This window comes from Brevibacterium sp. H602, from assembly GCF_051172395.1.
Taxonomy (GTDB): Bacteria; Actinomycetota; Actinomycetes; order Actinomycetales; family Brevibacteriaceae; genus Brevibacterium.
In genome coordinates this window covers 1-57,671 of sequence record NZ_JBPIZD010000006.1, presented here as the reverse complement: position 1 = coordinate 57,671, position 57,671 = coordinate 1, and the positions used below count along the sequence as shown (strand labels likewise).

Here is a 57,671-nt window from a genome sequence, read left to right as displayed (position 1 = left end):
GGTCAGAACCACCTCGGCGGGGGTCCTAGCGTGGATGTAGCAGCAGTCGTATGAAAGGTTTTTCGGTTCACATGTTCAGGCAGTCGTCGAAGTTGGCCAATGTCCTCTATGACATTCGAGGACCCGTCCTCGAAGAGGCCCAGGCGATGGAAGCCGCCGGGCACACGATCCTCAAGCTCAACATCGGCAACCCTGCCCCCTTCGGATTCGAAGCCCCCGAGGCGATCGTCCAGGACATCGCCGCGAACCTGCCCGTGACGCAGGGCTACTCCGACTCGCGGGGAATCCTGTCGGCCCGCCGTGCCGTCGTCCAGTACTACGAGACCCGCGGCATCCACAATCTCGGCACCGACGAAGTCTTCCTCGGCAACGGAGTCAGCGAGCTCATCACGCTCAGTCTGCAGGCGCTGTGCAACCCCGGCGACGAGATCCTCGTGCCCGGACCCGACTACCCTCTGTGGACCGCCTCGGTGGCGCTGTCCGGCGGCACCCCCGTCCACTACCGCTGTGCGGAAGAGGACGCCTGGCAGCCGGACCTGGACGACCTCGAGTCCCGGATCACCGAACGCACCCGCGGAATCGTCGTCATCAACCCGAACAACCCGACCGGGGCGGTGTACTCGAAGGAGACGCTGCAGAAGATCGCGGACATCGCCCGCCGCCACGGACTCATCGTCTTCTCCGACGAGATCTACGAGAAGATCACCTACAACGGCGTCGAGCTGGTCAACATGGCCACCCTCACCGGCGACGACGTTCTGTGCCTGACCTTCTCCGGACTGTCGAAGGCCTACCGGGTCGCCGGCTACCGTTCCGGCTGGCTGGCGATCACCGGACCGCTGGACGAAGCGCACAGCTACCTCGAGGGCATCAAGCTGCTCGCGAATATGCGCATGTGCTCGAACGTTCCGGCCCAGCACGCGATCCAAGCGGCCCTCGGCGGGAAGCAGTCGATCGACGACCTCGTTCTGCCGACCGGCCGCCTCGGCGCGCAGATGCAGGTCGCCTACGAGGGGCTCAATTCGATCGACGGCGTCTCGGCCCACCGAGCCGACGGTGCGCTGTACATGTTCGCGAAGCTCGATGTCGAGAAGTTCGGCATCACCGATGACGAGCAGTTCGCCCTCGACCTGCTGCGCGAACAGAAGATCCTCGTCTCCCACGGCACAGCCTTCAACTGGCCCAAGCCCGACCACTTCCGACTCGTCACCCTGCCCTCCGTCGAGGTGCTCACCGAGGCGGTCGAACGCCTCGACACGTTCCTCTCCGGCTACCGGCAGGTCGCTCCGACGACGTGCGAGCTGCCCGTGGTGCGCGAAACCGAGCATGCGGGAGCACCTGCGGCCGGCTGACGAGCTGAACCGACGAGGCGCCGGCGAGCGCCTCATCGAGAATCACGAGGTGCCGGGCGGACGTCGATCCGCCCGGCACCGAATCTCAGGTGGGTATCCTGACTCAGTAGCAATCACCATCGAGCCGAAGGCGGGTAAGGATGCCGCACCTGATCGAAGTGTGGAATGACACCGTCGACTCCCGACACCTCACCGGCGGCATCGCCATCTCCGTCGGCATCGCGGTCACCGCCTATCTCGTCGCCGATCATCTCTTCGCCGCGGCCGGTCAAACGGAGCTCGGCCACTCCTATGCTCTGCTCATCGGCATTCTCGGGTGCATCCTCGGTGCCGTGATCACCGGTCTCCTGTTCAAACCCAAACGCGTGATCACGAGCCCGACGACCGACACGCGCAGTCGGCAGGAGATCATCGACGAGATCGTCGAGGAGTACGGCGACCTCGGCGATCCGCGTGAACTCCCCGAGGCGGTGCAGGCCGAGGTGCGGGCGCTCGGTCTCTTCGATGCCCTCCTCGAGAACCATCGGAGCCACGTTGCCGATGACGGCAGCGGCGCACGGAAGACGGACGAACAACAGTGAGCGCGGACCTTCTCGAACCGATCCTCTGGGCGATCGGCATGGCGGTGCTCGCCGCTGTTCTTTTCACCGGCATCGGACTCATCTCCGGAACGGATGAGACGGCGACCGTCGCTCCCATCGCTCTGCTTGTCATCCTCCTTGGTGTTCCGCCTGCCGGTGTCATCGCCTTCTTCCTCGCCGCGGTCATCGCCAAGCACATCTCTCATGCGGTGCCGACGACGCTGTTGGGCATACCCGGTGACACCACCGCGGTGCCGATGCTGCGCGAAGCCCAACTTCTGCGCGCCCTGGGCGTGCCGCACCTGGCCCTGCAGAAGGCGATCTCCGGCGGCGTCATCGCCGTGATCATCGCGATTCCGCTGTCCATCCTCTTCGCTCTCGTCCTCACTCCCTTCGCCGAGGGCATCGAGTCCGTGGCTCCGTGGATCTTCGTGGCTGCGGCCGTCCTCGTCGCGTACACCTTGAAGGGAAAGCTCGCCGCCGTCGTCGCGCTCATTCCCTTCGTCCTGCTCATCAGCGGCCTGCAGGCGTTCATCATGGAGCAGAAGGACGCGACGTTCACGACCTCCTTCTTCCTCGGCATTGCCACCGGCCCGCTCATCTTCGACCTCTTCGCCACACTGTCCCCCGCCGGCAGGAAGGCGATGCGACAGGAGGGCAAACGCGAATTCGCCCTTGCCCCCGACGTTCCGCGCTCCGGCGGGCGGGTCCCGAATCCGCTGAGAACCCTCGATCGCACACAGCTGACGTATACGACCGGGTCCGCGGCGGTCACCTCGGCGACCTTCGTCTTCTCACCCGTCGCCATGGCCGTGCTCATGGGCGAGATCGTCGGCAGCCGGATTAAGAACGGCTACCACCGGCTGACGACGGTGGCCACGGTGCGCAACGCGACCACCGAGTCGACCTATATCGCCGAGACTCTCATTCCGCTCATCGCCATCGGCCTGCCGCTCTCACCCGTGGCCGCCGGACCCGCGGCGCCCCTGTTCAACGCTCCGCCGGTCTACACCCTCGATGCCGAGGCGGGGACGACGAACAACCTCCACAACCTGCTCACGACCGGACAGTTTGCGCTCTTCTCCGTGATCGCGGCCGTGATCGCGATCGTCATCGCCTACCCTTTCGTCATGACGAACGCCCACCGGGCGGCGACCTGGGTGATGCGATCGGTCTCCCACGAGGCGATCATCGCCGGGTTCGCGGCACTCATCTGCGTCATCTGCCTCTACGAAGGCGGTCTGCTGGCGCTCGGCGTGACGATCACCGTCGGCCTCGTCGGCGGGCTCTTCAACCGGATGATCGGCATGCATGCCGGAGTCCAGTTCATGGGGTACTACGTCGCCGTGCTCACCGTGCCCGCGATCCTCGCACTCTGAGACGCATCCTGACCGCCACTTTGAAACCGCAGCGTCACCGCCACTGCCGCGTGACGGTACGGACGTCGGCGACCACCTCGGCGATGGCGGAATTGTGCGCATCGACGATCGGATCGTGACGCACGCGCCCCTGTGGTCGCGAGGACCGGGAGACGAGCAGGACGTCACGGCGGCAGTCGCTGAGCGGCATCGGGATGACGGTGATGTCCGGGTCGGTCGACAGAGATGACTCAGGGATCATCGCCACCGCCAGACCGGCCGAGATCATCCGGTTAATGGCCGCATAGTCATCCATCCTCATCCCCACGCGGGGTTCGAACCCGGCGCTCAGACAGAAGGAGCGAACCACCTCGTCGATGGCATCACCGGGGTCGATGCTGAATGCCCAGGTCTGGGAGACAAGCGCCGTGAGGTCCGGACGGCCGTGGTCGTCGACGCCGATCGGTCCGATGGTCTTCGGCACGCACAGAAACAGCCGCTCCGAATACAGGTGGGCGGCGGTCAGCGTCGCCGGGATCCACGTCCGGTCGAGATCGGTCGACACGAGCAGGGCGAGGTCGAGGTCCCCGGATTCGAGCCGGGAGACGAGCTTCGCGTGTTCATCCATCGTCACGTCCAGGGCCGCGGTGAGCACGTCGGTCCGGTCGCCGGCGACCGCCTCGTCGCGGGTCTGCCACCTCGGGCGGGCCTGCAGCTGATCGTGGAGGCGCGGGATGACTCGAGCACCGACGGTGGGCACGGCCCCGATGCGCACCGGCACGGCCTGAGATTCCCGCCAGAGGGCCACCTCGGCGCCGAGGCGCTGGCACAGTCCGAGGATCTCCACGGCTCGGGTCACCACGAGGCTGCCCACGGTCGTCGGCTGTGATCCGCGCGGTGTGCGATCGAGCAGAGTCGCGCCGAGGGCCCGCTCGAGATTGCGCAGATGATGGTTGACCGTCGGCTGGCTCCACTGCAGCGCGGCGGCGGCCGCGGCGACGGATCCGGTCTCGGCGACGGCACGCAGAGCGGTGAGGCCGCGGGTGTCCAGAGGTTCCATTGATCTCCCCCTTTGAGTTCTATACTCACTATAGAGCAGGAGAGGAAAGTTGCTATTCTCCCGTACCTGCTCGCCTCTTTAATCTGGACGCATGACCGTGCACCAGGACTCCCCCATGCCCCCGGCCCCGCACTCCTCCTCGGGGTCGCCGATGCATCCTGCCCTCACGCAGTCACGCGCGCCCTATGCCGAAGCACTGGCGCACGCGGCCGACCGCAACTCGCTGTTCCTGTCCACCCCCGGACATGGAGGCACGACCGAGGGTATCTCCGCAGGTCAAGCCGAATTCTTCGGCGAGCACACCCTATCCCTGGACATCCCCCCGCTCTTCGACGGAATCGACCTCGGCGTCGACACCCCGAAGGACGAAGCCCTGCAGCTGGCCGCCGAAGCCTGGGGCGCCCGCCGCACCTGGTTCCTCACCAACGGCTCCTCGCAGGGCAACCGCATGGCCGCCCTGGCCATCGGCACCCTCGGGTCCGGTGTCGTCGCCCAGCGCAGCGCGCATTCGAGCTTCATCGACGGCATCGTGCTGGCAGGCCTCAACCCCGGCTTCGTCTACCCCAACGTCGACGAGGTCAACGGCATCGCCCACGGCGTCACCCCCGACGCCCTGCGCCACGCCATCCGCAATCACCCCGAGCCCGTGACCGCCGTCTACCTCGTGACCCCGAGCTACTTCGGCGCCGTGGCCGACGTCGAAGCCCTCGCCGAGGCGGCGCACGAAGCAGGTGCGGCACTGATCATCGACGCCGCCTGGGGTGCCCACTTCGGCTTCCACCCTGACCTGCCGGCCTCCCCCGTCACCCAGGGCGCCGACATCGTCATCATGAGCACGCACAAGCTCGCGGGCTCGCTCACCCAGTCCGCACTGCTCCACCTCGGCGACACCGAATTCGCCGATCGCCTCGAACCGGCACTGGCCCGGGCATTCATGATGACCGCTTCGACGAGCGAGAACGCCCACCTCATGGCCTCGATCGACCTCGCCCGCCGCGCACTCATGACCTCGACCGAGGCGATCACGAACTCGCTGGAGAACATCCGCCACATCCGCGCGCAGATCGAGGCCACCGACCGCTACCACCTGCTGTCCGGCGAGTTCCTCGGCCATGCCGACGTCGTCGACATCGACCCGTTCCGCCTGCCCATCGACATCACCGCCACCGGACTCGACGGCCACACGGTGCGCAAACGCCTGGCCGAGGAGTTCGACATCTTCCCCGAGATGTCGACAGCGACCACCCTCGTCGCCCTCATCGGCATCGGAAAGTCCCCGGACATCGGCCGCCTCATCGACGCACTGGAGTCCCTGCGCCTCGAGACCGCGGACTCCGCCACGGCGACGAGCCCGGCAGCCGCCCTCCCGCCGCTGCCCACGGCCGGCCGGTTGGCGATGACCCCGCGTGAGGCGTATTTCGCCGATTCCGAACTCGTCACCGCCGCCGAGGCGGTCGGACGAGTGAGCGTGAGCTCGCTGGCCGCGTACCCGCCCGGGATCCCCAATGTCCTGCCCGGCGAGGAGATCACGGCCGACACCGTCGACTTCCTCCAGGCCGTGGCGGCGAGTCCGTCCGGCCACGTCCGCGGCGCCGTCGATCCCGGCCTCGAGACCTATCGCGTCGTCAGGAACTGATCTCCGCGCAATCACGGGCCGCACCGTGTCCGCCGGTCGCTGCCGACAACGCCACTGGACAAGTGCCACTGCGAATTAGACAGCATCCTTCTTGCGTATTTTCTGGACCACTGGACGAATTTCAACGAAGCTATCTGCCATCCGGCGCATTCATCGTGAACTGTGTCACAATTTTTGTTGACACTCCCTGAGTACCAAGCAAGGATGTTCTGCATTGTCGAAATCCGACAGCAACTGCCGCGCAGAGTTCGCACCATTCCGGCGACTCGGCCCTGCAACTTGCCTAGCAGCAGCTGAAACGAGGAACCACTGATGTCAGAAGGCCACGACAGACCCGCGCAGAAAGACAAGAAGCCGACCCGCAAGGAACGGCGTGCAATAAAGAAACAGAAGCGGTTCGAGGCCGATGACTGCATCGTCGTCGAAACCAAATCGATCCGCACCGCCATCGGTGGCACCACAGTCGGCAACTTCATGGAATGGTTCGACTTCGGCGTCTACGGCTACCTGGCCGTGACGATGACCTCCGTCTTCACCGAAGGCATGGACCGACAGATGGGTCTGCTCGTGACCCTCCTCGGCTTCGCCGTGTCCTTCCTCGTCCGCCCGCTCGGCGGCATGGTGCTCGGACCGCTGGGTGACAAGATCGGCCGCCAGAAGGTCCTGTTCTTCACGATGGCCACGATGGCCACCGCCACCGCCCTCATCGGCGTCCTGCCCACCGCGGCCCAGGTCGGCCTGTGGGTGATCGTCCCCCTCTACCTGCTCAAGATGATCCAGGGCTTCTCCACCGGCGGCGAGTACGCCGGTGCCACCACCTATGTCTCGGAGTTCGCTCCGGACAAGTCCCGCGGCTACTGGGCCTCGTGGCTCGATGTCGGCTCTTACCTGGGCTTCGCCGCCGGCGCCGGAACCGTGGCCCTCACGACCGTGATCACCACGTCCATCAACGGCGAGAACGCCATGCTCGACGGCGGCTGGAGGATCCCGTTCCTCATCGCCATCCCGCTCGGCGCCGTCGCCATCTGGTTCCGTCTGAAGATCCCGGAGACCCCGAGCTTCGAATCGAGCGAGGAAGCCGGCCGCGACGTCAAGGTCAAGGACGACAAGTACGCCCGCCACGGCCTCATCGGCGTCATCCGTCACTTCTGGAAAGAGATCCTCATCGGCATCGCCGTCGTCGCAGGCTCCCAGACGGTCGGATACGCGCTGACGAGCTTCATGCCCACCTACCTGGAGGAGACCGTCAAGGTCTCGAATGTCCAGGCGGCCGTGGCCACGATCCCGGTTCTCGTCATCATGTCGCTGTGCCTGCCGCTCATCGGCAAGCTCTCCGACAAGATGGGCCGCAAGTTCGTCTTCCTGGCAGCAGCCATCATGACGATCGTCCTCATCGTTCCCGCGTTCGCTGTCATGCAGATCGGTGAGATGTGGGCAGTGATGGTGGCTCTGTTCATGGTCGCCCTGCCAGCCGGCTTCTACATCGCCTGCCTGGCCTCGACGCTGCCGGCGCTGTTCCCGACCGCGTCGCGCTACGGTGCGATGGGTCTGACGTTCAACCTCGGCGTCTCTCTGTTCGGCGGCACCACGCCGCTGTTCGCCCAGGCGCTCATCGATGTCACCGGCAACTCGTACATGCCCGCGTTCTACATCATGTTCTTCTCGGTCGTCGCACTCGTCGCCGTGCTGCTCATGAAGGAATCGGCGCACCGACCGCTGCCGGGCTCGTTCCCGACGGTGAACACCCACGAGGAGGCCGAGGAGCTGGCTCGCACCCAGGCCGACAACCCGGATATGGACATCGAGTCCATGCCGATCGTCGACATCGACCCGGACAAGGCACCCGCCTGAACGAGGTGAGAACCTGATCGGCTGCGATGCCTGATCGAGTGCAACGACGCTGGGCCATCCCGTTTCGGGGCGGCCCAGCGTCGTTTCGTCGTTTCTCGGTGCGGTTCGCGGGCGTGGACAGGCAGTCAAGGGTCTTTTGGCACTGTCTTCTCTGAACTGCTCACGTTCCTCCGTGTGCAGTTGAGAAAAAGGTGTACCGATTCGCCGCAGCGCGTCTCAGCCTTCGCCGTCGGCGTCAGCCGGGACGCGTTTGAAAAAGTAGAGGTTCGACGTGACGAGGTCGGCCGCCTCGGCGGCGTTCCCGGACTCGATGAGGTCGACGATCCTCGGCAGCTCGCGAGCGGAATCGACCGCGATGGCCCCGATCTGATCCTGGCGTCGGTAGAGGCGCGACTGATCGCGCAGGCGCAGGCTGATCGCGGCGGCACGCCCGCCGAGGCCGTGCTCGAGCAGAGCCTCATGGAACCTGCGGTCCTGCGTATAGAACTCGGCGGATTCGCCGGCCTCGGCCGCGTCCACGGTCGCCTCGGCGAGTTCGCGCAGTCGGACGATCGCCTCGGATTTGGTCGCTGCCCCGCCGGTCTCGGTCACCGACCCGTCCGTCACCGCCTGCACGCCGTCAGCTTTTAGGCCGCGACCGACGATGTCATCGCTGCCGGCCTCGGCCAGGCTGCGGGCGGCGGGGACCGCGAGGAGAACGCGGATGGCGATGATCTCCTCGAGGTCCGCCTCGGTGATGGTGACCAGACGGAAGCCGCGATTGGGCACGGCCTCGACGGTCCCCTCGGTGACGAGCGCCATCATCGCCTCGCGCACCGGACTGAGTGAGATGCCGAGCTGCTTGGCCAGGCCCGCTGCCGAATAGATGCGATCCTCGGCGAGCTCACCGGAGGTGATGGCATCGCGGATGATGCCCAGTGCCTGCTCGCGCAGAGATTCGGCCTGCGGTCTCACTCGCTCCATCGCACACTCCTCATCGAATCGCGGTTGCCATGACTTCACAGTCGCGATCGGCTCGCCGACTATTGACAGCATAACCGCGAGATCGCACCATTGAACTAAGTAGTCGGTAATCGATTACCCACCCGGACTCCGCCACGGAGCCACACTCACAGTGACGTTCCTGCAATGAAGGAGGAACCCATGACCGCCGACCCCGCAACCGGCACACCCGCACCGACCACGGCTGCGACCGACGCGTCCGCCGATCCGCTGCTCCAGCCCTTCGAGCTCGGCAGACTCATGCTGCGCAACCGCATCGTCTCGACCTCGCACGAGCCCGCGTACACCGAGCTCGGCATGCCGAAGGACCGCTACCGCCTCTATCACCGGGAGAAGGCCCGCGGTGGTGTCGGGCTGACGATGATCGGCGGTTCGGCCATCGTGTCGAAGGACTCGCCGGCCGCGTTCGGCAATATCGACCTGTCCACCGACGAGGTGGTTCCGTGGCTGTCCGCGATCGCTGGAGACTGTCACGACGAGGGCGCGGCGATCATGATCCAGGCGACCCATTTGGGCCACCGTTCCTCGAACTTCGCCGGCGACTGGCTGCCGCTGGTCTCGGCCTCTCGGACTCGGGAAGCCGCGCACCGGTCATTCACGAAGGCGCTCGAGGACTTCGATATGGATCGCATCGTCGCGGACTTCGCATCCGCCGCCGAACGCGTGGCCGCCGCCGGATTCGACGGACTCGAGGTCATGCACGCCGGTCACCTGCTCGATTCCTTCCTCGCCCCGTGGCTCAACGACCGCGACGACGAATTCTCCGGCGAACTGGAGAATCTCATCAAGTTCCCGATGCGCATCATCGACGCCGTGCGCGCCGCTGTACCGGATGATTTCGTCCTCGGCATCCGCATGGCCGTCGACGAGCGTCGCAAAGACGGCATGGACGAGGCGAGGGCCACCGAGATCCTGCGAACCTACACCGATCACGGCATCGATTTCCTCAACCTCAACGTCGGAATGATCAACTCGGACCGTCAGCTCGCCGAGGCGATCCCCGGCATGGGCACCCCCTCGGCACCCTGGCTCGAAACGTGCCGCCGCATCCGCGAGGCCATCGACATCCCCGTCCTCCACGCCGCGCGCATCTCCGATGCCGCGACCGCCCGGTTCGCGATCGCCGATGGCTGCCTCGACCTCGTCGGGATGACCCGGGCGCAGCTGGCCGACCCGTACCTGGCGCGCAAGGTGGCCGAAGGTCGTGAGGACGATATCCGTCCCTGCGTCGGCGCGAACATGTGCCTCGACTCGATCTACACCTCCGGTTCGGCCACCTGCATCCACAATCCCGCCACCGGCAGGGAGGCCGATCTGCCGCAGGAGGTTCCTCACGACGTCACGACCGGACCCAAGCATGTCGTCATCATCGGCGCCGGACCGGCCGGGCTCGAAGCCGCCCGTGTCGCGGCCGTGCGCGGTCACCGGGTGACCCTGCTCGAGGCGGAGGACGCCCCCGGCGGGCAGGTCCGCATCGCCGCCCGCTCGCAGCGCCGCCGCGACCTCATCGGCATCATCGACTGGCGTGTCCAGCAGTGTAAGAAGCACGGCGTCGACCTGCGACTGAACACCTTCGCCGAGGCGGCCGACATCCTCGGCCTCGACCCCGACGTCGTCATCGTCGCCACCGGAGGGGTTCCCGATGCCGGATATCCCTTCCGTGAGCTGGGCCCGAGCTTCGACGTCTGGGACGTCATGGACGACCGGCTCAAGTCGAAGCAGCGGGTGCTCGTCTTCGACGATCACGGGTTCTACCCGGCGCTCGACGCCGTCGAACGCCTGGCTCGGGCCGGTCAACAGGTCACCTATGTCAGTCCCGAACGCACGATCGGCATCGACGTCGGGTCGATGAACTCCCCCGCCTATCTTCAGGTGTTCTCCGAATTCGGAGTCGAGGTCCGCCTCGGCGAGCGTTTGGCGAAGAAGCCGCGGATCGAGGGGAAGGAGATCGTGGCGATGCTGCGCAACGACTATTCGGATCGGGAGGCGGAGGTCGTCACCGATGCGGTGGTCGTCGATTTCGGGACGACGCCCAACGATGAGGTCTATTTCGAGCTCAAGTCGCGGTCGGCGAACCATGGGGCGACGGACCTCGGGGCGTGGGTTCACGGACAACCGCAGCCGGATTCCGGTTCGGATCCCACCACCGACTCCGAGGCGGGGCACCCGTTCGCGCTGTACCGGATCGGTGATGCCGTCGCCTCCCGCAATGTGCATGCGGCGGTACTGGAAGGACTGAGAGTGGGAATGGGGCTGTGACGGAGACTGTGACGACGATCTGTACGAGTGTCGACTTCCATACTGCCGGCGAACCGTTCCGGATCGTCGCCGAACCCCCGGTCGAGATCCCCGGTCGCAGTGTGGCCCAACGGCGGGAACTGGCCGTGCCAGGTTCGGCGGCCGATGATCTGCGCAGGCTGCTGTGCTTCGAGCCGCGCGGTCATGCGGACATGTACGGCGGTTTCATCACTGAACCCGATGACGATGGGGCCGATTTCGGGGTGCTGTTCTGGCACAAGGACGGCTTCTCCACCGCCTGCGGTCACGGGACGATGGCGCTCGGCGCATGGGCGGTGTCAGCCGGGATCGTCGCCGTCGATCCGTCCGGGACCACGGAGGTCACGATCGACGTGCCCTCGGGTCGAGTGCGCGCGCAGGTGCACACGGACGCCGAAGGGCGGGCCACCTCGGTGGACTTCGTCAACGTGCCCAGCCGCCTCGTCGCCTCGGGGCTCACGGTGGATACGAGCCTGGGCCCGGTGACGGTCGACCTCGCGTGGGGCGGGGCGATCTACGCGCTCGTCGACGTCGCTCAGTTGGGTGCCGCTGCCGGTTCCTCTCAGGCCGCCGAGGTGGGCCGCCTCGGTGAGGTGAGCTGCGAAGTCGTGCCTGAGAATCTCACCGCGCTCATCGCCTTGGGCCGCGAGGCCAAGGCGGGTCTCGCCGATCATCCGGACACCGTCCACCCCGAGGATGACCGGCTCTCCGGGGTGTACGGCACGATCTTCGTCGACCGGTTCGGCACGCTGCCCAGCGGCGAACTGCATCAGCGCAATGTCACGGTCTTCGCCGACGGTCAGGTCGACCGCTCACCGTGCGGATCGGGAACGGCTGCTCGAGTCGCCGCTCTCCATGCCGCGGGTGAGCTCAGCGCTGGACAGACGCTCGTCCATGAGTCGATCGTCGGCACGACATTCCGAGCGAAGGTCCACGAGGAGACCGCCGACGGCGTCATTCCGGTCGTCACCGGCGGCGCCCACCGGGTGGCCACCTCGACGTTCGAGGTCGACCCGCTCGATGATCTCGTGCCCGGGTTCGTGCTGCGGTGAGTCTCCGTTCCTCGTCGATCAGTGCTCGAGGATGATCTTTCCGGTCGTCGCCCGGGACTCGAGCGCTGTGAAGGCGGCGGCCACCTCGGTGATGGGGAACCGGTCGCCGATATCGATCTTGAGGTCTCCGCTGCGGATCCAGCCGAAGATCTCGTCCGTGTGAGTGCGGAGCTCTTCCGGGGTCCGGACATGGTCGGCGACGGTGGGGCGGGTGAGGAAGAGCGAGCCCGAGGTGTTGAGGGTATTGACGTCGACCGGATCGACCGGTCCGCTGGCGTTGCCGACGACGATGGTGCCGCGGGTGGCAACGGCTTCGAGGCCGCCGTCGAAGGTGGTCTTGCCGACCCCGTCGTAGACGACCGAGGCGCCCCGGCCGTCGGTGACCGCGCGGGTCCTCTCGGCGAAGTCCTCGTAGCCGAAGATGTGGGCGGTGCCGTTCTTCCGGGCGATTTCCGCTTTGGCCTCGGAGGAGGTCGTGCCGATCACTGTGGCTCCCTTGAGCACCGCAATCTGGGTGAGCAGCTGACCGAGTCCACCGGCGGCCGCGTTCGTCGCCGCCTACCTCAACCACATCGCGCGCAATCTCGACCTCGTGCTCCTCACCGAAAGCAGCTCCCCGAAAGGACGCTTCGACCGAGAGACCTACCCCTTCTGGCGGCGCCACGTGGAGATCCTCATCACCGACACCTGGACGACCGGGGCCCCCGAGTCGTCGGACGCGAACGCACCCGAGCCCGATCTGATCCGAACCCGTGCCGAGGCGGTCATGGCAGTTCTATCGCCGCACAGATCGACCAGTGGCTGCACAGACAGGAGCGCGCACTCGACGAGCTGACCCCTCAGATTCAGACGATCGTCACCGCGATCGCCTCACAGTAGGGACCGACACGCCGCATCCCGGATCGCAGAGGCAAGGCGTGGTGCGAATAGACTGACAGGTGTAATCCAGGTCACACTTGGGAGTCGCAGGAGGCCAGCCGTGGGCAAGTACATCCTCCGGCGTGTGCTGCTGATGATCCCGATCGTCCTCGGTGTCGCCACGCTGTCCTTCATCCTCATGAAGCTTGCCCCCGGGGACCCCGCCGCCGCCTATCTCGGCGACAAAGCCACTCCGGAGAACGTCGCTCAGCTTCGTCGGGCCTGGGGTCTCGACGAACCGATGATCATCCAGTATCTCCAGTTCCTCGCGGGCCTCCTCGTCGGTGACTTCGGACAGTCATTCATCTTCCAGACCTCCGTCCTCGAGCTGCTGAAGCTGCGGATGCCGGCCACCCTGCTGCTCATGCTCGTGTCTCTGGTGTTCGCTGTCGTCATCTCCGTCCCGCTGTCACTGTGGGTGGCGGCGAAACGATCTGCCGCCTCGGCGATCGTGTCCAGGGTCTTCGCCGCCACCGTCCAGGGCATGCCGGCTTTCTTCGTCGGCACCCTGCTCATCCTCGTCCTCGGGGTGAACCTGGGCATCTTCCCGGTCGGCGGCTACGGCAGCAATTTCGGTGAGCACCTCTACTCCCTCGTCCTGCCCGGTCTCGCTGTCGCACTGACGATCTGCCCCGTGCTCATCCGCAGCCTCACGGCCGCACTGAACGATTCGATGTCGGCCGAGTACACGAACTTCGCCCTGTCGAAGGGACTGAGCAGGAAGCGGACGGTGATCGACTATGCCTTCCGCAACGCCGGAATCACAGGTGTTTCGATCCTCGGCATCCAGGTCGGCCACCTCGTCGGCGGTGCCCTCGTCGTCGAGAACGTCTTCGCGATCCCCGGTGTCGGCTCACTCCTGATGGAAGCCGTCCTCGCTCGCGACTACGACGTCGTGCAGGCGCTGACTGTGATCTTCGGTGTCCTCGTCGTCCTCGTCTACCTGCTCACCGATGTCGTCTACAGCATCGTCGATCCACGTGTGCGGCTGGGGGCATGATGAGCGAACCGATGACCTCCCCCACGGCGACCGGTGCCGGTGGCCCCAATGGGAAACCGCCGCGGACTCGCGGCGGCACTGCGTCCCGAGCGACGCCGACCGCGCGGTTCACGCTTCCCCTGCCGGCATTCCTGCGACGGCACAATCTGCAGCTGTGGATCGGTGCGGTCATTCTCGGTGCGATGGTGCTGCTGCTCGCCGTCGGACCGCTCTTCGTCACCGACGACCCCAATCGGCAGGACCTGCTCAACACCTTCGCCCCGTCTTCGGTCGCGCACCCACTGGGCACCGATCAGCTCGGACGAGACGTCCTCTCCCGCTTCCTTCACGGCGGTCGCGTCGACCTCATCGTCGCTGTCGTCGCCGTCATCGTGCCCTTCATCCTCGGCACGGTCCTCGGTTCGCTGGCCGGGTACTTCGGTCGCTGGGTCGACATCGTCATCATGCGCCTGGCCGATATCGTCTCGGCCTTCCCGTTCTACGTCCTGGTCATCGTGCTCGTCTTCGTCATGGGCAACGGAATGGGCAGCATCTTCGTCGCCATCAGCGCCGTTTCCTGGGTGGCCTACGCTCGCATCGTCCGCGGCGAGGTGCTCGTCCTCAGAGAGCAGGAGTTCATCTCCGCCTGCCGCGCCTCGGGGCTGAGCACTCCCCGGATCCTCACCCGCCACATCATTCCGAACACCGTCAGCCAGGGCGTCATCTACGCGATGAGTGACATCGTGCTCAACATCGGCGTCGTCGTCACCCTCAGCTACTTCGGCATGGGCATCGTCCCGCCGACCGCCGACTGGGGTCAGATGATGAATGACGGTCAGCAGTACATGGGCACCGGCAACTACGGCCTCATCCTGTGGCCGGGGTTCGCCGTCGTCATCGTGTCCTTCGCGCTGGCGCTCATCGGCGACGGACTGACGAACACGCTGAAGCCGAAGAGGTGACCATGCCCATCCTCGAAGTGGACTCCCTCACCGTCGACATCGACGGAGAGGCCGGACGGCGTCGGATCCTCGACGACGTGTCGATCAGCCTCGAGGCCGGTGAGCCGATGGGTCTCGTCGGCGAATCGGGATCGGGCAAGTCGATGACGCTGCGCAGCATTCTCGGAATGCTCCCGCCCGGCGCGTCCGTCGTCGACGGAGAGATCCGGTTCGACGGTCGCAATATCCTCAGCTCCGGGCCTGGCGGACGATTCGATCAGCGCATCCGCGGCACCGGCATCTCGATGGTGTTCCAGGAACCGGCCATCGCGCTCAACCCGGTGATGAAGGTCGGCCGCCAGATCACCGATGCCATCGCCGAGCGCAGAGGACTGTCGAAGAAGCAGGCCCACGACCTCGCCGTTGAGCTCATGGACCGTGTCGGCATCACCGACCCCGACCACAGAGCCGGACACTACCCGTTCCAACTCTCGGGTGGAATGCGTCAGCGCGTGATGATCGCAGCGGCGTTGGCGCAGGAGCCGCAGGTCCTGCTCTGTGACGAACCGACGACGGCGCTCGACGTGACGATCCAGGCACAGGTGCTCGATCTCTTCCGCACCATGCAGCAGGACGAGGGTCTCGGGCTGCTCTATGTCACCCATGACCTCGCGGTCGTCGCTCAGCTGTGCTCGTCGATCAGTGTGATGAAGGACGGGCAGATCGTCGAACACGGTGTGCTGCAGGAGGTCTTCGACGATCCCCAGAAGGAGTACACGCGTCGACTGCTGACAGCGACTCCGCGCATCGATGAGGACGTTGACGATGCGGGCCTTGCCGAGGAGACACGATGACCGAGACTCAGCCTTCGTCGGCGCCGGTGCGCGGTCTGCGCGCCGAGAACGTCACCGTCACCTTCGGACGTGGTGACCGCGCCTTCACCGCGGTCGATTCCGCCGACCTGCAGGTCCTCCCGGGCGAGATCGTCGGACTCGTCGGCGAATCGGGTTCGGGAAAATCGACCCTGTCCCGAGTCATCTGCGGACTCCAGCGCGACTACGACGGCACGGTGAGCGTCGACGGTCGGGAGTTCGCACAGAAGCGCACGAGCGCACAGTGGCGGATCGTGCAGATGGTCTTCCAGGACCCCTTCGCCTCCCTCGACCCCCGTTATACGGTGCGGGCGACCCTCGCCGAGGTGATCCGCCATCATCGTCTCGCCTCCGGTGCCGCTCTGCGGGCCAGGTGTGCGGAGCTCATGGAGATGGTGCGGCTTCCCGAGGAGTTCCTCGACCGCACCCCGACCGCTATGTCGGGAGGGCAGAGGCAGAGGGTGGCGATCGCCCGAGCGCTTGCCGTCGAGCCCAGCATCATCGTCGCCGATGAGGCCGTCTCCGCCCTCGACGTCAGTGTTCAAGCTGAGATCGTCGCACTCTTCGCCCGACTGCGCGAGGAACTCGACCTGTCAATCCTCTTCATCTCCCATGACCTGGCGGTCGTCAAGAAGCTGTGCGAGCGGATCTACGTCATCCACAACGGACGTCTCGTCGAAGAGAACACCACCGAGGAGATCTTCAGTTCCCCGCGCGACGACTACACGAAGACACTGCTGAAGGCGATACCCACCTTCGACAGCGCTTACCTCGATCGGATCCGAAGAGGGGAAGGGTGATGGCCAAGAGATTCGCAGCGGTGACTGCCGCGCTCTGTGCCTGCCTCCTGGTCCTCGCAGGGTGCAGTTCATCAGGAGAGAAGACTGCCCGGCCCGGAGGCGACCTCGTCTTCGCTCGCGCCGCCGATGCCACAACTCTGCTGCCACCCACGACGACCCAGAATGAAGACATCTGGACGCTCCAGCAGGTCTACGAGACTCTCACGCTCAACAAACCCGACGGATCCGGGGTCGAACCGGGGCTGGCAACCGATTGGGAAGAATCGAAGGACAAGATGTCCTGGACCTTCCACCTGCGCGAGGGAGTGAAATTCCACAGCGGCAAGACCCTCGACGCCGACGATGTCGTCTTCTCCCTCAACTATGCGCGGGATCAGGAGGATGAGAACAATCTCTGGGCAGCCGAATTCGACCCGATCAAAGACGTGAAGAAAGTCGATGACCACACGGTGCGCATTGACCTGAAGCAGCCGTGGGGTCCCCTGCCCAGCTATATGGCTCTGTTCGCCGCATCGATCTACCCCGATGACTTCGGCGGACACGACGCCGAGTACATGGCAGCGCACGCAGACGGCACCGGGCCGTTCGAGGTCGGCAGTTGGAAAAAGGGACAGAGCCTCGAGCTGGTGAAGAATCCGGACTACTGGGAGGACAACGTCCCCTCTCTGGATTCCGTGACCTTCAACGTCGTCGCCGATGACAACACTCGTCGCCTGCAGCTGCAGGGCGGCCAGGCCGATATCAATCAGGAGCCTGCTCCATTGAGCATGAGTCAGCTTTCGCGCTCTCAGGACATCAATGCCCAGGCCTTCACCTCGACGAAGATCCTCTATTTCAACATCAACAACAAGGAGAAGGGACTCGACGATCCCAAGCTGCGCCGTGCTATGTCGTATGCGGTCGACCGCAAGTCCATCGTCGAGGTGGTCTACGCCGGCTATGCCGAACCCGCGACCTCGTTCATCTCCCCCGGCCTCGCGGGTCATTCGGACGAGGTCGACAGCAGCCAGTTCGACATGGAGAAGGCCGAACAGCTGGTCAAGGAGTCTGATCATCCAAACGGAATCGACATCACTATTCAGATTCCCTCGGGTGTCGCCGATCGTGAGCTGCTGGCGCAGATCGCCCAGCAGGCGTGGCAGGACATCGGCCTGACCGTTCACGTCCAAAAGCTCGACGATGCGACTCTGACGACGAACCGCACGAACGGCGACTTCCAAGTTCAGGTCAGCTATGCGACGTCCGATGTCTCCGACACTTCGCAGATGATCAACTTCCTCGCCGTCACCGACGACTCCGGGGTTCGTTCGGGCTATGCCAACCCCGACGTGGAGAAATGGGCCAAGCAGGCCGTGGCCGAAGAGGACCCGAAGAAACAGAACGAGCTCTACGCCCAGATCCAGCAGCAGGTCGCCGACGAGGCCCCGATCGTACCGATCGCCTACCAGCGGGCACTGTACGGAATGAGCCGGGATGTCGTCGGCTTCGAACCCTACGTCCTCGGCACCTATGGGCTGAAGGAGACGAAGCTCAAGCACTGAGCAGGCAGCTCACCTCTCGATGACGAGGTCGGTCAGCGGGGTCGAGCAGCAGGGCAGGAACTTGCCCGCAGCGATCTCCTTCGGCCGGATTCCGCCTGCATGCTTCATCTCGACTTCGCCGCTGACGAGCACGGACTTGCAGGTTCCGCACGCGCCTTCCGAGCAGGATGAGGGCACCGACAGTCCGGCGTCCAGAGCAGAGTCGAGGACTGTCGTGGACTCATCACAGTCGACCACGCGCCCGGAAACCGCGAACTCGACGACGTGGCTCACTCCAGTGCCGCCGACGACGCCGGCTCCGGCGGCTTTGGCTCTCGCACCTGCCTTGGCCAAACGGTCGGCAGGTGACGTGGCGAAGACGAACGATTCCTCATGCATTCGCGCCGATGCCACCCCCGCCTCGGCGAGCAGGGGTCGTACCGCTTCCATATACGGACCCGGCCCGCACACGAAGGTTTCGCGGTCGGCCGCGTCGGGGACCACCTCGGCGAGGGTGGACGCATCGATCCGACCCCGCCGACCGGTCCAGGTCTCGGCCTCGGAATCCCGGGAGCACAGGATGGTGACGCTGACTCCGGCGACTTCAGCGAGCTGTTCGAGCTCGGCGCGGAAGATGATGTCCAGCGGCGTCGAGGCGCTGTGGACGAAGACGATGTCGGTGCCCAGCCCTCCCTGTCTGGCCAGCAGGCTGCGCACCATCGACATGATCGGGGTGATTCCGGAGCCGGCGGAGAGGAAGAGGTGACGTTCGGCCTGGTGAAAGCTCGTGCTGAACAGCCCGTACGGCCCGTCCACGTGCAGCTGATCGCCGACCCGCACGTTCTCGTGCAGATGAGTCGACACCGCTCCCCCTGCCACGCGCTTGACCGTGACGGTGAAGATGTTCGTGCCGAAGGGCGCCGAGGAGATCGAATAGCAGCGCTCAAGGCCGAGCTCGGGGATGCGCATCGTCACATACTGACCCGGCGCGAAGTCAACGGCGGTCATCCATCCCGCCCGCAGCTCGAAGGTCTTCACGTCGTGGGTCACCTGGGTGATTCCGGTGACCTCGACGGGGCCGGTGAGCAGTTCCGGGTCGAGTTGCAGTTCGGCGAGCATCGGGCCATCCGATGCAGCGGGCACCCGGTCGACCGGCGCGGCGAGCGCGGTCTCGACTGCCGTATCGAAGGCCGGCGGGGCGGCCGTATCGAAGGCCGACTCTAAGGCGGCCGCGAGTGCGGGTCGCCTGCCCCGAGTGGGCACTCGGAACGTCGCCTTGCCCACGGGCGCGGATGCAGCCTGGGCGAATGTCGAATGGCGGTACCTCATCGTCGCTCAGCTCCTTCCAACCGCACGGTTCGCTGTTCTCGATGGGCCTTGAGCCGTTCGATGTACCAGGTGACGAAGTCATCGACTTGCGATTCGGTGGGGGCATAGGGTCCCGGCACGTACGCCGGCGACGAGATGCCCAGGTGCCCGCGTTCACAGAAGGTCGCATCCTGTTCGTTCGTCTTGAGCCACACCGTCGTGAGGTTGTCGAGGTCGTAGTCGGCGCCTTCTTCCGCATCGGCGTGGACGAGCCAGGTCGTGCGCACCAGCGTTTTATCCTCGGCCAACGGCAGCAAGCTGAACGTCACCACGTGGTCACCCATCGCGTGGAACCACATGTTCGGCTGCACGTGCAGCGAGGCCCGGCCCAGAACGAAAGTGTCGAGGTTGCCCAATAATTTCGCCGAGGCGGCCGATCCGTCCATCGTGTACGACTCGCCCTTCCCGTCGAGAGCTGCCCGTTCGATCCGGAATCCGGTGGGCCGTCCGCTCAGCTCCTCGACGAGGGCATAGGGCAGGCCGTTGCGGTCGCAGTCGGCATGCAGCTGGTCCTCGGCGTCGAGGTACCGCTGGTACGCCGGCTGCAATCGCTTGGGAATCTCGTCTGGTTCGTAGCCGTAGGTGGGGAAGAACGTGCACGTCAGCTCCGGGTGGCCGGCTTCGCAGTGGTAGCACTCGCGGTTGTTCTCCATGACGAGCTTCCAGTTCGAGTCCTCGATGAGGTCACTCTGCGCAGCCACCTTCGTCCCGGCGATGTCATGCCCGGTCAGATAGGGCTCGATGACCTCGGCCACCTCGTCGATGTCGTCCGGTGGGGTGGGGCTGAGGCAGATGAAGATCAGCCCGCCGATGACGCGGAGGTTCACCGAGCGCAGCGAGAAGCAGGACCGATCAAAACCGGGAGCTTGGACACCGGCGGAGATGAGTTCGCCCGACGGCGTGTACGTCCACTGGTGGTAGCCGCAGACGATGTTGCCCACGGAACCGGACAGATCATTGAGCAGCCGCGTGCCCCGGTGGCGGCAGACATTGTGGTGTGCCCGGATCTCACCGTCGTCATCGCGGATGACGATGACCGAATAGGCACCGATGTCGATCGTGAGGTAGTCGCCGGGCTCTGGTACTTCGGCGCTTGATGCAACGAAGATCCACGTCGAGGCGAAGATCGCCTCGATATCGCGCGCGAAGAATTCCGGACTGATGTAGAACGGCGCCGCCAGCGAATAGCCGGGCACACGTTCGTCGATGAGCCGGTCGATATCGGTCCTGCCGTGCCCGCCCGATCCGGCGGCCGCACCCGACCCGGCGGGTCCGCTCGTGCTGGAATCGGTCCGCTTCTGCTCTGGTGCCAGAGTCAATTCGTCCACCACCTCGTTGTGATCGCGTCGGCCGCTTCTCCTGCCGGCTCCTTCGCCGACCGCGACCGCGGAGTTCGTGCTCCTGCCCCCAGTGTCCGCCAGAGGTTTGCTGAAGAAAAGCGAATCTTCTTCATCCGAAACGTGCAATACTATTGCATGATCGATCCGCGTCTCCACGTCCTTCGGGTCCTTGCCGAAGTCGGCACCCTCACCGAGGCGGCTCACCGCCTCGGATACACCCCTTCAGCCGTATCGCACCAGCTCAGAGGCCTGTCGAAAGATCTCGGCGTGCGCGTCGTCGAACCGCGCGGTCGCGGACTCGTCCTCACTCGCGCCGGTCAGCTCCTCCTCGAACGCTCGCAGGAGCTCTTCACCAGGTGGGAGGAGATCCGAGGTGAGCTCGACGGCCTCGGCACCGGCCTGGACACGCGCACCAGACGGCTGCGCCTGTGCGGCTTCTCCACTGCCGCGGCCGCGCTGCTTCCACCGACAGCCCTGACGGTGATGGAGCGATTCCCGGGCGCCGAGGTCACGATCATCGAAGCCGACCCCGAGGAGTGCTTCGACCTTCTCATCTCCGACCATGCCGACGTCGCCGTGGTCGTGGCCACCGACCCGCTGCCGCCGCGCAGCGATCCCCGTTTCGAGCAGTCGGCGCTGTTCAGCGATCGCCTCGATCTGCTGGTTCCCGTCGGACATCGCCTGGCAGAGAAGTCGACGGTGGCGTTGAGCGAGGCCGCCGAGGAGTCCTGGATCCTCGACCGGTCGGGTTCGCCGTATCACCGTCTGGTGCGCACCGCGTGTGCGGCTGCCGGCTTCCAACCGGAACAGGCCCATCAGTCACGGGAGTGGGAGACGGGGGCGTCGTTGGTCTCGGCAGGACTCGGTGTCGCGCTCATTCCTCGCCTGGCACGTCTGCCGGACGGCTTCGATGTGGTGCGTGTGCCGCTGCGCGGTGATCCGGTGCCGTCGCGGAAGATCCTCTCGGGCATCCGCCGCGGTTCGGGCGCTCAGCCGATCATCGCCTCGGCGTTGGAGGTCCTCCGGGAGTCTGCGGAAACTGCGGCCCGCCAGGGGGCATGACCCTCCAGATCTGCGGTCGCATTCGACGCCGCTTCCGCGCGACGACGGTGGTGAGCACGATCCCGGCGATGAGCACCAGAACGGATATGACAGCCACTACGAATCCGGTGGTGTAGAAGCCGGAGGCGAAATCGTCGAAGGCGTCGACGTTGCCACCGCCTCCGAGGAGGAACAGGAACATCGGGATGACGAGGATGCACAGTCCCACCCCGAGGCCGAGGACTCCGGCGATGATGAGGAGGATTCCCGGCACCACGGACGGTTTCTTCGCGGGCACACCTCCCGGCGGGACCCCACCGGGCTGGATCATCTGCGGGTGATAGGTCATCCGGGCCTCCTTCGTCTCTTCCGATCCTATCGGGACTCGAAACCACGCCATGACCTGCGCGTAGAGTTGAAGCGCACACTCACCGATCGCGGACAGTGGACTGACCACGGCGAATCGGGCCTCGCTTCGAAGGGACGGCACCACGATGGATGACACGACTGCCGACGGCCGGTCCGACAACGAAACTCAGGCTTCCGCACCCGGGGGCACGGCCGCCTCGGCGCAGGGTGGGAGCCTCAAACGCACGATCGGTCTGAGCGAGCTCGTCTTCTTCGGACTCGTCTTCATCGGTCCCGCGGCCGCCGTCGGCGTATTCGGCACCCTCGATGCCCGCTCGGGCGGAGCCGTGGCACTCGTCTACATCGTCGCGACGATCGTCATGGCCTTCACCGCGGTCAGCTATATGCGCATGTCACGGGAGGTCCCCCGCGCGGGCACGGTGTTCGCCTACGCCTCGGCGGGAATCGGAAAACCGGCCGGCTTCGTCGCCGGATGGATGATCCTCCTCGACTATCTCTTCATCCCCTCGGTCGCCTATCTGTTCACCGGGATCGCCCTGAACTCGATCTTCCCCGCGCTGCCCGTTTGGGTGTTCGTGGCCGTGGCCGTCATCCTCACCACCGGGCTCAATCTCGCCGGGGTCAAGGTCGCCTCCCGCGTGATCACCGGGGTCGTCCTCGCAGAGGTGGCCGTCCTCGCCCTGGTCCTCGTCCTCGGCATCGCCTACCTCATCCAGCACGGCCCGACGCGGGGATGGCTGACGCCGCTGACCGGGGTCGATGCGTTCTCCGTGACCGCGGTGCTCGCGGCCGCGTCCGTGGCCGTCCTGTCGTATCTCGGCTTCGATTCGCTCGCGACATTCTCCGAGGAGGCCAAGGGCGGTCCGCGGATCGTCGGCCGGGCCACGCTCATCTGCCTCGTGCTGGCCGGTGTCTTCTTCGTCGCGCAGACCTGGGTGGGCAGTCTGCTCTCGCCGCTGACTCCGGCGGACCTGCAGGCCGACCCCGCGCTCGAGGGTGCCGCCTACTACGACGCCGTCGACTCGACTCTCGGCCCGTGGCTGCACTGGCTGCTCGCCTTGGCCAAGGCCGTGGGTGCGGCGTTCTCCGCGATGATCGGTCAGGCCGCTGGCTCCCGCATACTCATGGACATGGGACGGTCGCGTCAGGTGCCGAAATTCCTCGCCGAGGTGGCCCCGAAGACCGGTGTTCCGTGGAAGGGAATCCTCGTGGCCGCCGGTGGCAATGTCATCGTGGCCGGGTGGGCGGCGACCCGTGCCGATGGTCTCGACCAGCTGACCTCGATCGTCAACGTCGGGGCGCTGACGGCGTTCATCTTCCTTCAGGCCTCGGTGGTCGGATATTTCCTCGTGAAGAAGCAGGGCAGCGAGACTCCCAACTGGTTCAACCACGGCGTCATTCCGGTCATCGGCGCCGCTCTGCTCATCGCAGTGCTCGTCAGCGCGAATCCTTTGGCCCTGGTCATCGGGGCGATCTGGCTCGTCATCGGCATTGCGGTGTTCGCGGTGAACAACCGGCGGCGAATCCACGGTTGAGCCGCTCAGGTGGCCCTTCGTCAAGCCATCTGGGCATGAGACAAGCGGGCCGCCTCGGCGATGGAGTCGTCGGTCGGACCGGCTCGAGGTCTCAGTCCTGCAGGCGGGTCGTTCCTTCGTGGCCGCCGGAGGTGTTGAGCTGTTTGGCATAGCAGCTGTCGGGGCCGAGACCGTGCGATGAGCACCAGGACAGGGCGTCTTCGGGATCGTCGTAGCCGATGCCGACGACGGTCACCCAGAAGTTGTCTTCTTTGAAGCTGCTGAAATCGCCGGACCAGATGAGCTTCACGCGGGGGAACTCTTCGCGCAGTCCTTCGAACTCCTCGAGGATCGATTCTTCGTCCCAGGTCTTCCCTTCGGCTTCGAGACCGACCTTCTTCGAACTCAGCTGCGGCACCCATTTGCCGTTGAGTTCGCTCTTCGCTGTCTGTCCGTCGGAGTCGGCGAGCTGTTTGAGTGCCTTCTTCGGGTCGTCGGGAAGCGCCGATTCGGACTCGGTGGGTTCGGGTGCTGAGCTGGCCGTGGCCGAACTGTCATCACTGGCGGTGCTCGTCGGCTCAGTCGTGGAGGCGACGGTGTCGGGATCCTCGGAGTCCTTGGAGAAGAAGGTCGGGTTCGGCCGGTCAGCAGTCGTACTCGGCTCCGCAGGGAATGTACGCCGCGCAGCCGTACGCGGGTCCGGCCCAACCCTTCGACAAGAAGAAGGCGAAGCTCGTCTCAGTCGTCGCCGGCGGTGCCGCCCTCCTCCTCGTGGCCGCGATCATCGTCGTCACCCAGCTCAACGGGCACATGTTCGGCCCCGAGGCGACGGTGGAGAAGTACTTCTCGGAGCTCTCCGACGGTGACGCCGAAGGTGCACTCAAGGTCGCCGACGTCGACGTTCCGCAGGAGTCACGCACCCTGCTGACCAACGACGTCCTCGGCGGCTCGAAGGCACTGCCCGACGATGTCACCGTCGAAGACGCCGAGATCTCAGGAGACACGGCGACGGTCGCAGTCACCTACGATGTCGGCGGTTCCAAGGGCAACAGCACCCTGACCCTGCACAAAGCGGGGAAGAAGGCGCTGTTCTTCGACGACTGGGCGCTCAAGAGCCCGGACCTGCTCACTCTCACCGTCGACACTCCCGGCCTCAAGAAGGTCAAGGTCAACGGAATCGACGTCGACAGCGACGGGTCGACCCTGTCCCTGCCGGCCTTCCCCGGTCTCTACACGATCGACCTGGCCGAGAGGTCCGATCTCATCACCGCCGACGCGGTCGAGGTGCGGGCGTTCCTCGGCGATGACGCGAACATGGAGGGCGAGGAGACGCCGCTGCTCGCCGCCCATCCCTCGGACGCGTTCCGCAGCGAGGTCGACAAGCAGGTCAAGACCCTCATCGACAGCTGCGCGAAGAAGACGGTCGCCCAGCCCGACGGGTGTCCGTTCGGATCCTCGCTGGCCGAAAGCTATGACGCCACCGGCCTCACCTGGTCGATCTCGTCGTATCCGACGGTGACCGTCGCCGATGACTCCATGGGCGCCGACCAGTATTCGAACCCCGAGGACGCGACCGGTCCGAACGGCGGTCCGGCGTGGCTGATCTCCTCGGACACCTCCGGTGAGGCGCTCGTGACTGGCAGCTATGACATGTTCGACGAGTCCGAACCCTTCGATGACACCGTGTCCTTCGACCTCAACGGCACGGCCGAGATCGTCGACGGCAAGATCGTCATCACCGTCAACGACGACCCCTGGGACTGGTGACCGAGGCGGCGTAACCCGCCCGGGGCACGCCGTTCAGTCGACGAAGATCGCCGAGGCGGGGCTGCTGATCCGTTCGACGAGCCCCAGTCCGTCGTCGACGTAGGCGACGCGTTCGTCGCCGGGGACCATCGCCCCACCGGTGAGCCACACGAGGTGGACCCCGGTCGAGGACCGAGCCGCCGCCTCGCCCATCCGCCACGGAATGGTCAGCCCTGCGGTGGCGGAGGGTTCGACATCGATGCCGTCGGTCTCATGGAGCACGCCGACTCCAGCCCGGATGACCTCGTCGGGGACCGCGGCGAAACCGGAGATGAGCGGCCCGATCGTCGGTCCGATGAAGCGTGACGGGCGGGCGACCGCGAGTCCGTCGGCAGCGGTGGCTCCGGACAGCCCGATGTCCTGGACGGAGATGCCGCTGTGCCGACCGGTGCGCACTCCGAGGAACATCGCCGGCGCCTGGCTCGGTTCGACGAAGATGCAGCGCGCCGCAGCGCCGAAGACCCGTTTGAGCCCGAAGGTCACTCCCCCGGGCCCGCCACCGATTCCGCACGGCAGATAGACGGTGAGCGGATTCTGCTCGTCGATGGTCACACCGGCGGCCGCGAACTGGCGCTCCAGCCGCAGAGCAGCCACCGAGTATCCGGCGAAGAGGCTCACGGAGTCCTCGTCATCGACGAAGTGCGTGTTCTCGGCAGCTTTCGCCGAAGCGCGGCCGGCATCGACGGCTTCGACGAAGTCGCCGGCGTGTTCGATGACGTCGACCCCGTGGTCGCGCAGCATCGTCTTCTTCCATTCCCGGGCGTCGGCTGACATATGCACCGAGGCGGCGAAGCCGAGCCGAGCACTCAGGATCCCGATCGACAGCCCGAGGTTGCCGGTCGAACCCACGACGATGCGGTGGTTCGCGGCGATCTCACGAAACTCACGAGTCGAATAGGTGGCGGGGTCAAAAGAGTCGAGTCCGTGCTCGGCGGCGACCGCCTCGGCGAATTCGAGCACCTCGTGGAAGCCGCCGCGGGCCTTGATCGACCCGCTCACCGGCAGAGAGTCGTCGCGTTTGAGCCACAGCCGTCCGCCCAGCTCGGATCCGAACAGACCGTCGAGGCGATGCTGCGCCGCAGGCGCCGGAACCAGCGCCGATTCGATCATTCCGCCGCTGACACCTGGAAACGCCGATGCGAACTCGACCGGAACGGTCGCCGCCTCCGGGAAGGTCTCGGCGAACCAGGGCGCGAAGCGGTCGAACCGGGCCGCCGCGGAATCCATCATGTCCCCGAGGTCGGGCAGGACCGCCTCGGTGCCGGTGGAGCGGAGCCACGTAGTCGGGGCACCCGAAGCCAGGGATCGGATGATCTCGTCGGTGCTGAGTTCGTCAGGCAGGTCGGTCATGCCCCGATCGTAGCCCGGCGGGGTGCGGGCCTCAGCTCTGGACGATCTTCTTCGCGGACTCGAGGACGTCGGCGAGTTCGTTCAGCCATTTCGCGTAGCCGTCATAGGTATAGGCGCGTTTGTCGTCCCAGGTGCCGAGCTGGTCCTCCTTGACTGCGGGCAGGCTCTTGTACACCGGGTTGTCCTCGTAGTCGGTCGAGGCGTCGTGGACGAGGACGACGTCGGCCGGGTAGTCCGACATCTTCTCCCAGGAGACTTCTGCCCAACTGCTCTCTCCCGTGGCATCGGGGCCAACGAGGGTGAGCCCGTCCTCACTGAGCATCTCGGCGATGCCCAAGGAGTTCGAGGTGTAGTTGATCTCTGCGGTGAAGTTCGCCAGCAGCACTGTCAGCTGGTCCTGCTTCTTCGCCACGCTGCGGATGCGTGCCCGAGCGTCGTCGAAGGCCTTCCGCTTGTCGGCGATGGCGCCGGTGTCCGTGTCCTTGCCCAGCGCCTCGGCGATGGCCGCGTACTGAGCGAACATCGCGTCGGGGCCCTGTCCGCCGAGTTTGACCGGGACGAACGGCACGAGCTCACTGACCTGGCCTTTCACCTTCTCGTCCCACCAGGTCCACCCGTCGCCTGCTTCATTGCCGTAGGCGACGAGGATGTCCGGCTCGGCGACGGCGAGAGCCTCGATATCGAGTTCCATATCTGTGCCGACGACCTCGGCTCCTTCCGAGTCGAAGGACTTGCCCGGGGATTCGTTCTGTCCGAACCCGAAGACAGCGACCGGCGTGATTCCGTACTGCGCGAGACCGGCTGCCGAATAGAAGTCCGCGGCGATGCGCTTCGCCGGACGGTCGAGTTCGATCGTCAGCCCGTCATAGCCTTCCGGCGAATACGTGAAGTTCGGGGCGCTGCCCGCACTGCCGGAAGCACCGTCACCTGCATCGCCATCGGCTTCGCCGCGGCAGCCGACGAGGGCGAACGGGGCGAGAACGGACAGGGCAAGGAGCTGACGACGACGCATCGAGAGCCTTTCGGTGGGCGTCCCCACGGGGACGGAACTGGTGCGCCTGTAGTGACGCCGGGACCACCGTAGCACTATTTGGAAAGGCTAGCCTTACTAAATTAGAGTAGAGTAGCGTTGCGGATGTTGACATATCCACGACAGCTGCACACACGAACACAACGCGTCCCCGCGGGGACGCTCTCACGGCCACATGGTCCTGGGGATGCGAAGGAGAATCAGTGTCACGAGCCCCCATCGGTGCCTTCGAAGCAGAGGTCCTCGCCGTCGAAGACCTCAGCCCGTCCTTCCGTCGGGTGACTTTCGGGGGTGCGGGACTCGAGGAATTCGGCCCGAACACCCACCCTCGTGATCTGCGGATCAAACTCGTCATCCCTCCTCAGCGTGCCGCCTCGCCGCAGTTCGATCTGCCGGCATTCCTCACCGAGCAGGAAGCCGCTGGAGTGTCCTGGTACCAGGCCTGGCTGCAGGTCAGCCCCGAGGTGCGCGGCGCGATGCGCACCTACACCGTGCGCGAATGGGACGACGCCGAGCGCAGACTCGTCATCGACATGGTCCTCCACACCGATGAGCACGGCCACTCGGGCCCGGCGGCCGAGTGGGCCGAAGCCGCCGAGGTGGGCCACCGCCTCCATATCATCGGCCCCTCCCGTGCCTCGGAGACTCCGTGCGCCGGGATCGAGTTCGCCCCGGGAGATGCCAACCAGATCCTGCTCGCCGGCGACGAGACCGCTGTGCCCGCCATCGCCTCGATCCTCGATTCGCTCAAGGACAGCCAGGCGCGGGGCAAGGCCGTTCTCGAAGTCCCGAGCGCCGAGGACATCATCGATATCGCCGCGCCCACCGGCTTCGAGATCGAATGGCTGCCGCGCGGGGAGGCCGACTTCGGTCAGCTCCTCGAACCTGCCGTCCGCGAGGCGGTGCGTTCGGAGACCCGGATCCCCATCGGGGCCGGAGCGGCAGGGTCGGCCGGCGGGCCGGATGGTCAGGTCCGGGAACTCGACGATGTCAACATCGACGAAGAGATCCTCTGGGATGTTCCAGCGGCCCTCACCGAGGCGGCTCAGGGCAGTTCAAGTGCCACGGAGAAGGACGACCGCCCCTTCTACGCTTGGATCGCAGGAGAGGCCGGACCGGTCAAGCGTCTGCGCCGCTACCTCGTCCAGGAAGTCGGGGTCGACCGCAAGCAGATCGCGTTCATGGGCTACTGGCGTCAGGGCAAGGCCGAGGGCTGAGTCCTCAGACCCAGCTCGGCTGAGTTCTCGGACCCTGCCCGACTGAACCCTCAGACCCTGCCGGGCTGATCCGGCGACCGTCGCAGAGCCCGAATGATCTGCGGCCCGATCGCGGCGGCCGCCCCGGCCAGGCAGAGCACACCGCCCACTGCGGCCAGCGGAGGCGGGACCTCTCCGAGAACGATCCAGGCCATTACGACGACGATTGCGGGGACGAGGAGACTCGAAGAGCTGAGCAGACCTGCCGGCAGAGATTTCAGCGCATACCCCCAGAGGTTGAAGGCGATGGCGGTCGGTACGACTCCCAAGTAGATGATCTGCAGTGTCATCTCGATGGGCGCCGCAGCCACCTCGTCGATGAGGCCGGGGGCGAAGATGAGACTGACGAGCGCGCCGACGAGGATTCCCATCCAGGTCACGGTCACCGAATCCTCCCCAGACAGGAAGTGCTTCTGCAGCAGCACGCAGGCGGCGTAGAGCACTGCGGCGACGAGGCTGAGGACGAGGCCGCCGACGGTGAAGAAGCCGGTGAAGCTGGCGGTCGTGATCAGCCCGATTCCGAGCAGGGAGACGATGATGCCGATGAGCAGGCGCTTCGGCAGCCCTTCTCCGAAGACGAGGCCGGCAAAGACGGCGATGATCAGCGGTGCGATATTGACGATCATCGAGGCGGTTCCGGCATCGATCGACCGCTCTGCGGCGTTGAGTACGACGACGTAGGCGGAGAACCAGGCGATGCCCCAGAGTGCGAGGATCAGCCAGACGACCTTGCCGGAGGGGAACCTCGGGCGGCGGAAGAGCATCCAGACGGAGAGCACCACGGCTGCGGCCGCGCCCCGCAGCAGCGCCATCGGACCGGGCGAGAACGCTTCGCCGGAATCGCGGATGACGACAAAGGACGACGCCCAGAAGGTCATGGTGAGCAGGGCAGCGATCCACGGGAGGACGCGGGGAGCCGTCATCTGTCGGGGATTCGGACTCGCGACTCGAGGACTGAGGGCTGATCTGTTCATAGGACGATTATTCGTCGCGCGACCGTGAAAGAAAAGCGCACAATATTGCACAACTGTTCGTGATATGCGTACGGTTCAACTGTGTACAACGTCGCTCACCTGAAATCGTTCAAATCGGTCGCACTCACCGGGTCAGTCCGTTCCGCCGCACAGCATCTCAGTCTCTCCCCGTCCGCAGTCAGCCATCACCTCAAACTCCTCGAACAGGAGACCGGTCTGACTCTGTTTCAGCGACAGGGACGCGGTCTGTGCCTGACCGACACCGGTTCGGCGATCATGTCCGACGTCGACTCCGTGCTCGAGAGCTCGGGGCGATTGGGACAACGCATCTCGGACCTGCATGAGAATCGGATCGGACGCCTGTCGATCGGGTGCTTCGGCACGGCCGGCACCCAGTGGATGCCCGAACTCGTGTCCTACCTCGAGAACCGCCATCCCGATGTCGCCGTGCAGCTCAACCTGGCAGAGGGTCCCTGGAACGAATTCCACTCCGATGTCCAGGTCGTGATTGCAGATTCCGAGGATCCCGTGTTCTCACCGCAGGTGGAGAGCCACTTCCTCACCGAGGATCCGTATGTGGTCGCAGTGCCCGACGATCACCCCCTGGCCTCACGTCCGGAGGTCAGCCTCGACGAGCTGGAGAATCATCCTTGGATCGACAACGACACCGGAGACGGTCCGTGTCGGACGATCCTCTTCGACGCCTGCGCACGCACAGGGGTGGCGGTGCACTTCAAGCACGAGGCTCACAGCTTCGCCACTGCCCTGCACATGGTCAGTCGGGGCTTGGGTCTGACGATTCTCCCGCGGCTCGGTGTCGAACCCCTGCCTCCCGGAGTGGCCATCATCCGGCTGACAGCGCCCGAACCGATCCGCTTCATCCACGCGATCAGCGATCCGGGCCACCCGCAGCAGGAACTCATCGAGGATGCGGTCACAGCCCTGCGCGAGCTCGCCACCGGCTGACGATGGAAAGACCGCCGGCCTCCTGCTTCGAGTGTGCGCCTCGGCAGCTCATGGGCCCTCTGCTGACGGTCCGACTGCGCTCAGATCTCGGCGAGCATCTTGCCCGGGTTGAGGATGCCCAGCGGGTCGAGCGCGTTCTTCACGGCCAGCTGGATCCGTCGTGATCCTTCGTCGAGTTCGTTCGGCAGCCAAGCACGCTTGAGGAACCCGACCCCGTGTTCGCCGGTGATCGTGCCGCCGAGCTCGAGGCCGATGCGCATGATCTCAGCGAACACCCCTTCGGCCTTCGCCGTCTCGGCGGCATCGCCGGAGTCGAAGAACACCGATGGGTGCATATTTCCGTCGCCGGCGTGCGCGACGAGGGCGATCTCGAGTCCGGATGATGACCGCAGTTCGGCCAGACGGTCACAGAATTCGGGCACGGCGGTGCGCGGCAGACAGACATCGTCGAGCAGCTGACCGCCGCCGTGAGCGTTGGCGAATTTCTCGTAGGCCGGCTGGATCATCCGCCGTGCAGTGATGAGAGCTGCGGAATCGCTCGGGTCGTCGGAGTACGCGACGTCGAGGGCACCGCAGCGCTGGGCCACCTCGGTGAAGGTCGACATCGCGGCCTCCGCATCGGTCGGATTGTCGTCGACCTGCATGATGAGCATCGCCCCGGCATCGCCGTCGAGGCCGAAGTCGCCGTAGTCGTTGAGCATGCGCAGGCTGGCTCCGTCGAGGAATTCGAACAGGCTCGGCACTCCGCCGCCGGCCATGAAGTCGGCGACGGTCTGCAGTCCGCTGCGCTCATCCGGGAAGGTCGCGATCGCAGTGAATGGTTCGGGCAGGGCGGGCACGAGGCGCACGGTCGCTTCGACGACGATGCCCAGGGTTCCTTCGGAGCCGATGAAGAGATGGCGCATATCGAGTCCGGCCACGCCTTTGGCCGTCTGCGGGCCGAGCGTGGTGATGGTCCCGTCGGCGAGGACGACTTTGAGTGAGCGCACGTAGTCCCTGGTCACACCGTATTTCACGCAGCAGAGTCCGCCGGCGTTCGTTGCGATGTTCCCACCGATCGATGACAGTGCCACCGATCCGGGATCCGGCGGGTAGGACAGTCCGAACGGGGCGAGGTGGTCCTTGAGGTCCTGGTTGATGATGCCCGGTTGGACGGTGACGAGACGTTCTGCCTCGTTGACGGCCACGACGTCCTTCATCTTCGACACGTTGAGCAGGATCGCTCCCGGTGAGGCGTTCGCGCCTCCCGAGATCCCCGACCGCGCCCCCTGCGGGACGACCGGCACCCGATGTGCGCTGGCGAAGGCCATGACCTCTTGGACGTCTTCCGCCGAGGCGGCCCTGACCAGGGCGATCGCCCCCTCGCGAGGGCAGAACAGGGCTTCGTCGCTGGAGTGGGCGTCGATGACATCCGGGTCGGTTGTGAGGGCACCCGGGCTCAGTCGTGCGGCAAGATCATCGAGTGCCGCCGGGTCGAGGCTGGGGAAGTCGGGTGCGGTGGACGTCGGGGTCGTCAATTCTGCTCCTCGGATCTGTGGGGCGAAGGCGGCGTTGGACCGCCTCGGCGAGGTGAAGTGACCGCGAGGGCCGTCACTTCAGCTTCACGTCCAGGTTATCGGGGGCGGGTGCGGCCCGGAGGATGAGGGTGACGATGCCGGCGGCGACCATGGCCGCACCGACGACCCACATGCCGGCATTCTGGGTTCCGGTGAGGTCGGCCAGCCAGCCGGTGATGTAGGGGGCGAAGAAACCCGCGGAGTTGCCGAGCGAGTTGATGAGCGCGAGTCCCGCGGCGGCACCGGCACCGGCGAGGAAGGTCTGCGGGAGCGGCCAGAAGGTCGGCAGGGCGGCGCAGATCGCCATGCAGGTGATCGTCACGGCGATCATCGTGGTGAACGGCGAGGACAGGTAGAGGGCGATGGGGATCGCCACACCGCCGACGAACAGCGGGATGGCCACGTGCCACACACGCTCACCCGTGCGGTCGCCGTGCCGGGACCAGAAGTACATGGCCAGGGCGCCGAAGACGTAGGGGATGGCCGTGATGAGGCCGATCTCGACGATCGAGTACTCGACGCCGAAGGACTCCTGGAAGCCCGCGATGATCGTCGGGAGGAAGAAGCTCATGGCGTAGAGGCCGTAGACCATGCCGAAGTAGACGAAGGACAGGGCCCAAACGCGGGGCTGCAGCAGCGACCGGCGGACCGGGTAGTGGAAGGTCTCTTCCTTGCTCTTCTCCTCTGCGTCCATCGTCGACTGCAGCCAGTTGCGCTCTTCGGCGCTCAGCCACTTCGCGTCCCGCGGGCGGTCGGTGAGATAGAAGATGCACATAATGCCCAGGAGGACGGCGGGCACGCCTTCGATGATGAACATGAAGCGCCAGCCGGCGAAGTTCTCGAAGATCGAGTTGCCGCTGGAGATCAGCCACGACGACAGGGGCGAACCGACGACGCTGGAGAGCGGGATGGCGAGCATGAACAGAGCCGTGGCCCGCGCGCGCATCGAGGTCGGGAACCAGTACGTGAGGTAGAGGATGATTCCGGGGAAGAATCCCGCCTCGGCGACGCCGAGGAGGAACCGCAGCACGTAGAGCCAGCCGTGGTTGGGCACAAATGCCATGGCCGCGGCGACGATGCCCCAGCTGATGAGGATCCGGGCGAGCCAGATGCGGGCGCCGAACTTGTGCAGAGCAAGGTTCGAGGGCACTTCGAGGATGAGGTAGCCGAAGAAGAAGATGCCTGCAGCGAACCCGAACTGGGTCGCATTCATCGCGAGGTCTTCGTTCATGCCGCCCGGTCCGGCGATGCCGATGTTCGTCCGGTCGAGGTAGTTGATGAAGTACATCGCGATGACGAACGGGATGAGACGGATGAGGACCTTGCGCAGGGTCCTCTTCTCCAGTGCCGAATAGGCGGGGGTCTGTCCGCTGGTCGGCGGGCTCACCTCGGATGACATGCGATCTCCTTCGATCAGGTCGGGCCACGGTGGTGGCTCGGGGATGCGCCGTGAACATGGTCGTCGGCGCGTGATGGCAACACATTACGACAGCGCGGGCGGCTGACCTAGCGTTCGCAGCAAAAGTACCGAATACCGGGACGGGGACTTCAATCGGCTCGATTCTGCCGGCGCTCGGATGTCGAACCGTGCTCGACTCGACCTCCGCGTTCCGCCTTGAACGACGTTTCGGTTGCCCGCTCGCCGTCGGGCAACTGGTCGGTACGATGAAGTCACTGAGGCGCGGATACCACTGCGAGGGGGCGACATGCAGCCGATGACCGAGCTCGAAGCCGAGACTCTGCGCGACTACTACGGCAAGTTCGCCCGCCTCGAGGCGTCTGGAACCTCCCCGATCTATACCGCTTGGGCTGAAGGCGTGGCCGCCGATGACGAGGTCATCGCCCTGTTGCTCGAGCTTCCCCGACCGAAGCGCCAAGCCAACCTTCTCTTCGCCGCGGCCCGCCACCTCGGCGCTGGCGAAGGCTCCTATGCTGACCCGCGTACATGGCTGCTCGACGACTGGGCGAAGGTACGCGAGCTCATGCTCGCCCGGTCGACCCAGACGAATGAGGCGGGTCGTTGCGCGACGCTCCTTCCAGCACTCGCACGGGTTCCAGGACCGCTTGCGCTCATCGAGGTAGGCGCCTCAGCGGGACTCTGCCTCTATCCCGACCGGTACAGTTACCGGTTCACCGTCACCGAGGCGGCCTGGTCGTCCGGTTCATCCGCGAAGTCGACGACGCTCGACCCTGCGGACGCTCCGAGCCCGGTCGTGCTCGAATGCGAACTGACGAACACTGCCGTGCCGAACCGCCTCCCCGAGGTCGCGTGGCGCGCCGGAATCGATCTCAATCCCCTTGATATCACCGATGGTGACCAGCGGGAATGGCTGACGTCGCTGATCTGGCCCGAACATGAGGCGAGGCGGGAGCGCCTCCTCGCCGCTGCCTCGATCGCGGCCGCCGATCCCCCGCATCTCGTCCGCGGCGACCTGCTCGACACCGTCGAATCCCTGCTTGCCAAGGTGCCAGCCGGGACCCAACCGATCGTCTTCCACAGTGCGGTGCTGGCCTATGTCGACGCCGAGGCGCGTGCCCGCTTCGCTTCGCTCATGCAATCGCGCGACGACGTCGTGTGGATCAGCAATGAGGGCGCCGGCGTTCTGCCTGACACTCGCGCTCAGCTCGAGACACTCGGGATCGAGCCCGATGGGCGATTCGTGCTCAGCGTCGACGGCCGAGCTGTCGCTCTGACCGGACCGCACGGGCAGAGCTTCACCGGCCTGCCGCAGTCCTGATGCGCGGCCCGGACCCCTCGTTCAAGCCGCAACGCGGATGTCACGCCGTGCACGGGTAGACATCTGCGCGCCGCTTTGATCGACGCGTCGAGGCGCCGCCGCACCCCCACATTCACGCCCAACCGACAACGAGGCGGGCCGCCTCAGCGGGGATCATCGGATCGACTCCCGTGAGGTCGGCGAAACGGCGCAGACGATTCGCCACAGTGTTCCGGTGGCAGAACAGCTGCGCGGCAGACGCACCGATGCTCCCCGAAGCGAGGTAGACCTGCACCGCCTCGACGAGGCGCTCCCGCTCGACCGGACCGCAGGCGAACAATGCCGAATCGACATCGGCGAGGATCGGGTTGCCGGCCGCATTGAGCGACCGTGCGGCCAACCTTGCCCACCCGCTGCGCCACGTCATCGCAGTTGTCTCATCAGCGGCGATGACATCGGCGAGGTCACGCGCGGTCAACGCCGACCGCCGCAGGGTGCCGATCCCGTCGGCGCGGACATATCCCACCCTGGCCTCGGCGATCTTGCCGGCGAGCGCCGCCGAGGTGTGGCCGGCTCCGCCCCCGACCGGAGTGGAAGCAGGGCCCGCACCTCCTGGAACCTGCGTGAACGCAATGAGCACCTCGCCGAGGTGGTGCGTGAACATGGTCCCGCCCGCGCGGACATGATCGGAGATGATCACCCGCAGGGCCCGGACATCGTCCCCGGTGGTGGCGACGACGAGCAGCGGTGAGTCGACATCGAGACCGAGCCCGGTCGCGATCCTCGACAGGCGCTCCGCGGTGGGATCGGGATCATCGAAGAGACTCGCGATGAGGCCCGCATGCACCGAATCCTCTTCCGCGCGCATCCGAGTGCGCTCGGCGGTATAGGCCTGTTGGACCTGCGAGACGTATTCGTCGACGGTGGATAAGACGATGCCGGTGTGCCTGATGACGAGTTCCGCATCCTTCTGATTCGCCACTCGGGTGAGCACTTCCCAGAGCACGTTGAAATCGTGGCGGATCGCGGTCATGAGCGCCTCGAGCGGGATTCCTGCCCGCGCCCGGGAGACCCCGACCTCGGTCGAAACCGCCACTGGCCCGTCGAACCCACCGGATCGCAGTCCCTCGATGAGGGTGGAGAAGGAGCGCCGACCGGTCCGCCGCAGCTCCGAGACCGGAATCGGTGCGGGATCGTAGCCGGAGACCGTGACGACGCGGGTCATAAACCGATCGGTCAGCTCATCGAGATCGAGAGCGTCGAGGAGCTCGAGCCAGCGGCGTTCGTCTCCGGGCTCCGGACGGTCTCGAAGCTGTCGTGTGCCCGCAATTCCATCCTGTTCATCCATCACAGCGTCCAGAATATGTGCATCTGCACAAGCACTGCACGCTTTTCGGCGACAAATGTGCCTGGATCAGGACATGTGGCACTCTGTAAGGTCGAGACCTGCCGGTCGATCGCAATGATCGACCGCTGCACCACCCGCACCCGGACTCGGCCGACCAGGCCCAGGTCCCCGGACTCGACGGAGATAATCCATGAGCGAGCAGAACACCACGGCGTCCACCGAGCTCACTGCCACAACGGAACTGAGCATCAAGGACGCGAACAAGGTCGCCGCCGGCGCCCTGATCGGCACCGCCCTCGAGTGGTACGACTTCTTCCTCTTCTCGGCAGCGGCAGCCCTGGTCTTCAACGTCCAGTACTTCACCAGCGAGAACGCCACGGCCGCCGCCATGGCCTCCTTCGCCACCTTCGGTGTCGGGCTGGCCGCTCGTCCCATCGGCGGTCTGATCTTCGGCCGCATGGGCGACAAGATCGGGCGCCGCAAGGTCCTGCTCATCACGATCATCGGCATCGGCGTCGTCACCGGACTCATCGGCCTCCTGCCGACCTACGCCGCGATCGGCTTCGCCGCCCCCGCCCTGCTCGTGCTCCTGCGCATCCTCCAGGGTCTCTTCGTCGGCGGGGAATGGTCGGGCGCGATGACGCTCGTCGTCGAGAACGCCCCGCTCCACCTGCGTGCCCGTTATGCGGCGATCCCGCAGATCGGCTCCCCGATCGGCACGATCCTGTCCTCCGGCGGTTTCTTCATCATGACCCTGGTGTTCTCACAGGACAGCTTCGACTCGTTCGGCTGGAGGATCCCCTTCCTCGTGGCCCTGCCGCTGCTCGTCGTCGCCGTCTACCTCCGCTCCCGCCTCGAGGAGTCCCCGGTCTTCCGTCAGCTCGAAGAGTCCGGCGAGGTCGAGAAAAGTCCCATCCGCACGACCTTCCGTGACTCGTGGAAGCAGATCATCATCGGCATGGCAGCCGCCCTGCTCGGTGTCGGCGGCTTCTACCTCGTCACTGCATTCTGCGTCTGGTACGGCGTCAACGTCCTCGGCTACGACGATTCGCTCCTCCTGCTCGGCAGCATGGTCGCCGCCGCCGTCGAGATCCTCGCCCTGATCTGGGGCGGTGCCCTGGGCACGAAGTTCGGAGCCTCGAAGGTCATCCTCTGGGGTGGAATCGCCTCGGCGGTCGTCGCGGTTCCCGCGTTCTTCATGTTCGAGTCCGGCAACCCGGTCCTCGTCGTCATCGCCATGACCTTGGCCGTGTCCACTCTGTCCCTGCCCTACGCGGCATCGGGCACCGTGCTCACAGGACTGTTCCCCGCCACCACCCGCTACACGGGTGTGGGCATGGCGCAGAACGCCGCAGGCATGCTTTCTGGGTTCATTCCGCTGTTGGCCACGAGCTTCGTCGCCTCCGCCGGAGACCACTGGTGGCCGGCGGCCGCGATGCTCGTCTTCCTCTCCCTGTTCACGGCGTTCGCCGGCTTTGTCGCTCCCCGCTTGAGCGTCGACCTGCCCGGCTTCAAACACTGAGAACCGCACAGCGCTGAGAACCCAGCGCGACACCGGGCTGGGCGCCCCGGACCTCACACCGTTCGATCGTCGAAAGGACACCCCCACCATGTCGCGTTCCGCCGGCCACCTCATCGTCGACACCCTGGAGAGCGCGGGCATCGAGCGCGTCTACGCGGTCCCCGGTGAGTCCTACCTCGACGTCCTCGACGGACTGTACGACGCGAACATCGAGACCGTCGTGTGCAGGCAGGAGGGCGGTGCCGGGTTGATGGCGCTGGCCGAATCCCGGCTGACCGGCCGTCCCGGAATCGCCATGGTCACCCGCGGTCCGGGAGCGGCGAATGCGATGATCTCCGTCCACACCGCCTGGCAGGACGCGACCGCACTCGTCCTCTTCGTCGGCCTCGTCCCGCTCAACGATCGCTCCCGCGAATCCTTCCAGGAGTTCAGCCTTCCCGAGTGGTTCTCGTCGACGGCGAAGCGCGTGCTCACCATCGATGACGAGGACCGTGCCGGTGAGATCACCGCCGATGCGCTGCGCATCGCCGCATCCGGTCGCCCCGGCCCCGTCGTCGTCGGCCTGCCCGAGGATGTCCTCGTCCGGCTCACCGAGGCTCCCACCCCGACCCTCGCCGAGGTGGCCCCACCGACCCCTGCCCCCGCCGTCATCGATGGCTTGGCTTCGCGGATCGCGGCGGCCGAGCGTCCCGCATTCGTCCTCGGCGGGGATGGGTGGCACAACGGCTGCGGAGCCGAGCTGGCCGGTCTGGCCGCCTCGGCAGGGGTGCCGATCTTCTGCGATTGGCGCGCCTACGATGCGATTCCGCATTCCTCGCCGGCGTGGGCGGGATGGCTCGGCTACGGTCGCGCCGATGCCGTGGCGGCCGGTTTCGCCGAGGCGGACCTCGTCGTCTTCGTCGGCTGCACCCGCTCCGACGTTGCCAGCGACGGGTACACGATCGGCTTCGACGCCGAAACCGTTCTCGTCTCCCTCGATATGGAGGCCACCCAGCACGCAGGGCGCATCGATGCGCACATCATCGCCTCCCCGGACTCCTTCACTCGAGCCTTGACCAGGACCGAAGCCGGCGCGGCTCGGGATGCGAGCCAGCTGCGCGGAACCCGAACGGACGAGTGGATGCAGGGGCGCACGGACGTGCAGTTCCGGTTCGCCGCTCATCGCCCCGACGCCGAGGCGGCACCGGAGAACGCGGACCGTGCCGGGGTCGATCTCGGGGTGGCGTTCGGGATTCTCGATGACCGCCTCGGCGGGGATGCGATCCTCACCTATGGAGCCGGCAATGCGACGATCTGGGGGCACCGGTTCATCCGGCATGAGCGCCCGGCCAGCCTCGTCGGAGCCCGCAACGGGGCGATGGGTCTCGCCGTTCCCGCCGCGGTGGCGGCTTCCCTGGCGTACCCGGAGCGGCGTGCGGTCGCGGTCTGCGGCGATGGGGACTTCCTCATGAACGGCCAGGAGATCGCCACGGCCTTCGCCCACGGCGGATCACCGCTCATCATCGTCGTCGACAACGGCGTGTACGGCACGATCGTGTCTCACCAGGAGAATCACTATCCGGGACGCCCCTCGGGCACGCGCATGGTCAACCCGAACTTCGCGGCGTGGATGTCGGCATTCGATCTCAGCAGCTCCGGGGCCGCCTCGGCGAGCAGAGCGTCCATGAACGGCGACGGGACCTCCGCATCCGGGCTGACCGGGCACGGGGAACGTGTCGAAACGACCGAGGACTTCGGGCCGGCCCTCGACAGAGCACTTGCCCACGGCGGACCCGCGCTCATCCATGTGCTCATCGATCCGGCGACGATGCCACCCGACGCCAACGAAACCTCCTGATCCATCCCGCGTGCCCACCGCTGTGGGCTCCTCCCACCTGACACCGGCACCGCCGGCGCCGCACCCCTCCCCCTCTCAGTCGTGGACCACCCGCCCGCGACACCGTCTCGAAAGGACCCGCTTTGACCGTTTCACCTTCTCTGATCAGCGCCGATCGCGAGGCCGAGTTCCTCGCCGATTGGGCCGTGCATTCGCGTTTCGGTGCCGTCGAGGGCACGAACGGGGTGGACCGGCAGGCCGCAAGCGCCGCCGATGGTCAGCAACGCAAATGGTTCGAAGACCTGCTCATCAAGCACGGTTTCAGCGTCCACCGGGATGCGATCGGCAATCAGTTCGGGCTCCTCGAGCTCGTGCCCGGTGCCCCGTATGTCCTCACGGGTTCGCATATGGATTCGCAGCCGACAGCTGGCCGTTTCGACGGCGCGTACGGGGTGATGGCATCGGCGCATGCGTGTTTCGCGATCGCCGATGAGCTGCGGGCAGACCCGTCGCAGGCGAAGTTCAACCTCGCCGTGGTCAACTGGTTCAACGAAGAGGGCTCCCGGTTCAAGCCCTCGATGATGGGATCGAATGTCTTCACCGGCAAGGCCGAGCTGGAAGCTGCTCTGACCACGCGTGATGCTGCTGGAGTCACCGTCGCCGAGGCGCTCGATGACTTGGGAGAACGCGGAGACTACACGCCCCCGATGATCGCCTCCTATGCGGAGATCCACGTCCAGCAGGGCCGCAGCATGGAAGAGGACGGGGTGACGATCGGGCTGGTCAATGCCACGTGGGCTGCCCACAAGTACGAGTTCAAGGTCACAGGCGCACAGGCGCACAGCGGGTCGACGCTCATGGCCGATCGTCAGGATGCTCTGCTCGGTGCGGCACGTCTGGTCGTGGCCGCACGAGAGCTCGTCGACGACTTCGAGCCCGGTGCTCTGCACACTGCGTGCGGTCAGCTCACCGTCTACCCGAATTCCCCGGTCGTCGTCGCCAGCGAGGTCAGCCTGCTGCTCGATCTGCGCTCTCCCAGCGCCGAGGTGATCGCCGCCGCCCATGAGAAGCTCATGGCCACGATCGCCCAGGTCAGCGCCGATGATCGCGTAGAGATCGAGATCGTCGCCGAGCACAGCTGGGATCAGAACCCGTACTCCGAGGACGGGGTCGAGCTGGCACGCACTGTGGCCGAGGACTTGGGACTCACCTCGGCGAAGGTGATGACCGTGGCCGGGCACGATTCGACGAACATGAAGGACGAGGTGCCCACCGTCATGCTCTTCATTCCCAGCGTCGACGGGGTCTCGCACAGCCTGGCCGAGTTCACGAAGGACGAGGATCTCCTCTCGGGTCTCCATCACCTCACCGAGGTGGTTCGCCGGCTCGCCGCTGGCGCCCTGGCCTGAGGGGCGGCCGGGAGACTCACTCACCGACTGGTTCAAAGTGCAGGTGCCCAGCACAAATGCCGGGCACCTGCACTTTGAACCAGTCGGTGAACCAATCCGCGTGGGGCCAAATGCCCCATTGAGTGTGCGTCAGTCGATGGAGTCGACGTCCTGGTTCTCGTCGACGAGCTTCTCTGCCAGCGGCTCCCACTTGTCGTAGGCGTCAGGGAAGGCTGAGTGCTGCACTTCCTGGGCGGCGTCACCGGGGTCGATGCTCTCCCAGTTGTCGATCTGGGTCAGCCCGGGGTTGTCGGTTCCGGAGTCGACTCCGTAGAAGGCCTTCGATGCGTACTCGGTGTCGGTGACTTCGTCGGTCGAACCCCAGCCAGCGGACGGTCGCTGCTGGAACGCGCCGGCGGAGTCACGGTCACCGCCGTCGAGGTCGTTGAGGCTCGACTCCTGCAGTGCGGTCATCACTGCGATCTTCTGCGCCTGCTCGGACAGATCCGCACCCTTGCCGACACCGATGATCGTGCGCGCATTGTCGATCTGCTCTTCGCTCAGCTCATCCGGGTCGTCGATTCCGCCGGTCGAGCCGGCATCCTGGGATTCGCCGGACTGTTCAACGTCTCCGGAGATCGGGCCGGCCGAAGCCGAGGTCGCCGATGCGAGGGTGACTCCCCCGGCGAGGACGGCGGCGGACAGTGCAGTCACCGCAAGAGTGCGCGCACGTTTCATCTGTTCTCACTTTCTCTTGATCGGGTCATCGACCCGGTCGGCGATTCCTGGTGCTCGGCATCTGTGTTGTGTTCTGCGGCGTTTGGCCTGTGATCGGCACAGGAACACCAGTGCAGAAGGTGCCGTGGAATCGCCCCACACAACACTGACGGACCGATCGGCCCTGTTCAATGAAGAGAGACTTCGAGGTGACTTATTCTCGCCACAACGAATCGTCATGGGTCCGTGTGCATGCGGTCAGAGTTCGCTGAACGTCCTGCGGTCACCAGCGGTGCTCTCACATGCCCGTGACCGGGGTCTCGATCGGCTCGTCGGGCTGTTCGCAGGCGTGGGCCAGGGAAATGTCAGGAGCCGGACGTGACCTCCGCCTCGATCCGGTCGATCCGGTCTTACAACCTCGGCGATCTCGTCCCTCCGGCCCACCCTCCACGTAGCTTGCGTCGTCGCCGCGCCCCTGCGTGGGACGCGGCGACGAAACCGTGCTCGGATGTGGGTGAGGTCTACGCTGTTTGCATGTCCACGCAGCTGCCACCAGATGCCGCAACCGCAATCAGGTCCTACCTCCGGTTTGCCGATCGGATCCTGCCCGGCGGCATCATCGCCTGCGCTGTCACCGGCTCGATCGCGCTCGGTGCCTATCGACCGGGCCGCAGCGACATCGACCTCGTCGCGTTCATCGCCGATGAGTGCCGGACACGGCCGGATCTCATCCGGAGACTGCGCCTGCTTCACCTCTCGCAGGTGCCCCGCTTAGTGGTCGGGGCGGCGCGCGGGCGAGGTGTGAGCGCCTGTTGCAATACGGTCTTCATCGCCGAATCCGAGGTCGGTCGCCCCGTCACCGAGATTCGGCCGATCGCCTCCCATACCGGTGAGATATTCGATGCGAACGGCGCGTTCGACGTCAATCCGGTGGTCTGGAAGGAGCTCGTCGACGGCGGGATCACGGTTCGGGGACGACCGATCGCCGAGTGGGATGTCGATGCGCAGCCGGAGGCGCTTCGCCCGTGGATCAGTAGGAATCTGCGCGAGTACTGGACTCCGTTGGCCGCACAGCTGCGCGGCCGTCCGTCGCGCACCCCGGGAACGCTGCTTCGTCGACTCGTGACGTCCCCGCGGGGACTTTCAGCCGGCACCGTCGCGTGGTGTGTACTCGGTCCCGCGCGGATGCATCATACGCTTGCAACCGGTGAGATCATCGGCAAGGAGGAAGCAGGACGCCGCGCGCTGACCGCATTTCCTCAGCACGCCCCCATCACCGAGGTGGCCCTGGCCAAAGTGCGCGGCGCGCGGATTCCGTCCGCACCGTCACGACGGCAGTGGCGGGGGCTGACCGCCTCGGCGATGGAGGACATGATCACCGCATCACTCGGCTGAGTCCGGCAGCGCGAACTCTACTTCGCGATAAAGTGGAGGCGCTTGTTCACGAACTCGCCCATCCCGATCGGACCCATCTCACGACCGAAACCAGACCGCTTCACCCCACCGAACGGCAACTCAGCAGCCTCCGCCGCAATCGTGTTCACATGCGTCATCCCCACCTCAAGACGAGCAGCCACACGATCAGCACGCGCCTCATCTGTCGAGAACACCGACCCACCCAAACCAAGGGCACAATCATTCGCAAGCTCGAGGGCCTCCTCATCGCTGGAGACCCTGTACACGGTGGCCACAGGCCCGAAGATCTCTTCGCCATACGACTGCGAGTCCCTGGGCACATCGACGAGCACGGTCGGCGCATAATAAGCAGCCGGACCCTCACCCAGCTCACCACCGACGAGCACCCGGGCACCCTCAGCCACGGCCTTGGTCACCTGTGCGTCAACGGTCTCGGCGGCAGAACGGCTCGACAACGGCACATACTCGCCCTCACCCAGGCTCATCGGATCTCCTGGTTTCAACCCGGTGCCCAACTTCACGAGCTCAGCAACGAACTCGTCATAGATGTCGTCCATGACGATCAGCCGCTTATTCGAATTGCACACCTGTCCGGCATTATACGTCCGGAACTCCCACGCTTCACGAGCCACAGCGGCAACATCCGAGGCGTCGAGGACGACCATCGGGTCGATCCCACCGAGCTCCAACACGGCTTTCTTCAGGTTCTGCCCCGCCTGAGCGCCGATGATCGCTCCGGCCCGCTCCGACCCGGTCAGGGAGACTCCCTGAACCCGGGGGTCGGCAATCATCGACGCGATCTGATCATGGTTGGCGAAAAGGTGTGAGTACCCACCCTCGGGTACGCCGGCGGCGCGGAAGATCTCCTCGATCAGCCGCGCCGACCGCCCACAGATGTCAGCGTGTTTGAGCATGATCGTGTTGCCCAGCACAAGATTCGGGGCAGCGAACCGAGCGACCTGATAATAGGGGAAGTTCCACGGCATCACACCCAACAGGGCACCGATCGGCAGCGCTTCGATCCGGGCAGTGCCGGGGATGGTCGACGGGATCTGATAATCCGTGGCCAGACTGGGTCCGTGGACGCCGTAGTAGTCGATGATGTCGGCGGCGAACTCGACCTCATCGACGGACTCGGCATACGACTTGCCCATCTCCACCGAGATCGTCCTGGCGAGTTCGTCCTTGCGTTCATGGAAGATCTCCGCAGCCCTGCGCACAACCGACGCCCGTTCCTGAATGTCGGTCTCCTTCCACGTCAGGTACGTGGAGTGGGCGGCAGTCACGGTGGACTCGATCTCGGCATTCGTTGCCTCGGGGAAGGTCTCGACGACCTCGCCGGTGGCGGGATTCTGAACACGATAGTTCGACATGGTTGCTCCTTCGCAGTCTCGGGTCGGAATCGCATCTGCGCGACCGGAGACGGTCAATGGTGAGAATTTCTGGTGGGCGGTCAGTGCTACGACCAGGGCAGCGCGCCCGGATATGGGGATCATGAGGCGATAAATGGCGTCGCTGCGGCCCCATCACCGCAGTCAGTTATCACCCATACCATCGACGGAAGCGCCCGAATCGGCGCGAACGATCATTCCGACTTGATCGTAATACAGGTCACGGAGTTTCGCCGAGGCGGCCGCCCACCGACCCGGCGATCGGTTCGTCGTCATGGCCGCCCGTCCGATAGTGCCACGAGGGTCCTCAGCGCACGACTTCGCGGTGTGTGGTGTCGAGTCGGCGCGTCCAGCCCCGGCCGTCGAGGTGTTCGAGCAGGGGGATGACGACGCGTCGGGTCGTCCCCAGCGCCTGCCTCGCCTGGCTTGTGGTGAAGGGCTGGGCGAGACCGGCGAGGATCCGCATCGCCTGCGCGGGGGTGCGCGGAGCCACGATGATTCCGTCGCCGAGGCGCAGGATCCGTCCCGCCTTCTCAGCGACCGCGAGCTCCCGCGCTCCGAGGCCGAGTTCTCGCAGATCATCGGCTTCCGGAGCGGCGAACGGGTCGGCTGCGAGTCGGCGCTCGATCTCAGCGATACCGGCTTCGGCGGCACCGAGTCCCGCGGTATGCCCGGGCGGGCGAACCATTCCGTCAACGGCCTCGAGCCCTGCGCGAGAGATGACCTGGTCGAGCAGTGCGCGAATCGCGCCGCCGGAGCCTTCAGGCAGAGGCAGAGCCGGCTGGATTTTCGCCTTCGCCGAGGTGTCACTTTTCGTTTCGCTGCCGCGCCTGCGACTAGAGTCGGGAGTTCGCTGAAGTGCCTCGGCGACGGCTTTGACGGGCACTCCTGCGGCCATCGACGTGGCGGCGAGTTCACGGTTGACCAGGGATTTCGACGCCTCGACCCAGGAGGTCAGCGTCGGCGAGTGGACGAGCCACTCACCCACATCCTCGATGTCGGCGGGCAGGCCCTCGTCATCGGGCACCTGCAGACCGAACCGGGTGAGGACGGTGCGTTCGACGGCTCCGCGGCGGGCCACCTCGGCGAGGATATCGCCTTTCACAGGACGGTCGGCGAGCTCCCGAGCGCGGCGGGCGCCGTCACCTCTCCGAGACAGTTCGGGCGGGTCGACGTCGAGCACGAGGAGGCCTGCGAAGACGTTGCGGCTGCCCGGGGCACGGAGCACAATCCGGTCGCTGACCTGCAGCGGAAGCGGTCGGTCGAGGGTGAGCCGGGCGTGGTCGGCATCGAAGGCTCGCAATCGTGCGGGTACGGCGGCGGTGCCGATATGGGCCATGAGTTCGTGGATGCCGGAGTCGAGAGCCTCGCCCATGGTGCGGCGCACGTCGATCGTGTCGACGATCGGCCAGGCCCCGCTCGTGAGCAGTGCGTCGCCGCGGTGGAGGTCGTCGGCGGGGACGTCGCGGAGGTTGACGGCCACGCGGGCCTGCGGGACCACCTCGGTAGTGGTGGAATTACGGGACTGCAGACCCCGTACGCCCACGGTCCGGTCGATGGTCTCTCCGCGCAGCTCGACACTGTTGCCCGTGGTGAGGGTGCCTGCCGTGAGGGTCCCGGTGACGACGGTGCCGGCTCCCCTGATAGTGAAGGCCCGGTCGACCCACAAACGCACCCTCCCCGAGGTGGTCGGAGGCTCGGCCGTAGCCGTGACCTCGTCGAGGACGCTGATGAGTTCGGGCAGGCCCTCCCCGGTCGTGGCCGAGACAGTGACGATCGGCGCTGCTTCGAGTGGTGTTCCACGCAGCTGCGCTCTGACCTGGGCCTTTGTGGTCTCGACGGAGTCAGGGGCGAGGTCGGCCCGGGTGATGACGACGAGGCCGTGGGTGATGCCGAGCGCATTGATCGCGTCGCGATGGTCAGTCGATTGGGCTTGCCAGCCCTTGTCTGCGGCGATGACGAAGCAGGCGATGGGGGCGGGGCCGAGCCCGGCGAGCATGTTCGCGAGAAACTTCTCGTGCCCGGGCACGTCGACGAAGGCGATCTCGCGGCCCGAGGGCAGGGTGGTCCAGGCGAAACCGAGGTCGATGGTCAGTCCGCGCTTCTTCTCTTCGGCCCATCGGTCGGGTTCCATCCCGGTCAGGGCGTTCACCAGGGTCGACTTCCCGTGGTCGACGTGTCCGGCGGTGGCGATGACGAAAGTGTCACGCATTGTCAGCACGGACTCGCTTGATGGCGGCAGCGATGCGGTTGTCTTCGCTTTCGGGTACGCAGCGCAGGTCGATGAGGCATCGTCCCTGGTGGACTCGGGCGACGATCGCAGGATCGCCGCGGCGCAGCGGCTCGGTGAAGGCTTCGGGCAGTTCGACCGCCCAGCCGGACAGGGGCACTCCGGGGGCTCCCCCGCCGCCGACTCGTCCGTCGTGGTCGACGATCGTGGCACCGACCGTCGCGGCGAGGGTTTCAGTGCGTTTCCGCAGGTGATCTGCGTCGATGTGGAGGGCGTCGTGGATCGGGTTCGCCGTGTGCGTGATCGTGGCTTCGAGGGCGGCGAGGGTCAGTTTGTCCGTGCGCAGCGCTCTGGCCAGAGGGTGTTTGGCCAGTGTCTGCACTGCTTCGGTGCGGCCGAGGATGAGGCCGGCCTGCGGTCCGCCCAAGAGCTTGTCGCCGGAGACGATGACGAGGTCGGCGCCGGCGCGCAGGGCGGTGTCGATGTCGGGTTCGTCGGGCAATGCCGGGTCGGGGGTGAAGAGTCCGGAGCCGAGGTCGACGATGAGCGGCAGGTTGTGCTCGTCGGCGAGTCCGCGCAGGTCGGCCACCTCTACGGATGAGGTGAATCCTTCGACGCGGAAGTTGCTCGTGTGCACCTTGAGCAGGCAGGACGTGTCGTCGCTGATGGCCTCGGCATAGTCGGCCACGTGGGTGCGGTTCGTCGTGCCGACCTCGCGCAGACTGGCGCCGGTCGTCGTCATAAGGTCGGTGAGGCGGAACCCGGCACCGATTTCGATGAGTTCGCCGCGGCTGATGATGATCTCGACGGAACCTGCCCCGCGACCGCCAATCGCAGTGACGGCCAGCAGCAGGGCGGCCGCACCGTTGTTGACCACGAGAGCATCCTCGGCGGCCGGGCTGGCCTGCAGCAGGGAGGCCTTCGCTCCGGTGCCCCGCTTGCTGCGTTTGCCGTTGCCGAGGTCCATTTCGACGTCGACATATCCGGCCGCCTCGGTAATCGCCTGGGTTGCCGCAGGTGAGAGCGGTGCCCGGCCGAGGTTCGTGTGGACGAGGATGCCGGTGGCGTTGAGCACCGGGGTCAGGGAGGAGGCCGAACGGGAACCGAGCTTGGAGGTGATGGCGGGGGCCACCTCGGCGACGGGGATCTCACCGGCCCGGGCGGCGTTCTGCACCTCGGAGATGATGGCCTTGATGGTCGCTTGATTGAGGCGCTCACCTGCTGCGATGACCTCGGGAAGGGCAAGGAGATCATCCGTGCGCGGAATGGATCGACGCGGGTCGGACTCGACCATCTGACCTCCTCCTCTGTGCGGGGTCACGGCGGCGCCGCTTGGTCGGCGGAACCGCGAAACGGTTGGCGGAGGCGGACGGGAATCGAACCCGCCAGACCGAGATACTCGGTCTCACTGGTTTTGAAGACCAGGGCGCCCACCAGGACACGGACGCCTCCATAAGGAATCCTATCGCGCGACGAACGGTGACATTCCCACTCCGGGATCACCCGATGATGTGCGACTTCGCAGCCATCACTATCGCGCCGGAAACGGATCGTACTACTCTGGAGTCGATGTTCACGATGCCGATCACCGAGGATTTCGTCCGCGGAACCCCCTATTCCGAACCCACAGATCGCGGGTTGAGACCCCACCGACTACCACCGCATGTACGGACTCGCGACGCCGACGCGCAGCTCACCCTCATGGAGTCTCATCCCTCAGGCGTCCGCCTCGAATTCCTCACCGAGTCCACCCGAATCGGTCTGGAGCTCCATTCCACCCGCGTCGCCTACCGAGGCATGGAACGGGCTCGTGGTGCCGTCGATGTCGTCGTCGACGGCACATTCCAGTCCTCGATGGTGTTGGACGGCGGTGACGCCATCGAACTCGACATGGCCACCGGCTCACGCACGCTTGTCAGCGGTGAAGCCGACATCGTCGTGGCCGACGACTTGCCGAATGGTGAGAAGAAGGTCCAGATCTGGTTGCCGCATAATGAGCAGGTCGACCTGATCGCCCTCCACACCGACGCCGAGGTGCGGCCCTTCACCAAGTCCGATCGCGCGACCGAGCCGGTCTGGCTGCATTACGGAAGTTCGATCAGCCAGGGCTCCAATGCGGCTCATCCCACCGGGATCTGGCCAGTCGTTGCTGCTCGCAGGGCGGGAGTGAATCTGCACAACCTCGGATTCGGCGGCAGCGCGATGGTCGATCCGTTTATGGCGCGTCTGATGCAGGAAACTCCCGCCGATCTCATCAGCGTGAAGCTGGGAATCAACGTCGTCAACCTCGACGGGATGAGGCGGCGCATCTTCGTCCCGGCCGTGCACGGATTCCTCGACACCATCCGCGACGGGCACCCCGAAACGCCGTTGCTCGTCGTCTCGCCGACTCACTGCCTCATCCATGAGGACACTCCCGGGCCGGGAGGGGTCGACCCGGAGAGCATCACCGATGGCGAGATGAGGTTCATCGCCACAGGCAAGAAGGGGGACACCGACCTCGGTCGACTGACTCTGCAAAGCGTCAGGGAGGCCCTCGCCGAGGTGGTCGAGGCCCGCAGCGATGATCCGAACCTCCATTTCCTCAGTGGACTCGACCTGTTCGGCGCCGAAGATGAGACCCGGCTGCCGTTGCCCGATGGGCTCCACCCGGTCACCGAAGCGCACCGATTGATCGGAGACCGCTTCGCCGATCTTGTCTTCGGACCGGACGGTGTATTCGGCTCCAGCGGTGGAGCATCCGTCGCGCCTCTTGACCTGCGGTGTTAGTCTCCGGGTATGACTGCGATTCAGGACCGTCTGACCTCGTTCGCCCACGGTGGAGGATGCGCCTGCAAGATTCCCCCCGGCGAGCTCGAGGACGCGGTGCGCGGCCTGGTCGGCCAGCCCGGCCCGGATGTCCTCGTCGGCCTCGATGACGGCGATGATGCCTCGGCGGTGCGAGTCCGCGATGACCTCGCGGTGCTCTCGACCGCGGATTTCTTCACCCCTGTCGTCGATGATGCCTACGACTGGGGACGGATCGCGGCGGCCAATGCGCTCTCGGACATCTACGCGATGGGCGGGACCCCGGTCACGGCGATCAACCTCGTCGGGTGGCCGCGGGAGAAGTTGCCGATGGAGCTGCTCACTGAGGTCCTGCGCGGCGGGCTCGACATTGCGGCGCAGGCGAACTGCCCCGTCGCCGGCGGCCATTCGATCGACGACCCCGAACCGAAGTACGGGATGGCCGTGACCGGGGTGGCACATCCGAATGAGCTCATGCGCAATGATTCCGCCGAGGCGGGGCTCCCCCTGACATTGACCAAACCGATCGGCGTGGGGATCCTCAACAATCGGCACAAAGTCACTGGTGAGACCTTCGACGAGGCGATCGCCACGATGACCGCGCTCAATGCCGAAGCGTCACGGGCGGCCGTGGCTGCAGGCGTACGAGCGGCCACGGATGTCACCGGTTTCGGTCTGCTCGGGCACCTGTTCAAGATGGCCCGTGCCTCAGGAGTCGGAGCCGTCATCGATGCGGCTGCAGTGCCCCGCCTCGGCGGTGTCGATGAGTCGATCGCTGACGGGTATGTGTCCGGCGGAACCAGGCGAAACCTCGATTGGGTGCGGCCTCATCTGACCGCGGATGACGGCGTGAGCGAGGACGACCTGCTGCTTCTGGCCGATGCGCAGACCTCGGGCGGGCTGCTCGTCGTCGGCGAACTGCCTGGTCACCCGATCATCGGCGAGATCGTCGCCGGCTCGGGCGTAAACGTGCGGTGAGGGGCACTATCAGCGCGGAGTGACATCCTCGTCGCGGAACTTCCGGAAGCTGGACGTGAAGAACCACAAGAAGGCGCCGGTGAAGAGACCGGCTAGCAGTGTCTGCCACCAGTTGAATGACTCGTTGCCCCAGCCAAGCAGATGCATGCCGAAGTAGACCAGTGGGAAGAGCAATGCTACGAGCACAGCACTTCTCAGACTCTTGCGCTCGCTGAGCAACTTCTTCATAGGCCTCTCACGCTACCGAAAGAGGACTATTTTACAAGATGCTTTGCTGAATAAGGTGCCGGGTGAGGCTGTTTTTGACGTCGATCGGCGTTCGCCGAGGGAGATTTCGCGACGCTTTCGAGCATCCTTCATCGGTGCTCGCACACCACCCCGTTGCACCGAGGTGTTTTGGCACTAAAGGCGAGGGGTGCCGCAGGAACTGTAGGAAGAGCCACTCGTGAGTGGGTGTTGGCGCTGCCGGTGCCCAGCAACACGAACGGTGAGAGGTGCTCACGATGAGAGGCACCCAGCGACTCGAGCGGTGATGTATCGCCCGCGCGCCTACCGCCCGGTGGTGATGGAGTCGTCGGTGATGCCGCGAGCCCGACGCTCTTCGAGGCGAGCGCGCTGCGGTTCGACCACGTGACGCGGGTCCTTCGTCGATTCGATGCCGGCTTCCAACACACCGAAACGCGTGTACGCCGAGGCGGCAGCGAGTGCCGCACCGGAGACGACGGACAGCCCCCGCAACACAGCCCGAGTCTTCCAGCCGCCACCCAGCTTCTTCGCGAACACACGTGCCCCCACCTCGACGGCGGCGGCACCGACTGCTCCGACGATGAGCAGCTTCTCGGCCCGGTGGAGCTTGTGTCCCGGTTCGCCGTCGTCCATCGGATCGACCTCGGCCGGGTGCATGCGCTTCCTCATCGCCGACATCGCATAAGCCTCTCCGGCGGTCCCGGCGAGCGCGAGCAGTCGGGCAGGTCCGGTCTCGGCCACCGGTGCCAATGCCATCGCGACACCTCCGGCGGCCATCGAAGCCGAGGACACGAACACGTACGGCAGACCGTTGCGACCGGCGGCGTTCCAGGTCGGAACGGCCGTCGCCCCCAGAAGCACGGCGGTATAGGCAGCCAGCGGTGTGGCAAAGAACGCGGACTCGATTGCGGCAGGAGTCTCCATGCCATGGAGCACCTTGCGCAGCGGGCCCAGGGGCAGCAGCTTCTCACCCGTGATTCGGTCGAGTTCGATCGCGAAGATCACACCCGATCCGACGCCGAAGCCCGAGAGGATCCACGTGCCCAAGCTCATCGGCGACGACACTTTGACGACGCGCATCATGTTGAGGAACCGTTCGGGCCGGCCGAGGTCGGCCACGAGAGCGGCACCGCCGACGCCGGTCGCGGCGATCGCGGTCATCCGGGAGGCGATGCGCATGCCGGGCCGATCGGTCAGCTGCGCACCGAAGCCCAACAGAGACGAACCGCCTGCCAGACCGCCGAGGAACAGGTACGCCCCGATCTCATCGCCCCACGGCGGAGCCTTGACGATCGGTCGACCGTAGTAGGACGTGAACTCGACGTCCTCGACCATGGGCATCTCACGGTTGCCGTCGGCACCGCGGTTCTTCCAACCGCCGCCGCGACCGTTACTGACGCGACCACCCCGACGGCCACCGGAACCGTCAGGTCCACTGGGTCCTCCGCGGCCGCCTCGGCGACGTTTTCTGCGTCCGCCTTCCGGCTCGGGTGGGCGGTAGGAATCGTATTCTGATGTGCTCATGAACGGCGGCTCCCGAGGAACGCGAGTCCGGCCGCGGCGACCATGCCCAGCGCCGCGATCCCGGCGTTGGCGTACATCTTCGGCAGATCCTTCGTCGCGACCCGCGGGTCCGGCGGCAGGCCGTAGACCTCGGGTTCGTCGAGGAGGAGGAACACGGATCCGGTGCCGCCGACCCCGTCGTTCGGGTTCGCCCCGTAGAGGCGAGCCTCGGTCAGTCCCTTCGCGTGGAGTTCGGCCACGCGGTCGTGCGCCTGGTCGACCATGTCCTCACGGTCGCCGAACTTGATCGACTGAGTCGGGCAGGTCTGCGCGCAGGCCGGTTCCTGACCCTCGACGAGGCGGTCGTAGCAGAGGGTGCACTTGTTCGCGGTGCCCGCGTTCGGCACATCCATGTCCGCAGCCTTGCGATCATCCCGGTCAGTGGGGGTATTGATCGTGCCGTCGTCGCGGCGTTCGATGACGCCGAAGGGGCAGCCGGCCACGCAGGTTCCGCAGCCGTTGCAGACATCGTTCTGGACGACGACGGTGTCGAATTCGGTGCGGAAGAGCGCGCCGGTCGGGCACACGTCGAGGCAGCCGGCGTGCGTGCAGTGTTTGCATACGTCGGAGGACATCAGCCAGCGGAAGTCCGCGGTGTCCGGGGGTGTCGTGTCGACGTTCGACAGATCGGTCGGCTCCAGGGCACCCGGTGCCAGCAGATCGACGTTGAGCTCAGGCGTCGTCGGCAGACCGGCGGAGGTCCGGCCCTCGGCCGCCGCACCCAGGGCCCCGTCCAACGGCTGCGCCGCGGCAGACTCATCGGTGCGCGGTCGGATCGTGGGCATCCCGAGATTGACGAGCTTGCGCCCGGATTCCCGCGCCTTCTCGATGCGTTCGGAATCCTGTTCGATGAACGCGACGTGCCGCCACGTGTTCGCACCGAGGCTGCCCGTGTTGTCATATGAGGAACCGAGCAGTTCGAAGGTGCCGTCCTGCGGGTTGCGGTTCCACTCCTTGCACGCGACTTCGCAGGCCTTGCAGCCGATGCAGATCGAGGTGTCGGTGAAGAATCCCTTGCGGCTGTGCGCGGAATCGTGCCAGTGTCCGTCCGCCAACGTGCCGTCGTCGATCGTCGGTGTCGACATCAGTCGTCCTCCTCCTCGTTCTCCTGCCGATCCCGAGCCGCGCGGGCGCGGGCTTCCGCTTCGGCCACCTCGGTTTCGGCGATCGCACTGCCGTCGGCATGCCTGCCGTGGTCGGGGTCGCCGTCGCTGGGGTCCCCGTCGTCGGCGCGGTTCGACACCGCCGTCTCGGCGGATTCGGTGGGTTCGTCCGCCTCGGTGGGTTCGATGGTGATCCTACCGCTGCGGTCATCGGCACTGTCGACCGTCGCCGAGGCGGTCGTTCCGCCCCGATCGGAGCGTCCCTGTGCTCCCCCGTCCAGGGTCCTGCTCGGGGTGACGCCGACGGCCGAATCGCCGCCTCGGTGAGCGTGCCCACCGGCGCTGCGACCCTGTCCGGCGTGATGGGAGGCCTCGACATCCTCGGCGGGAACGGTGACCTGCTGGTTGCCGGATTCGGGGCTGAGTCCCGCCTCGCGTTGGTACTTCTCGACAAAGTCGACGAGTTCGGGTCCGCGGGGACGGCGACCGGGCATGATCGTTCCGGCCACGTACTTGCTGTTCTGGATGTAGACGTTGGGGTCCATCGTCACACCGAGCAGGTCGTTGGCGGAATCGCCTTCGACGACGGCACCCTGACCGCCCACGCCCCAGTGATAGGGCAGACCGATCTGGTGGACGGTCTTCCCGCCGATCGTCAGCGGGGTCATCCGCTTCGTCACGAGGACGCGGGCCTCGATCGCCGCCCGCGGGGAAACCAGGGTGGCCCAACCGTAGGGTTCGAGCCCAACCTCGGCGGCGAGTTCAGGTGAGATCTCGCAGAACATCTCCGGCTGCAGCTCCGACAGGTACGGCAGCCACCGGGACATGCCTCCGGCGGTGTGGTGCTCGGTGAGTCGGTAGGTCGTGAACACATAGGGGAAGACCTCGGATCCCGGCACCCCGGCACCGGGGGCGGACAGGTTGTCCTCACGGCGCATGACCATCCGAGTCGGGCTGTTCTGCTGGGAGTACAGCGGGTTCGCGACCGTCGATTCCTGTGGTTCGTAGTGAGTGGGAATCGGTCCGTCGATCATGCCGCTGGGTGCGAACAGCCACCCCTTGCCGTCGGCCTGCATGACGAAGGGATCATCGCCGTCAAGGTTCGCGGGACCGCCGTAGGCGATATCCGATCGGGCGGCGGGTGCACGGTCGATCGGGAAGTCGGGCACGTCCTTGCCCGTCCACTTCCCGGCTTCCTCGTCCCACCACACGAACTTCTTCCGCTCCGACCAGGGAGTTCCGTCGGGTGCGGCCGAGGCACGGTTGTACAGGATCCGACGGTTCGCCGGCCAGGCCCACGCCCATTCGGCGGCGGTCTCGTCCTGCTCATCCCGCGGTTTGCGGCGGGCGGCCATGTTCTGGCCTCCCGCGTAGACGCCGGCGTAGATCCAGCAGCCGCCGGCGGTGGTCCCGTCGTCGGTCATCTGGTTGAAGTTGTCCAGGGGCTCGCCGTCGCGGTCGCCGCCGATGAAGTAGCCGTTGATCTCCTTGACGACCGCTTCGGCGTCGACTTCGCCCTCCTCGTCGACCGGGTAGTCCCAGGTCATGTCGAGCAGCGGACGATCGCGGGAGTCGTCGGAGTCTTTCAGCTTCTCGCGCACGGCTTGGCCGAGCTCAAAGAAGAAGTCGAGCTCGCTCTGTGCGTCTCCCGGCGGGTTGACAGCCTTGTGACGCCACTGCACGAGACGCTGGGTCTGCGTGAACGTGCCGGCCTTCTCCGTGTGGTTGGCGGCGGGCAGGAAGAACATCTCGGTGTCGATGTCCTCGGTCTTCAGCTCCCCGGTCTCGATCTCGGGGCCGTCCTTCCACCAGGTGGCGGATTCGATGAGGCTGAAGTCGCGGACGACCATCCACTTCAGGTGGCTCATGGCCATCCGCTGCATGCGCCCATTGGCCGATCCCACGGCCGGGTTCTGCCCAAGCAGGAAGTACCCGTCGACGCCGTCGTTGAGCATCCGCACCGCGGTCTGATAGGTGCCGTGGGCGCCGTTGATGCGCGGCAGATAGTCGAAGGCGAAGTCGTTGTCCTTCGTCGCCGCATCGCCCCACCAGGCCTTGAGCAGGCTGGTGGCGTAGGCACGGCCGTTGGCCCAGTAGCCCTTATGGGTCTCCGGGGTGCCCACGGCTGCGACGTAATCGTCGAAGGCGTCGTGGACCCCGGCGCTGGGCATCGGCAGGTAGCCGGGCAACAGATTGAACAGGGTCGGGATATCGGTCGAGCCCTGGATCGTCGCGTGCCCGCGCAGCGCCATGATTCCGCCGCCCGGTCGACCCATGTTGCCCAGCAGGAGCTGGAGGATCGAGGCGGTGCGGATGAATTGCGCACCGAGGCTGTGCTGGGTCCAGCCGACCGCATAGGCGAAGCACGTGGTGCGTTCCCGACCCGAGTTCTCGGTCACCGATTCGTAGAGGTAGTCGAAGTCTGCGGGTTTGATTCCGCAGTTCTCTTCGACCATCTCCGGCGTGTAGCGCGAGTAGTGGTGCCGCAGGATCTGGAAGACCGATTTCGGGTCCTTCAGGCTCGGGTCCTTGAGCGGCGCACCGTGCTCATCCGTCTGGTACGACCACGTCGAGTTCTCGTACGAGTTCGTGTCCGGGTCGAACCCGGAGAACAGTCCGTCGAGATCCTCGGTGTCGACATAGTCGTCGCTGATGAGGTTCGCCGCGTTGGTGTAGGCGCGCACGTACTCGTCGAAGTAGCGCCCCTCGGTCAGGACGCGGTTGATGAGCGCACCGAGCAGCACGATGTCGGAGCCGGCCCGGATGGGCACATGCTTATCGGCGATCGCGGTGGTGCGCGTGAAACGAGGATCGACGTGGATGATGCGGGCACCCCGGGCCTTGGCCTCGCTCACCCATTGGAAGCCCACGGGGTGGCACTCGGCCATATTGGAACCCTGGATGATGATGCAGTCCGCATTCGCCATATCCTGGACGGGTTGTGTGGCGCCGCCGCGCCCGAACGAAGTTCCCAAACTGGGAACGGTGGCGGAGTGTCAAATACGCGCCTGGTTCTCGATCTGTATCGCCCCGGCCGCGGTGTAGAGCTTCTTCGCGAGGTAGTTCTCCTCGTTGTCGATGGTCGCCCCGCCGAGGCTGGCGATGCCCATCGTCCGCCGCAGCGGGTGGCCTTTGTCGTCGAAGTCCTCCCAGTGGTTGCGGCGGGCTTCGATGAATCGGTCGGCGATCATGTCGATCGCGGTCGACAGGTCGATCTTCGTCCAGTCCTTGGCCTTCGGGGCCCGGTAGAGGACGTCGGTGACACGGCCGGGAGCGTTGACGAGCTGTTCGCTGGCTGCGCCCTTCGGGCACAGGCGACCGCGTGAGATCGGTGAGTCCGGGTCGCCTTCGATCTGCACGACCTTGTCGTCCTTGACGAAGATCTTCTGTCCGCAGCCGACGGCGCAGTAGGGGCACACGGATTGGACGACCTTGTCGGCCGTGACCGTGCGCGGGGTGGTGTCCCGAGTCTGCTGGGACACGACGGATTCGCCGCGTCCCGTCTTATCCGACGTGCGCAGCTGCCGGAGTACCGGCCACTCGAGGAAGCTGAACCGAGCCATGGCACCACCATAGCCCCTCACGGGGCGGAAACGCACGAGGTGAGACCGGGTTTTCGAGCCCGTCTCAGGGGGTTGGGAAACCCCCGGTTCGCCGAGGCGGCTGCGCGGTCACGATCG

At 65.8% G+C, this 57,671-nt stretch carries 44 protein-coding genes, 1 tRNA gene and 1 pseudogene; 24 read left to right on the top strand and 22 right to left on the bottom strand.

The genetic code is table 11. The features are described 5' to 3' along the window. Positions 1–71: 71 nt before the first annotated feature. The 3 genes from ACSBQT_RS06100 to ACSBQT_RS06090 all read left to right on the top strand — a co-directional run bounded on the left by ACSBQT_RS06100 (position 72) and on the right by ACSBQT_RS06090 (position 3,312). On the top strand, positions 72–1,352 hold the full coding sequence (locus ACSBQT_RS06100) for a pyridoxal phosphate-dependent aminotransferase (protein ID WP_435001114.1): 1,281 nt from the start codon (positions 72–74) through the stop codon (positions 1,350–1,352). 140 nt (positions 1,353–1,492) lie between these two features. Further along, a complete protein-coding gene (locus tag ACSBQT_RS06095) occupies positions 1,493–1,933 on the top strand; it encodes a hypothetical protein (protein WP_435001112.1) in 441 nt (146 codons plus the stop codon). Further along, a complete protein-coding gene (locus ACSBQT_RS06090) occupies positions 1,930–3,312 on the top strand; it encodes a tripartite tricarboxylate transporter permease (protein ID WP_435001110.1) in 1,383 nt (460 codons plus the stop codon). The genes ACSBQT_RS06095 and ACSBQT_RS06090 overlap by 4 nt, the downstream gene beginning before the upstream one ends. A 34-nt stretch (positions 3,313–3,346) precedes the next feature. Here the strand turns inward: ACSBQT_RS06090 and ACSBQT_RS06085 are convergent, their stop codons facing one another. Continuing rightward, positions 3,347–4,351 carry a LysR family transcriptional regulator gene (locus ACSBQT_RS06085; protein WP_435001109.1) on the bottom strand — a complete coding sequence of 335 codons (1,005 nt, stop codon included), beginning with the start codon at positions 4,349–4,351 and terminating at the stop codon, positions 3,347–3,349. A 91-nt stretch (positions 4,352–4,442) separates the two neighbouring features. Between ACSBQT_RS06085 and ACSBQT_RS06080 the strand changes: the two genes are divergently transcribed. Together ACSBQT_RS06080 and ACSBQT_RS06075 are read left to right on the top strand one after the other, a co-directional pair. Further along, positions 4,443–5,987 (top strand): aminotransferase class I/II-fold pyridoxal phosphate-dependent enzyme, encoded by a 1,545-nt coding sequence (locus ACSBQT_RS06080; protein WP_410709245.1) that lies wholly within the window; start codon positions 4,443–4,445, stop codon positions 5,985–5,987. Positions 5,988–6,299: 312 nt separating this feature from the next. Then, positions 6,300–7,838 (top strand): MFS transporter, encoded by a 1,539-nt coding sequence (locus ACSBQT_RS06075; RefSeq protein ID WP_435001108.1) that lies wholly within the window; start codon positions 6,300–6,302, stop codon positions 7,836–7,838. Between the two features lie 216 nt (positions 7,839–8,054). Here ACSBQT_RS06075 and ACSBQT_RS06070 read toward each other — a convergent pair whose 3' ends face one another. After that, positions 8,055–8,801: a GntR family transcriptional regulator gene (locus ACSBQT_RS06070; RefSeq protein WP_435001107.1), complete on the bottom strand. Its 747-nt coding sequence runs from the start codon at positions 8,799–8,801 to the stop codon at positions 8,055–8,057. Positions 8,802–8,981: 180 nt separating this feature from the next. On the opposite strand from ACSBQT_RS06070, the gene ACSBQT_RS06065 reads away from it, so the two are divergent. Together ACSBQT_RS06065 and ACSBQT_RS06060 are read left to right on the top strand one after the other, a co-directional pair. Beyond that, positions 8,982–11,099 (top strand): FAD-dependent oxidoreductase, encoded by a 2,118-nt coding sequence (locus ACSBQT_RS06065; protein ID WP_435001105.1) that lies wholly within the window; start codon positions 8,982–8,984, stop codon positions 11,097–11,099. Further along, complete coding sequence (locus tag ACSBQT_RS06060) at positions 11,096–12,169, top strand: proline racemase family protein (RefSeq protein WP_435001103.1); 1,074 nt, start codon at positions 11,096–11,098, stop codon at positions 12,167–12,169. The genes ACSBQT_RS06065 and ACSBQT_RS06060 overlap by 4 nt, the downstream gene beginning before the upstream one ends. Positions 12,170–12,187: 18 nt before the next feature. Here ACSBQT_RS06060 and ACSBQT_RS06055 read toward each other — a convergent pair whose 3' ends face one another. After that, the gene (locus ACSBQT_RS06055) at positions 12,188–12,691 is read right to left on the bottom strand and encodes a zinc-binding dehydrogenase (RefSeq protein WP_435001174.1); all 504 of its coding nucleotides are present in this window, start codon (positions 12,689–12,691) and stop codon (positions 12,188–12,190) included. Positions 12,692–13,148: 457 nt separating this feature from the next. Here ACSBQT_RS06055 and ACSBQT_RS06050 point away from each other — a divergent pair, with 457 nt between their 5' ends. The 5 genes from ACSBQT_RS06050 to ACSBQT_RS06030 are packed head-to-tail and all read left to right on the top strand — an operon-like array spanning position 13,149 to position 18,220. Beyond that, positions 13,149–14,087 (top strand): ABC transporter permease, encoded by a 939-nt coding sequence (locus tag ACSBQT_RS06050; protein WP_435001102.1) that lies wholly within the window; start codon positions 13,149–13,151, stop codon positions 14,085–14,087. 11 nt (positions 14,088–14,098) lie between these two features. Continuing rightward, positions 14,099–15,028: an ABC transporter permease gene (locus ACSBQT_RS06045; protein ID WP_139909407.1), complete on the top strand. Its 930-nt coding sequence runs from the start codon at positions 14,099–14,101 to the stop codon at positions 15,026–15,028. Positions 15,029–15,030: 2 nt separating this feature from the next. Further along, on the top strand, positions 15,031–15,861 hold the full coding sequence (locus ACSBQT_RS06040; protein ID WP_410709254.1) for an ABC transporter ATP-binding protein: 831 nt from the start codon (positions 15,031–15,033) through the stop codon (positions 15,859–15,861). Further along, positions 15,858–16,679, top strand: coding sequence for an ABC transporter ATP-binding protein (locus tag ACSBQT_RS06035; RefSeq protein WP_435001100.1), 822 nt, complete (start codon positions 15,858–15,860; stop codon positions 16,677–16,679). Before ACSBQT_RS06040 ends, ACSBQT_RS06035 begins: the two co-directional genes overlap by 4 nt. Next, positions 16,679–18,220 (top strand): ABC transporter substrate-binding protein, encoded by a 1,542-nt coding sequence (locus ACSBQT_RS06030; protein ID WP_435001099.1) that lies wholly within the window; start codon positions 16,679–16,681, stop codon positions 18,218–18,220. The genes ACSBQT_RS06035 and ACSBQT_RS06030 overlap by 1 nt, the downstream gene beginning before the upstream one ends. Before the next feature lie 9 nt (positions 18,221–18,229). Here ACSBQT_RS06030 and ACSBQT_RS06025 read toward each other — a convergent pair whose 3' ends face one another. Beyond that, complete coding sequence (locus tag ACSBQT_RS06025; protein WP_435001097.1) at positions 18,230–19,528, bottom strand: FAD-binding oxidoreductase; 1,299 nt, start codon at positions 19,526–19,528, stop codon at positions 18,230–18,232. Continuing rightward, positions 19,525–20,886: an aromatic ring-hydroxylating oxygenase subunit alpha gene (locus tag ACSBQT_RS06020; RefSeq protein WP_410709259.1), complete on the bottom strand. Its 1,362-nt coding sequence runs from the start codon at positions 20,884–20,886 to the stop codon at positions 19,525–19,527. The genes ACSBQT_RS06025 and ACSBQT_RS06020 overlap by 4 nt, the downstream gene beginning before the upstream one ends. A gap of 156 nt (positions 20,887–21,042) precedes the next feature. Between ACSBQT_RS06020 and ACSBQT_RS06015 the strand changes: the two genes are divergently transcribed. Further along, positions 21,043–21,969 carry a LysR family transcriptional regulator gene (locus ACSBQT_RS06015; protein WP_410709260.1) on the top strand — a complete coding sequence of 309 codons (927 nt, stop codon included), beginning with the start codon at positions 21,043–21,045 and terminating at the stop codon, positions 21,967–21,969. Here the strand turns inward: ACSBQT_RS06015 and ACSBQT_RS06010 are convergent. Continuing rightward, positions 21,905–22,297 (bottom strand): hypothetical protein, encoded by a 393-nt coding sequence (locus ACSBQT_RS06010; protein WP_410709261.1) that lies wholly within the window; start codon positions 22,295–22,297, stop codon positions 21,905–21,907. The two genes, ACSBQT_RS06015 and ACSBQT_RS06010, sit on opposite strands and share 65 nt — an antisense overlap. A gap of 145 nt (positions 22,298–22,442) precedes the next feature. Here ACSBQT_RS06010 and ACSBQT_RS06005 point away from each other — a divergent pair, with 145 nt between their 5' ends. After that, entirely contained in the window at positions 22,443–23,852 is a 1,410-nt protein-coding gene (locus ACSBQT_RS06005) for an APC family permease (protein ID WP_410709262.1), read from the top strand. A gap of 91 nt (positions 23,853–23,943) precedes the next feature. On the opposite strand, the gene ACSBQT_RS06000 is transcribed toward ACSBQT_RS06005, so the two are convergent. Further along, a complete protein-coding gene (locus ACSBQT_RS06000) occupies positions 23,944–24,249 on the bottom strand; it encodes a hypothetical protein (protein ID WP_410709263.1) in 306 nt (101 codons plus the stop codon). A 254-nt stretch (positions 24,250–24,503) separates the two neighbouring features. Between ACSBQT_RS06000 and ACSBQT_RS05995 the strand changes: the two genes are divergently transcribed. Continuing rightward, a complete protein-coding gene (locus ACSBQT_RS05995; RefSeq protein WP_410709264.1) occupies positions 24,504–25,598 on the top strand; it encodes a hypothetical protein in 1,095 nt (364 codons plus the stop codon). Between the two features lie 33 nt (positions 25,599–25,631). Here the strand turns inward: ACSBQT_RS05995 and ACSBQT_RS05990 are convergent, their stop codons facing one another. Next, positions 25,632–26,987, bottom strand: a complete 1,356-nt coding sequence (locus ACSBQT_RS05990; protein ID WP_410709265.1) for a D-serine ammonia-lyase — start codon at positions 26,985–26,987, stop codon at positions 25,632–25,634. A 31-nt stretch (positions 26,988–27,018) separates the two neighbouring features. Next, positions 27,019–27,999, bottom strand: coding sequence for an ABC transporter substrate-binding protein (locus tag ACSBQT_RS05985; RefSeq protein ID WP_370034812.1), 981 nt, complete (start codon positions 27,997–27,999; stop codon positions 27,019–27,021). Positions 28,000–28,220: 221 nt separating this feature from the next. Here ACSBQT_RS05985 and ACSBQT_RS05980 point away from each other — a divergent pair, with 221 nt between their 5' ends. Further along, on the top strand, positions 28,221–29,234 hold the full coding sequence (locus ACSBQT_RS05980; protein WP_410709266.1) for a siderophore-interacting protein: 1,014 nt from the start codon (positions 28,221–28,223) through the stop codon (positions 29,232–29,234). A gap of 50 nt (positions 29,235–29,284) precedes the next feature. Here the strand turns inward: ACSBQT_RS05980 and ACSBQT_RS05975 are convergent, their stop codons facing one another. Then, entirely contained in the window at positions 29,285–30,247 is a 963-nt protein-coding gene (locus ACSBQT_RS05975; protein ID WP_410709267.1) for a DMT family transporter, read from the bottom strand. Between the two features lie 81 nt (positions 30,248–30,328). On the opposite strand from ACSBQT_RS05975, the gene ACSBQT_RS05970 reads away from it, so the two are divergent. Then, positions 30,329–31,213, top strand: a complete 885-nt coding sequence (locus ACSBQT_RS05970; protein ID WP_410709268.1) for a LysR family transcriptional regulator — start codon at positions 30,329–30,331, stop codon at positions 31,211–31,213. Between the two features lie 80 nt (positions 31,214–31,293). On the opposite strand, the gene ACSBQT_RS05965 is transcribed toward ACSBQT_RS05970, so the two are convergent. Beyond that, entirely contained in the window at positions 31,294–32,730 is a 1,437-nt protein-coding gene (locus ACSBQT_RS05965) for an FAD-binding oxidoreductase (RefSeq protein WP_410709270.1), read from the bottom strand. A gap of 73 nt (positions 32,731–32,803) precedes the next feature. After that, the gene (locus tag ACSBQT_RS05960) at positions 32,804–34,168 is read right to left on the bottom strand and encodes an MFS transporter (RefSeq protein ID WP_410709271.1); all 1,365 of its coding nucleotides are present in this window, start codon (positions 34,166–34,168) and stop codon (positions 32,804–32,806) included. Positions 34,169–34,475: 307 nt separating this feature from the next. Between ACSBQT_RS05960 and ACSBQT_RS05955 the strand changes: the two genes are divergently transcribed. After that, entirely contained in the window at positions 34,476–35,507 is a 1,032-nt protein-coding gene (locus ACSBQT_RS05955; protein ID WP_435001095.1) for a DUF2332 domain-containing protein, read from the top strand. A 112-nt stretch (positions 35,508–35,619) separates the two neighbouring features. Here ACSBQT_RS05955 and ACSBQT_RS05950 read toward each other — a convergent pair whose 3' ends face one another. Continuing rightward, positions 35,620–36,834 carry a PucR family transcriptional regulator gene (locus tag ACSBQT_RS05950; protein WP_435001094.1) on the bottom strand — a complete coding sequence of 405 codons (1,215 nt, stop codon included), beginning with the start codon at positions 36,832–36,834 and terminating at the stop codon, positions 35,620–35,622. Between the two features lie 190 nt (positions 36,835–37,024). On the opposite strand from ACSBQT_RS05950, the gene ACSBQT_RS05945 reads away from it, so the two are divergent. From ACSBQT_RS05945 to ACSBQT_RS05935, 3 genes are all read left to right on the top strand, one after another. Then, positions 37,025–38,356 (top strand): MFS transporter, encoded by a 1,332-nt coding sequence (locus ACSBQT_RS05945; RefSeq protein ID WP_410709274.1) that lies wholly within the window; start codon positions 37,025–37,027, stop codon positions 38,354–38,356. A gap of 88 nt (positions 38,357–38,444) precedes the next feature. Beyond that, positions 38,445–40,193, top strand: coding sequence for a thiamine pyrophosphate-dependent enzyme (locus tag ACSBQT_RS05940; RefSeq protein ID WP_410709275.1), 1,749 nt, complete (start codon positions 38,445–38,447; stop codon positions 40,191–40,193). Between the two features lie 122 nt (positions 40,194–40,315). Beyond that, positions 40,316–41,581: a M20 family metallo-hydrolase gene (locus ACSBQT_RS05935; RefSeq protein ID WP_410709276.1), complete on the top strand. Its 1,266-nt coding sequence runs from the start codon at positions 40,316–40,318 to the stop codon at positions 41,579–41,581. A gap of 129 nt (positions 41,582–41,710) precedes the next feature. Here the strand turns inward: ACSBQT_RS05935 and ACSBQT_RS05930 are convergent, their stop codons facing one another. After that, positions 41,711–42,298, bottom strand: a complete 588-nt coding sequence (locus tag ACSBQT_RS05930; protein WP_410709278.1) for a hypothetical protein — start codon at positions 42,296–42,298, stop codon at positions 41,711–41,713. A gap of 513 nt (positions 42,299–42,811) precedes the next feature. Here ACSBQT_RS05930 and ACSBQT_RS05925 point away from each other — a divergent pair. Beyond that, positions 42,812–43,672 carry a hypothetical protein gene (locus ACSBQT_RS05925; RefSeq protein WP_410709279.1) on the top strand — a complete coding sequence of 287 codons (861 nt, stop codon included), beginning with the start codon at positions 42,812–42,814 and terminating at the stop codon, positions 43,670–43,672. Between the two features lie 17 nt (positions 43,673–43,689). On the opposite strand, the gene ACSBQT_RS05920 is transcribed toward ACSBQT_RS05925, so the two are convergent. The 4 genes from ACSBQT_RS05920 to ACSBQT_RS05905 form a co-directional block, all read right to left on the bottom strand. Then, complete coding sequence (locus ACSBQT_RS05920) at positions 43,690–45,066, bottom strand: NAD-dependent succinate-semialdehyde dehydrogenase (protein ID WP_410709280.1); 1,377 nt, start codon at positions 45,064–45,066, stop codon at positions 43,690–43,692. Positions 45,067–45,391: 325 nt separating this feature from the next. Beyond that, complete coding sequence (selB, locus tag ACSBQT_RS05915; protein WP_410709281.1) at positions 45,392–47,296, bottom strand: selenocysteine-specific translation elongation factor; 1,905 nt, start codon at positions 47,294–47,296, stop codon at positions 45,392–45,394. Further along, positions 47,289–48,608: an L-seryl-tRNA(Sec) selenium transferase gene (gene selA / locus ACSBQT_RS05910; RefSeq protein ID WP_410709282.1), complete on the bottom strand. Its 1,320-nt coding sequence runs from the start codon at positions 48,606–48,608 to the stop codon at positions 47,289–47,291. The genes selB and selA overlap by 8 nt, the downstream gene beginning before the upstream one ends. A 63-nt stretch (positions 48,609–48,671) precedes the next feature. Continuing rightward, positions 48,672–48,766, bottom strand: a tRNA-Sec gene (locus ACSBQT_RS05905). A 117-nt stretch (positions 48,767–48,883) separates the two neighbouring features. Between ACSBQT_RS05905 and ACSBQT_RS05900 the strand changes: the two genes are divergently transcribed. Together ACSBQT_RS05900 and selD are read left to right on the top strand one after the other, a co-directional pair. Continuing rightward, a complete protein-coding gene (locus ACSBQT_RS05900) occupies positions 48,884–50,083 on the top strand; it encodes an SGNH/GDSL hydrolase family protein (RefSeq protein WP_410709283.1) in 1,200 nt (399 codons plus the stop codon). Between the two features lie 9 nt (positions 50,084–50,092). Further along, complete coding sequence (gene selD, locus ACSBQT_RS05895) at positions 50,093–51,079, top strand: selenide, water dikinase SelD (protein ID WP_410709284.1); 987 nt, start codon at positions 50,093–50,095, stop codon at positions 51,077–51,079. A 9-nt stretch (positions 51,080–51,088) separates the two neighbouring features. Here the strand turns inward: selD and ACSBQT_RS05890 are convergent, their stop codons facing one another. The 4 genes and pseudogenes from ACSBQT_RS05890 to fdnG form a co-directional block, all read right to left on the bottom strand. Further along, a complete protein-coding gene (locus ACSBQT_RS05890) occupies positions 51,089–51,307 on the bottom strand; it encodes a hypothetical protein (protein WP_410709285.1) in 219 nt (72 codons plus the stop codon). Between the two features lie 321 nt (positions 51,308–51,628). Continuing rightward, positions 51,629–52,849, bottom strand: a complete 1,221-nt coding sequence (gene nrfD / locus ACSBQT_RS05885; RefSeq protein ID WP_410709286.1) for an NrfD/PsrC family molybdoenzyme membrane anchor subunit — start codon at positions 52,847–52,849, stop codon at positions 51,629–51,631. Beyond that, the gene (locus tag ACSBQT_RS05880) at positions 52,846–53,973 is read right to left on the bottom strand and encodes a 4Fe-4S dicluster domain-containing protein (protein WP_410709287.1); all 1,128 of its coding nucleotides are present in this window, start codon (positions 53,971–53,973) and stop codon (positions 52,846–52,848) included. Before ACSBQT_RS05880 ends, nrfD begins: the two co-directional genes overlap by 4 nt. 395 nt (positions 53,974–54,368) lie before the next feature. Next, positions 54,369–57,554: pseudogene (fdnG, locus tag ACSBQT_RS05875) on the bottom strand (formate dehydrogenase-N subunit alpha); the annotation flags it as partial. Positions 57,555–57,671 lie beyond the last annotated feature (117 nt).

Coding starts and splice junctions, on each gene's coding strand:
- ACSBQT_RS06015 (WP_410709260.1), top strand. CDS start 21,043: ATGATCGATCCGCGTCTCCACGTCCTTCGGGTCCTTGCCGAAGTCGGC.
- ACSBQT_RS05925 (WP_410709279.1), top strand. CDS start 42,812: ATGTCCACGCAGCTGCCACCAGATGCCGCAACCGCAATCAGGTCCTAC.
- ACSBQT_RS05995 (WP_410709264.1), top strand. CDS start 24,504: ATGTACGCCGCGCAGCCGTACGCGGGTCCGGCCCAACCCTTCGACAAG.
- ACSBQT_RS05985 (WP_370034812.1), bottom strand. CDS start 27,999: ATGCGTCGTCGTCAGCTCCTTGCCCTGTCCGTTCTCGCCCCGTTCGCC.
- ACSBQT_RS06100 (WP_435001114.1), top strand. CDS start 72: ATGTTCAGGCAGTCGTCGAAGTTGGCCAATGTCCTCTATGACATTCGA.
- ACSBQT_RS06075 (WP_435001108.1), top strand. CDS start 6,300: ATGTCAGAAGGCCACGACAGACCCGCGCAGAAAGACAAGAAGCCGACC.
- ACSBQT_RS05930 (WP_410709278.1), bottom strand. CDS start 42,298: ATGAAACGTGCGCGCACTCTTGCGGTGACTGCACTGTCCGCCGCCGTC.
- ACSBQT_RS06025 (WP_435001097.1), bottom strand. CDS start 19,528: ATGAGGTACCGCCATTCGACATTCGCCCAGGCTGCATCCGCGCCCGTG.
- ACSBQT_RS05920 (WP_410709280.1), bottom strand. CDS start 45,066: ATGTCGAACTATCGTGTTCAGAATCCCGCCACCGGCGAGGTCGTCGAG.
- ACSBQT_RS05940 (WP_410709275.1), top strand. CDS start 38,445: ATGTCGCGTTCCGCCGGCCACCTCATCGTCGACACCCTGGAGAGCGCG.
- ACSBQT_RS05955 (WP_435001095.1), top strand. CDS start 34,476: ATGCAGCCGATGACCGAGCTCGAAGCCGAGACTCTGCGCGACTACTAC.
- ACSBQT_RS05900 (WP_410709283.1), top strand. CDS start 48,884: ATGTTCACGATGCCGATCACCGAGGATTTCGTCCGCGGAACCCCCTAT.
- selD (WP_410709284.1), top strand. CDS start 50,093: ATGACTGCGATTCAGGACCGTCTGACCTCGTTCGCCCACGGTGGAGGA.
- ACSBQT_RS05890 (WP_410709285.1), bottom strand. CDS start 51,307: ATGAAGAAGTTGCTCAGCGAGCGCAAGAGTCTGAGAAGTGCTGTGCTC.
- selB (WP_410709281.1), bottom strand. CDS start 47,296: ATGCGTGACACTTTCGTCATCGCCACCGCCGGACACGTCGACCACGGG.
- ACSBQT_RS06030 (WP_435001099.1), top strand. CDS start 16,679: ATGGCCAAGAGATTCGCAGCGGTGACTGCCGCGCTCTGTGCCTGCCTC.
- ACSBQT_RS06045 (WP_139909407.1), top strand. CDS start 14,099: ATGACCTCCCCCACGGCGACCGGTGCCGGTGGCCCCAATGGGAAACCG.
- ACSBQT_RS05945 (WP_410709274.1), top strand. CDS start 37,025: ATGAGCGAGCAGAACACCACGGCGTCCACCGAGCTCACTGCCACAACG.
- ACSBQT_RS06085 (WP_435001109.1), bottom strand. CDS start 4,351: ATGGAACCTCTGGACACCCGCGGCCTCACCGCTCTGCGTGCCGTCGCC.
- ACSBQT_RS05880 (WP_410709287.1), bottom strand. CDS start 53,973: ATGTCGACACCGACGATCGACGACGGCACGTTGGCGGACGGACACTGG.
- ACSBQT_RS05990 (WP_410709265.1), bottom strand. CDS start 26,987: ATGACCGACCTGCCTGACGAACTCAGCACCGACGAGATCATCCGATCC.
- ACSBQT_RS06005 (WP_410709262.1), top strand. CDS start 22,443: ATGGATGACACGACTGCCGACGGCCGGTCCGACAACGAAACTCAGGCT.
- ACSBQT_RS06035 (WP_435001100.1), top strand. CDS start 15,858: ATGACCGAGACTCAGCCTTCGTCGGCGCCGGTGCGCGGTCTGCGCGCC.
- ACSBQT_RS05975 (WP_410709267.1), bottom strand. CDS start 30,247: ATGAACAGATCAGCCCTCAGTCCTCGAGTCGCGAGTCCGAATCCCCGA.
- ACSBQT_RS05960 (WP_410709271.1), bottom strand. CDS start 34,168: ATGTCATCCGAGGTGAGCCCGCCGACCAGCGGACAGACCCCCGCCTAT.
- ACSBQT_RS06070 (WP_435001107.1), bottom strand. CDS start 8,801: ATGGAGCGAGTGAGACCGCAGGCCGAATCTCTGCGCGAGCAGGCACTG.
- ACSBQT_RS06080 (WP_410709245.1), top strand. CDS start 4,443: ATGACCGTGCACCAGGACTCCCCCATGCCCCCGGCCCCGCACTCCTCC.
- ACSBQT_RS06040 (WP_410709254.1), top strand. CDS start 15,031: ATGCCCATCCTCGAAGTGGACTCCCTCACCGTCGACATCGACGGAGAG.
- nrfD (WP_410709286.1), bottom strand. CDS start 52,849: ATGAGCACATCAGAATACGATTCCTACCGCCCACCCGAGCCGGAAGGC.
- ACSBQT_RS05950 (WP_435001094.1), bottom strand. CDS start 36,834: ATGGATGAACAGGATGGAATTGCGGGCACACGACAGCTTCGAGACCGT.
- ACSBQT_RS06095 (WP_435001112.1), top strand. CDS start 1,493: ATGCCGCACCTGATCGAAGTGTGGAATGACACCGTCGACTCCCGACAC.
- selA (WP_410709282.1), bottom strand. CDS start 48,608: ATGGTCGAGTCCGACCCGCGTCGATCCATTCCGCGCACGGATGATCTC.
- ACSBQT_RS06010 (WP_410709261.1), bottom strand. CDS start 22,297: ATGACCTATCACCCGCAGATGATCCAGCCCGGTGGGGTCCCGCCGGGA.
- ACSBQT_RS06065 (WP_435001105.1), top strand. CDS start 8,982: ATGACCGCCGACCCCGCAACCGGCACACCCGCACCGACCACGGCTGCG.